This is a genomic window from Bacillus sp. A260 (assembly GCF_009861435.1).
Taxonomy (GTDB): Bacteria; Bacillota; Bacilli; order Bacillales; family Bacillaceae_G; genus Bacillus_A; species Bacillus_A cereus.
In genome coordinates, this window is record NZ_CP046398.1 from 4,535,095 (window position 1) to 4,592,765 (window position 57,671).

Sequence of the window (57,671 nt, forward strand, 5' to 3'; positions counted from 1 at the left end):
CCGGTTCTTCATATGTAGAAACAACCTTTTCCACATACGGTCGTCTGCTTCTTTCCACCTTTATTCCTCTTTGGGCAGTCGGTTCTTCATATGCTACTCCTTGAACAGGTTGTTCTTCAAAGCGATTTACTTCGCTTTCATCCTCTTCATCGAACCCATTATCCGGTACTAAAGGAAAACGGCATTTACCTGCATTCCTACTTGCCATTTGTGCTTCTCTTGCTTCAGTGTAGTGGTTTACACGAGGAATTTTCGGCTGACTTTCAATTTGCTTTGGTACTTCTTTATTCATCGCTGTTTGTTCTTCCTCTTTGTTAAACAGCTTTTTCATCCAATCTAACATGCTTACCACTCTTTCTACTAAATAGTAACATCCTTTATTGTATCAGCATTCGGCAAAAAGTGCAGGTAAAATTAAGCATGTCATATTTATCCACAATATTCTAATTTACGAGTGTTTTCATATGGAAAAACGCAGCCTTTCATGTAAGACTGCGTTTAAGCTTTACTCTTCCGATATGCATCTACACTATCCGTTACACTTTGCAATAAAGAATTTACATACTGCGGGTCAGATAATTTTTTGTCTTCTTCATAGTTTGACATAAACCCAAGTTCTAATAACACACCAGGAACCTTTGCCCAATTAAATCCAGAAAGATCATCCCGAAATTTAATTCCATTTACTTTTACTTGCTGGTTCTCCCTCATTTTATTTACAATCATTTGAGAGATTTGAAGACTTTCCGCATAAATCTCTTTCGTATACGGACTTCCTTCTGCCGGCGTCAATACAGCAAACCCACTTTCGTTTGGATTTTCAGAACCATCTGCATGAAGACGTAAAAATAAATTCGCCTTATGATTATTTGCGAATGTCGCCCGTTCTTTATTACTTATATCAACGTCTTGTGATGTTCTCGTCATTAATACTTGTATCCCTTTTGCTTCAAGCTTTTCTTTTAATAAAAAAGCCATTTCTAATACAAGTACAGCCTCTCTCTTTTTCGTCACAACACCTGTTGTACCGTCTGTCACTTTATATTTTTGCGTTGTTGCCCCTGGTCCAATTGGCTCTAAATTTAAATTCGCTTTTTGTTGATGTCCTGGATCAATAACGACGAGAAACTTCTCTTGTTTTTCATTACCCTCTACTTTTTGTTCATTATTTTGCACTGGTTGCTCAGTTGGCTGTACTGGCGTAGTTTCTTCTTTCTTTTCCTCAGATGATACTTCCTCTTGCTTATGTTCTACTTGCTCATTCGTTTGAATTGCTTGTGACTCTTCATTCTTTTCTTGTTCTTGCTGCTTTTCTACCGGTGCGTCTTCTTTGGTATCTTTGTTTTTCTCTTGTATAGAAGATGTAGTTTCTTTTTTCGGCTGCTCTTGTGAACAACCGGCCATATATATTCCAATGAATGCAATCATGCTCATTATTTTTATATACTTCATACTTCTCTCCCATCACTTTGCACCGGATTCAAAGTTTTTCTTATAATTGCCCTATAATCTCATCCATATTTCCAATATAAACTGGCTGCCATTTTTCTGTACCACGTTCTGCAGTATAAACCGGATAAGCGTCATCATCTATATTTACGAAAACTGGATCGCCCATATCCGTTTCATATCCAATTGTAATCCATCCTTCTTGCCACTTTCCGTTTTCTTCACTTATTAATGAATTTTTATGTTTATCGTATCGGTAACCGATTTGTCCTTTTTCTAATTCACTTTCACTAAACACATATATTTCATAAGTACCTAGCTCAATATCTTGCTGTTTTGAAGTTTCAATTCGTTTTAGAAGTTCTGCGATTTTTATTTGTTGTTTCATACGTCTATCCCCTTCTATTTTTCTAAATTTTAACTAGTTTGTTTATAAAATACAATATAGATTTTAAGAAAAAAGGTGACATCCTTATAATATGAATGATTTTTTGAATATATCTGTCACAACTCTACATATATCAACGATTTTTCAAATATATCTATCACAACTCTACATATATCAACGATTTTTCAAATATATCTATCGTAACTCTACATATATCAACGATTTTTTAAATATATCTATCACAATTCTCAATATATCAACGATTTTTTAAATATATCTATCGTAACTCTACATATATCAACGATTCGACACGGAATATCGACTTACCAACAAAAAATGACAAAACAAAAAGAGAGGCTGCCCAAAAGGACAACCTCTCTTTTCTTATATCAATTAAAATTTAAACTCTTGTCCAACTTCAAAGCTATCTTCTAATACAAGAATACCTTTTTCTTGTGGAGCATCTGGAAGCTCTAATTCACGTGCAGAGCAGATCATTCCAGAAGAAGGAACACCGCGAAGTTCTGCTGGTTTAATTAACATACCACTTGGCATTACAGCACCAATTTTTGCAACGACAACTTTTTGTCCTGCATCAACGTTTGGTGCACCACATACGATTTGTAATGTTTCTGTACCGATTTCTACTTTACAGATGTTTAGCTTGTCAGCATTTGGATGCTTTTCTTTTTCAGCTACATAGCCTACAACAAATTTCGGAGAAAGATCTGCTTCTACTGTTTCTTCAAAGCCATTCTTCGCTAAAATTTCGTTGATTTTCTCTACAAGCTCTTTCGTTAATGTAAGGTTGCCTGTTTCTTTTACTTCTAAGTAAGAAGATGCATTAAAGATGTTGAATCCTGCTGTTACATTGCTTTCACGATCATATACGCGTGCAACATCTCCTTTGCGATCAAAAGTACGGTTCTCTAAAGTAATATCTTGTAAGGCAACAATTAAAGTGTCACCAATTCCTTCAAGGTTGTAAAAAACGTTCACTTCGTTCATCCTTTCTCTTTTCCATCTGTCTTCTTCCGATTTTTCGCTAAAATAAAGATTGGTTCAAATTCTCCATCTTCATATACGAATGAAAGTGATGTAATCGGAACATGCCCTTCGGCAAAAAATTTCATTGTCATTTGTGCAATAATATCATAACCGATTTCGTTGACGATATCAGCAATAATTAATACATCTTGGTGAGGAACAGCAACAACCATGTCACCAGAAATCTTTTCACGCATCGATTGTAGTAACGATTCGTTTAAAATACGAGTCGCGTCATACCCATCATTTGTGTTTAAAAAGTAGAATGTATTACCCGCTACTGTGTCTTGTTTAAATTCATAACCTAATGAGCGTGCGTTGAATAATGCCATTTCACGCACTTGCTGTTCTGTAAGTTCTAATTTTTGTAATAGACGCTCATCAATTAGTCGATACGTTTTATTCGAATCTAGCGCGTAGTAAATACGTGTTTCCGCCGTATGATCCGTCATAATAAACGGATTTCCTTCTTCTGCTTGTTTCGGGAAAGAAGTAGAGCGAATAACAGGTAAAATTTTCGCTCCGCTATTTTCTTCTTTATGCATCGCAATTAGCGCTTCTTGTACGTAATAAGCAACTTCTTCAATTGCCTTTTCCTTGTTCACTTCCCATTTTGCCACAACTCCTGGAAGCGATACGTTAATACCTTTTTTGGAGTCTTTTTGTTCAATACGTAAAACTTCTTTCTCACTATCATACTGAAAGTCCCATTCTGGGTGAGATAATTTCTTTATTAACTCATCTTTCATCTTTTTACTTGTCATCTTCATCTCTTTTTTCCTCCCTTCCAAAAAAATAACCTCCCCCGCGAAGGTAGAGGTTGTTTTACAATTCAATTGGCAAATTGCCTTATTTTAAACCTTCAATGAACTCTTCGATTTGTTCTTGTGTTTTACGATCTTTGTTTACATAGCGACCAGTTTCTTCACCTTTATTGTACGCTACAAAGCTCGGAATGCCAAATACGTCTAATTTTACACATAGATCAATAAACTCATCACGATCTACATAGTAAAATGAGAAATCACTATATTTCTCTTCTACTTCTGGCATAAATGGATCTACAAAGCGGCAGTCTGGGCACCATTCTGCTGAGAACATAAAGACTACATTCTCTTCATTTTTTAACTGTTGGAATTGCTCCATGCTTTCTAATGACTTCATCTATATTTCCTCCTCTAACGGGTGCATTTTTCATGTTATAATCTTTCTTTTATACTACCATACATCGCGCACGGTGCAAGGTTTATGCTTGCTTTTTATCATACTTATATTGCCCAACTAACAACTTAACAACGTGTACAAATAATTCCGTGCGGTCGACATAATCATCTGTAAAAATACCGATAGCACCTTCGTGACTACGAATATCTTTTCGCTGCACAAACTCTTCCATCACTTCGCTTAATTCCTTACCATCTTCAAGAGGTGCTAAAAAATCGTCTGGTAACGTAATACGCGCTCCTCCGGCCACAAATACTTTCCCATCCATTGTTGCTAGCGCGCCCCAGTTACACATAAATAAACCGTGCTCCGTTTTCATTACGCCGCCTTCTAGCCCAATACCAATTGGAGCTTCTCCTTCCTCTAGCGCTCGCTTCGCTCTATTAATCGCTCCTTGCATCGTCTCTTCATCTGAGAAAGGCTGAGCTGATACTCCTGACGGAACAGAAAGAGATGTAATTTCAGCATCTTTCCAAACCTTCTCCACAGCGCCAACCTTCGTTTTATTCTTTGATCCTACTACTACTTTCATTTCGTTCACCTCTATAAAAATTCATCATTCTATTCTAATATCCCTATCAGATACGAATTAAGCATCAACCACTACCACATATCACCAAGTCATCTATTCAGCCTAAAAAAGAAGGTTTTTTCTAGCAACATTACCGTCTTCAAAAACAAAAACAGCCTCCCTCTCACTTCCTACTTGGGGTCTTCATACATCATTCGAACACCAATTAAGCACTGACCATTCCCACTCATGGATGGGGCATCTATTCAATCTAAAAAAAGAAGGTTTTTTCTAACAACATTACCGTCTTCAAAAACAAAAACAGCCTTCCTCTCACTTCCTACTTGGAGTCTTCATACATCATTCGAACACCAATTAAGCACTGACCGCTCCCACTCATCGATGGGTCATCTATTCAATCTAAAAAAGAAGGTTTTTTCTAGCAACATTACCGTCTTCAAAAACAAAAACAGCCTTCCTCTCACTTCCTACTTGGGGTCTTCATACATCATTCGAACACCAATTAAGCACTGACCATTCCCACTCATGGATGGGGCATCTATTCAATCTAAAAAAAGAAGGTTTTTTCTAACAACATTACCGTCTTCAAAAACAAAAACAGCCTTCCTCTCACTTCCTACTTGGAGTCTTCATACATCATTCGAACACCAATTAAGCACTGACCGCTCCCACTCATCGATGGGTCATCTATTCAATCTAAAAAAGAAGGTTTTTTCTAACAACATTACCGTCTTCAAAAACAAAAACAGCCTTCCTCTCTTTTCCTATCCAGGGTCTTAATACACCATTCGAGCACCAATCAGGCACTGACCGCTCCCACTCATCGATGGGTCATCTATTCAAGCCAAAAAAAGAAAGGCCTCTTCAGCCCTTCTTCCTCTCTACGCGTTATTCTTAATTGTCTCTAACGTCGTTTTATCTGTTGTTCTTACAAGCTTCGTAATTAATTCTTTCGCCGCTGCATAATCATCAACATGTAAAATTGAAGCATGTGTATGAACGTAGCGCGCACAAACACCAATTACTGCTGATGGGATACCAGAGTTACTTGTATGTACACGGCCCGCATCTGTACCACCTTGTGAAATAAAGTATTGGTACGGAATGTTGTTTGTTTCTGCTGTATCTAAAATGAATTCGCGTATTCCTCTATGTGTTACCATCGTGCGATCGTAAATACGAAGAAGAGCACCTTTTCCTAATTGACCGAACTGTGTTTTGTCACCAGATGCATCGTTTGCTGGACTTGCATCAAGCGCATAGAAAATGTCTGGTTGAATCATATTTGCAGCGGTTTGCGCTCCGCGAAGACCTACTTCTTCTTGTACAGTAGCACCAGAATATAATGTATTTGGTAATGTTTCGTCTTTTAATTCTTTTAACAATTCGATTGCAAGACCACATCCGTAACGGTTGTCCCAAGCTTTCGCCATAATTTTCTTCTCATTTGCCATCGGTGTAAACGGACAGATCGGCACGATTTGTTGTCCTGGTTTTACACCAATTTCAATCGCATCTTCATAACTATCTGCACCTATATCAATTAACATATTTTTTATATCCATCGGTTTTGCACGTTGCGCGTCACTTAATAAATGAGGAGGAATAGAACCAACAACCCCAATAACAGGACCATTCTTCGTCATAACTTGTACACGCTGTGCTAATAAAACTTGGCTCCACCAGCCGCCTAACGTTTGAAAACGAAGCATTCCGTTTTTCGTAATTTGCGTAACCATGAAACCTACTTCATCCATATGACCTGCTACAAGAACACGTGGGCCAGTTTCGTCCCCTTTTTTCAGACCAAATACGCTACCTAAACCGTCTTGTACAATTTCATCCGCATATTTGCTTAATTCTTGTTTCATAAAACGGCGTACATCATGTTCAAAACCTGATGCACCTTGTAATTCTGTTAACGTACGAAATAATTGTAATGTCTCTTTATTCACGAAGTCCCCTTCTTTCAAACCTTAGTAGAATACCTCTTTTATTGTAACGAAATTTTCGAAATGTTTCTAGTTTCTTCTTTTTTAGCTGTATTTGCTTTATAATTATTATCGGTACACTATTTTTATTTTATAGAATTGAGGTGAATATATGAGCTGGAAAGGTTTAGTAGCAGGTCTTGGCGTTGGGTTCGCAGCTGGTTATCTCGTTGCAAACAAAGTACAAGAACAATCCCATATTTCTTCAGAAAAAGCATTGAAAATGGTGAAACAAGCATTAAGTCATAAAGGTGAAATTACTGGCTCTTGGGTACATATGGTTCCAGAGACATTTGAAAAATATGATGTCGCATATGAAGTTTATCGCGGCGGTCTTACAACGATGTTAAATGATATACAAGAACGATTTGAATTTTTAGTTGATGCTAAAACAGGTACTGTTTTAGAGGTTATAGCAGCATAAAACGGAGGGTTCCCATTAGGTGAACCTCTTATTTTTTGAAATTGCGGGTATTGATTAAAATTATATCAGCGATTTTTTAAATATATCGACTTACCGACAAAACCCGACAATAAAAAAGAAGCTGCTCCAATAAATATGATGGAACAACCTCCTATTTTTATGCTTCTATACTCGTTTTCCGTTCTATTTTTTCTACGATATGACCTTCCTCATTCCACTTCACAGCTCGATAATATGCGTCATGGTAAAACGTAAACCATGCCTCTTTTTCAGCACCATACTTCATCCACTTTTGCTTATTTTCAATCGAGGTCATCGGATAATCATCGTATGCCATTACCCATAATACATTTTGATGCGCGTGCGTCGGCAAGAGATCTGCTAAATGTAGCATCGTTTCCCCTTGACTCTCCAAAATGATGACTGCATGTCCATCACTATGCCCACCCGTATGTGCCATCTTGATTTCATCTGTAATTTCTATTTCTTGCTGGAACGTAACAACTTGATCTACAATTGGCTCCCAATTTTCCTTCCAATATGTATTACGTGATCTAATATTTGGACTTCTCATTTCATTCCATTCTGTTTCACTTACGTAAACTTTCGCATTTGGAAATGCCGGTACAAGGTGATCATCTTCCCATTTTGTTAGACCAGATGCATGATCAAAATGAAGATGTGTCATCAAGACGTAGTCGATATCTTCAGGCTTTAATCCTAATTTTTCTAATGATTCATAAACCGATGATTCTTCTGTTACACCTTGATTGCGTTTCATCTTCTCATTCAACTTACCGTTTCCTATCCCGGAATCAATGAGCATATTTCCATCTTTTGTTTGCAAAAGTAACGGATCTGTTCGTAAATAAATATGATTTGTATCATTATGTTTATATTTACGTGACCAAAGTACTTTCGGCACGACTCCAAACATTGCTCCTCCATCTAAATGTGTATTCCCGCCTTTTAACCACGTTACTTTTATATCTCCAATTTGTAACTGTTCCATTACACATCCCCCTTTTTAATTAATCTTAGCATAAAATTCTGATTATTTTAGGTGTAAAAAAACCTACGCATTACTGCATAGGCTCTGTACGATATTTTGCTTCAACTCGGTAAATACGATGACCTTTACTAGAGAATTTCTCTTCGTATTCAGTCATGATGTTACCTTCAAAGTCGCTGTTATGAAGATCTAAGCTTAAGTACGTTAGTAACATACCATACTCAGCCATACTCATAAGAGAATATTCAAATAAACCTTGGTTATCTGTTTTGAAATGAATTTCTCCGCCTTCTACTAACACTTCTTCGTAATTACGTAAAAATGTTTTATACGTTAAACGACGCTTCGTATGACGTTTCTTTGGCCATGGATCTGAGAAGTTTAAATAAACGCGATCAATTTCACCTTTCGCAAAGAAAACTGTTAAATCTTCAGCATCTTTATTAATTAACTTTAAGTTTGGTAATTCTTCTTCAATTAATTTATCAAGTGCATCTACAACAACACTTGTGAATTTTTCAATTCCAATATAATTAATATGTGGATTCGCTTTCGCCATATCATACATGAAGCGGCCACGACCTGTACCTACTTCAATGTGAATTGGTTGTTCGTTTCCAAATACTTCTTTCCAGCTACCAGCGCGCTCCTCTGGGTTTCCGATTACGATATGTGAATATTCATTAATTCGATCCATTGCATACGGTTTATGTCTTAAACGCATAGATGTTTCCCTCTCTTTACATAGCTATTTTAAAGGAATAATTCCTTCTTTCTTTTCTAATCAATCTACCAAACAAAAAACCAAGTACGTACGAGCACTCGGTCCGTTTCTTTCAAGTATAAGATGTACCATTTTGATAAAAACTACATACAGCATTAAACATTCCATGACGAAACAGCTTTTTCTCTTACATTTGAAGAGAAAAACAATCGAAAGGATGATCCGTTCATGCCAATTAATCAACAACATCAATTAGAAGTGCTGAAAGATATTTTAGTCAACCACCAAAGTGATTGCTGCGGGACAGTTTCAGAATGCGAGCAATTAGAGCGCCTCATTCAATCGTTACTCGCAAACGATAATATAAGTAGTGACGCTAAAACAATGCTAAACGATGTATATTCTTATAGTCAATCGGGTAAATCTTCCTCTAATTTGGACAACCATATTTCCAATAATCAAGAACAACTTACTCAGTGGATTGCTGGAATGGACAATTTTTCTTAAGTATCATTCTGAAGCAAGTAGTTGCTGTAAATATTGATGCCAATATTCAGCTTCTGCTTGCTGTTTTTTTGTTGTATGCCATTGAATAGACAAAATCGTTTGTGCTATCACATACCATCTCATACGCCTAAGCAGCGATTCATCCATTTCAATATCATAGTAACCGAGCCACTCACTCCATTCCTGGCGCGGAATGTACCAATATAATAACATACCGAGGTCTAGAGCTGGGTCAGCAATTACAGCTCCATCCCAATCAATTAAAAACAATTCATCTTCATCCGACAATAGCCAGTTGTTATGATTTACATCACAATGGCATACAACGAATTCATTGTATTCAATAGCTTTTAATGAATCCATTAAATATTGAAGGCCTTGCTGAATTGTTTCATCATCCCTTATATCTCCTCTTAAAACGAGTTGCAGTTGTTGTAATAACTCTTGTGCGTGAAGCGGCTGCTTCCCAAGTCTTTGAATCATCTGTACAAGCGCTTTAGAGGAGTGTATTTTCTTCAAAAGTTTCGCAACACGTTCTAGTTTCATATCCTCTGGCTCTAGCTTCTGTCCCGGAAGCCATTTTTGAGCAGAAATTACATCACCATTCGTTACCCTTCTTGTCCAAAGTAATTTTGGAACAATTCCTTCTGCTGACAATACCGCTAAAAAGGGCGATGTATTCCGCTTTAAAAATAACTTCTGTTGTCCGTTTTGCGCAATATATGCATCGCCCGTTACTCCACCAGCCGGTACAAGACTCCACTCTTTTCCTAATAATTGTTCCAACCATTCCATATTCATTACCCGTTAACAAATCCTTATCTTTTATAGTTATGAAAAGAAAAACCGCAACATTTCTACACATGTTGTGGATTCATATATTTTACTGTAAATGAAAAGAAAAATTAGCCTAAGCCAAAAATCCTCTATTTTATTTTACAAAACCTGTCATAGAATGACAACTTATCAAAATCGTCACCTTTGTCAATTCTACATTTATTACATTCTCATCGTCAAGTAGCGATTTGTCACATTATCGTCAATATATACGTGCTAATTGGAGCGAGCTTAAGTTCCTTTCCTCTAAATGAAGAAATTGGCTCTATTTTCGCTTCGTTTTCGTTTACTAACACATGCCACGTTGCTTCTTTCGGAAGTTGCACAGTTTTAGCTTCTAAACCGCTATTAAATAAGATGATAATCTCTTTCCATGGCCCAAACGTTTCTGCATGCTCTAGGTGATATGCAAGTACTTCTGTAGATGTTTGTAAAAAAGTCATATGTTTTTTTATAAGATCTGCGCTTTGTAATCGGAATGCCCCATGCTCTTTACGAATCGCAATTAAACCTTTTATATAGTTAACGGTCTCTATCTCTTTCTCTTTTTGATCCCAATCTAATTGATTGATCTCATCATTTGCATTATAACTATTTTCATTTCCTTTCTTCGTACGATAAAACTCTTGCCCTGCGTGTAAGAAAGGGATGCCTTGTGAAAGAATAACCATTGCGCTCGCTAACAGGTGACGTTTTTTCAAAATCGTTTCTGATTCTTCATTACTGCGCACTAGTTTATCCCACATCGTCATATTATCATGACATTCTACATAGTTAATGCTTTGCGCTGGCTCTAGAAACAGCCCTGTTTCTTTCATACTTAAAAGACTTCCTGCTGCAATATACTGCAAATGATTACAGTCTACATGCCCACCAAATGCAAAACCACGCTTATTTATATGAAATGTACTCCCTTTTATCCCATCACGAAATTGATCATTAAACTGCGCGATATGTGGCATTTTCTTCGCATTATTTAACGTTGCTTTTTCCTCACGAGGAAGCGGTGTTTGTAAATCCCATCCTTCTCCTAATAACAAAGCATCTCGTTTTATGTTTCGCACTTCTTTTTCTATCATATTCATCGTATCAACATCTAAAATTCCCATTAAGTCGAATCGGAATCCATCGACATTGTATTCAGTAAGCCAATATAAAATAGACTCTACAATGAATTTCCTCATCATTTTCCGTTCAGACGCTATATCATTTCCGACTCCCGTCCCATTAGAAGGCATACCATCTTCACCATGACGAAAATAGTATCCTGGAACAAGCTTTTCAAATGATGATAGCTCTCTTTCATAAACATGATTATAGACAACATCTATAATCACCCTAATACCTTGTTCATGAAATGTTTCAATTAGTTGTTTGCACTCAACTATCCTGTTATACGGATCAGAGGGGTTTGTAGCATAATATCCTGTTGGTGCATTGTAATATAATGGATTATATCCCCAATTATAGGCGGACGAAGGATTCGCCTCATCTACACCACCGAAACAATATAAAGGTAATAGTTCAACATGTGTAACACCTAAATCTTTTATATGAGACAACCCTGTTAATGTCCCATTCCGTCCTGTTGTTCCCTCTTCCATCAATCCTTTATATGTTCCCTTTTGAATTACTCCACTATTTGGATGTATAGTCGCATCACGAATATGCAGTTCATACAATATGGCATCTGTCATTGATTGTAATGTTGGTAATCCCTCTCGTCTTGTTACATTCGTTTTTTCTAAATTGATAACAACACCATGTTTTCCATTTACCGTCACCGACTTTGCATAAGGATCCACAGCTTCGTTCCATATTAAATTAATACAAACAAGAAATGTATAGCGTGCTCCGTCTAAATCACCTTGTAATGTTTGAATCCAAACTCCGTTTTCTCCCCTGTACATTTCATGATCGGTATATTCTTTATCGCTCTTATAAATTCTTACTTTCGCAAGCCTTGCAGTTGGGGCCCATACTTTAAATGTCGTTTCTTCTTTTTGATAAACAGCACCTAAATCTGTACCTTCGTAATAATACTTTTCATCGAAACTTTCTGTTCGAATAACAGCACCTATTTGTAAATCAGTTTCTTCATTCCGTTCATCTCGTACTGTATAATACTTCCCCACATCTAGCGGCTCTTCTATAAAGCACTCATACTTCGTTGCATCTGGAAGCGCAATCGTATGAGCAATCGGTAAATCTTTCACATTACTTCCTTCTTGCAAACGAAATGTCCGACTTGTTCCATACGCATGTGGGAGCAAAATTGTAATTTTATTCATTTCATCTAAATAGGCATCAAATGGACGTTTTACTTTCAACATAAAAAAATCACCATCATTCTCAAAGTTAAAATAAAGTGAAACTTTAATGAGCGAGAAAATTTCTCCATCCTCACTTATTATTAGCCTTCACCAATTAGGCGAGATAAAATGAGCTGCAAATGATAAGGCTTTTCTTATCAACAAGACTCTATACAGTAACTCCATTCTTCTCTATAGTATATTCACCTGCATAAAAAACGTTTTCAACATTCTATTTTTGTAATTTTATTTCAGCAATCGATTTATACTTCGGGGTTTCTTTCACGTGGGATTCGTATAAAGTAATTGTATCTGCTTGAAATGATATTTCAGGCACTTCTTTTATACTTTCTAAACGAAACTTTTCTTCTCCTATCCATTTACGAGCAACGGTAATATGCGGGTGATATGGGCGTGTTTCTAGAGAAAATCCATTTTCTTCACAAATGGCATGTATTTGCTTTTGCAACTGAAACAAATCGTGATTCTCACTTACCTTCGCCCAAAAAATACGAGGCTGATCTTCCCTACCAAACGTTGAAAAACCTTGTAATGTGAACGATAGTTCTTTTGTTTCTGCAATTGTTTGTAATCCATTCTTTATTCCCTCTAATTGTTCCCCCGTTGCACTCCCTAAAAATGAAAGGGTAATATGATAGTCTTCTTTATGTACCCATGAACGAAATTGTAATTCCTCTTGCATATCCTCTTTATAGTTAGACAGCATTTCTTTTATATGATTCGGTAACGTAATTGCGACAAAATAATGCAGTTCCATGTACATCTTCTCCTTCTTTTCTATTGTTGCTTTTCTTTCTTATCTCATTCAGGTAAAAAGAAGCCGCTCTCCAAAATAGAGAGCGGACATTATTTATATATCCATTACTTCGCTAATTCATGAATTGCTTGCGCGTAAATTGCTGTTGCTTTCAATAAGTCTTCAATTTCGATATACTCATCTTTTTGATGCGCAAGTTCTTCTTTTCCAGGGAATAGCGGGCCAAATGCCACACCAGCTTTTAATGAACGAGCATAAGTACCGCCGCCGATTGCTAATAGTTCTGCTTTTTCACCTGTTTGTTCTTCATACACACGTTGTAACGTACGGATTAATACGTGATCTTTATCGACGTGATGTGGGCGAGAATTAGAATAGTCAGCCACTTCAAAACCATGCGTACCAACATATTCTTTCAACTTCACAATTGTTTCTTCAAAGTTAGTTGTAACTGGGTAACGTACGTTTAGCCCTAAGTTACCACCGTTTTCTTTCGTATAAGAAATGCGACCGACATTCACTGTTAACGGACCGCTAATTTCATCTTTGTAAGCAATAGTAGCTTTTTCACCAAAAATATCACCAGTAAATGTTTCTGTTGCAAATGTCGCAAATGCAGTTGCTTTTCCATCAAGTGAAACTGTAGTTAAGAAGTTTGCTAATAATAAACCTGCATTTTCTCCTTTTTCAGGAGTAGATCCGTGCGCTGAAATTCCTTCTATTTGCAACGTCACTGTATTTCCTTCTATAGTCGATTTCCCTATTTTTTTAGCAGTTTGTAAATACTCTTCATATGCTACTGTAAGTGCATTTACATCTTCTCCTGTGATAACTGCTTCTGCAAAATCAGGAACCATATTTAAACGGCGCCCTGAATCAAATGAAACAAGTTCATATGTACCTTTTTTCTCTTCACTACCATTTTGCACAACTTGTATATCAGAAATTCCTTTTTCTGCATTAATAATTGGAAAGTCTGCATCCGGTGCAAAACCAATTGTTGGCATTTCTTCATTTTTAAAGTAGTGATCTACACATTTCCAATTGCTTTCCTCATCTGTTCCTATAATCATACGAACACGTTTTGAAAGAGGTAAGCCTAATTCTTTCAAAATTTTCATTGCATAATATGCTGCCATCGTTGGGCCTTTATCGTCAATTGCACCACGTGCAAAAATCTTTCCATCGCGAATATTCGCACTATATGCGGGAGTCGTCCAGCCATCTCCTTCTGGTACAACGTCAACGTGACAAAGAATACCTACTAATTCTTCTCCTTGTCCCATTTCAAGATGACCTGCATATCCTTCTAAATTTTTAGAAGCAAAACCTTCAGCTTCTCCTTTATGTAACATGAAAGATAGAGCTTTTTCTACACCTTCACCGAATGGTGCGCCCTCTTTCGCAGATTCTTCTTCCCATACACTTTTAATTTGTAAAAATTGTTGTGTATCACGAATTAAATCATCTTTTCGTTTTGCAACTTCTTCTGTCCAATTAATCGCTGACATCACGCATCCATCCTTCACTATATTGTTTCTTTCATCATAACAAACAGAAATCTCTTATGCCATACACGAAAACTAAATACTGAACAATTGTAATATTTCAGATATTTCTTATTAGTTTTTCTTTTGTTTTTTCAAAAAAATTTGCAGGAATTTGGCGTTTTACGTAGAATTTTATGTGTTAGTTGACTGACCATATATACAATGTCAACTACCAATATTTTTCTATATGAATATTTGTTAAATTTCTGTAAAATTTAAGTAGATTAAAGCATGAATTTTATCATGTAGAGTACAATGGTAGTAACGACCTTCTTTCCTGAATGGGGTCAAAAAAACTAGTAGAGGAGTGGTTTTCTCTTGAAACCTACAACTACTCGTATGCTAACACGCATTAAATCAATTTATATGTACATCAATGAAAACGGAACGGTAACGACGAAAGACCTTGTAGATGAGTTCGGGATCACACCGCGAACGATACAACGTGATCTAAATGTGTTGCAGTTTAATGAACTCGTGTATAGCCCTTGCCGCGGTAAGTGGACAACAACAGGAAAGAAAGTGAGAATGACCTCATAACGAAAAATAATTGTATGGTAAATAAATACATACCCCTTTCTAATAATTAGAAAGGGGTCTTTTCTGCGCCTATAAAGGTACTACTTTTCAGTATCTACTTGATATGTTTTTAACATTTCTACTTCTTCATCTGTTAGCTCTCGGTATTGTCCAAGTTCTAGTTCTTCATCTAATACTAACGGACCCATCTCTGTTCTCTTTAGGTAGACTACTTTTTTTCCTACCGCTTCAAACATACGCTTCACTTGATGGAATTTCCCTTCCGTAATCACAAGCTCAATTTCAGAAATATCATCGCTTTTCAATATTGTAAGTGCACCTGGCTTTGTTTCATAGCCATCGTCTAAAATAACACCTTTAGCAAATTCTTTTACATCCTCTTCTGTTACTACTCCTGCAACGTGTGCATAATATTTTTTCGGCACATGCTTTTTCGGAGATAATAATTGATGTGATAACTTCCCATCATTTGTTATCAATAAGAAGCCTTCCGTATCGATATCAAGTCGTCCAACTGGGAACGGATCAAAGATTGCATCTTCTAATTCTAATAAATCTATTACTGTTTCATGATTATCATCTTCCGTCGCTGAAATAACACCTTGTGGTTTATGCATCATTAAGTAAACAAATTCTTTGTATTCCACAACTTCACCGTGAATCATAACTTCTTGCTCTTCTACATTTACATGAACTTTCGCATCTTTTACTGGCGTTCCATCAATTTTCACAACGCCATCTTTCAATAATTTCTTTACTTCTTTTCTACTTCCATATCCCATATTTGCTAATAATTTATCTAATCTCACGTTTTTCACCTTCTTTATTTATCATAGAAAAGGGGACGTAATTACGCCCCTCTTGATTTCAACTTTATTTTAAATCTACTACCAAGTTTACGTTGAATTTTATCTAATGCTTCTCCACCAAATACTCTTTCCAGTACTCCTGTGCGAATTGCTAACAATCCGTAAACAAGACCGCCAATACCTGCACAAATCGCAACTGTTATAAGAGCACCAATACGGCCATCAGGCGAAATCATGAAGGATAGAACCCATTGTGATAGTTTTACAGCAACGACCATTATAAGTGTCAGTACTGCAATTTGGAATGTTCTTTTATATACAACACCGAATGAATAGTGTGCGTATTTTTTAATTTGTTGATTTGTGTACCAAACAGAAGCTAAGAAACCAACTGCTGTCGCTAGAATTGCTCCTACTGTACCGAAATAACGAATAAAGATTACGTTACATACAAATTTCAAAATAACGCCCATTATAAGCGCAATAATCGCATGCTTCTGCTGGTTAATACCTTGCAGGATTGCTGCTGTTACTGTAAATAAAGCGAATAACAACGCAACTGGTGCATACCACATTAATACTTGTCCACCTAGTGGATCTGAATCGTAAAACGCAGTATAAATTGGATATGCAAGTGAAGAAATACCGACAACTGCTGGCAATGTTAAAAACATATTTGCCTGGAATGTTTGTGTAATTTGTAATTTCAAATAGCGGTATTGTTTTTCAGTAAATGATTTTGTGATTGCTGGTACAAGCGTTAAACTAAACGCTGTTGCAAGTGATACAGGAATCATAATTAACTTATGCGTCCACATTGTGAAAATACCGAGAGCTCGCTCTGCGATATCACCTTGACCAATCGCCTGCATAATTGAGTTAAATGTCAATGTATCAATTTGTTGATATAAAGGAATTGTTAACCCAATTACAACGTAAGGAATCGCATATGCAAATAACTCTTTAAACAATTGAACGGTGCTTACTGTTGATTCTGGTACAGTTTGTTCAATTAAATATTGATCCAAATATTTTTTACGTTTTAGCCAGTACCAAATTAACACACCGAGTGCTCCAACCGCTGAAACGAACGCAGCAAATGTCGCTACTCCAACTGCTGTTGCAACTGTACCGCCAAGTACTTTAATAACGATAAAACTACCTGCTAATAAAAAGACGATACGAATAATTTGTTCAATAATTTGTGAAACGGTAGTTGGTCCCATAGACTGGTGACCTTGGAAATAACCACGAATTAAACTCGCTGCTGGTACAACAATAAGCGCGAAGCTTACAAGACGAATGATCGTCGTAACTTCTCCTACATTATTGTGTATACTTTGTTTACCAAGCATCGCTTCTGCAAACAATGGCGCCGTCATGTACAGCACTAGGAACGAAAGAACTCCTGTTACGATCATCATAACCATTCCCGAGCGGAACATTCTCCGGCTCGTTTTATAATCGCCAAGCGCATTATATTTGGAAACAAATTTTGAAACAGCAAGTGGCACACCTGCCGTTGCGATACTTAAAAAGATCGTATATGGAATGTATCCATATGTATAGAGCGTTCCGCCTTCTGTTCCTACTAATGCATGAAACGGAAAGACGTAAATCATGCCTAAGAACTTTACTAAAAATGTCCCTAGCGTAACAATAAGCGTTCCGCGCAGAAATTTCGAATCGGACATACAAAAATCCTCCTACATCTACATAAAGTGAAACTATAATTAGTTGGAGACTTCTCTCCTACTCCTTATTAGTTGAACCATTCGAGCATTTACAGGCTAACAGACTCCCTATTTACTTCTCCTAAATCTTGAGGTTTTAGTCTTATCGCCTACAAATGGCAGGATAGTGCTGAACTCTAACTTTTGTATTGTACCACAATTCTCTCATTAAGCAGTACTTCACTCTATTTTTCTTTTAAGGGAAAACATGCTATTCTTTTAGGCAGGAAATGTAGAAAATGAGGTCGATATATTATGCATTATGATGTTATTGTCATCGGCGGCGGTCCTTCTGGGCTAATGGCTGCAATTGGTGCTGCAGAAGAAGGCGCAAATGTCTTACTTCTTGATAAAGGAAATAAACTTGGGCGTAAACTTGCAATTTCTGGTGGCGGACGCTGTAACGTAACGAACCGTCTACCACTTGATGAAATTGTTAAACATATACCAGGAAACGGTCGCTTCTTATACAGCGCTTTTTCTATTTTTAATAATGAAGATATTATTACATTCTTCGAAAATCTCGGTGTTAAATTGAAAGAAGAAGACCACGGTCGCATGTTCCCTGTGTCAAACAAAGCACAATCTGTTGTAGACGCACTTTTAACACGATTAAAAGACTTAGGTGTAAAAATTCGTACAAATACGCCTGTTGAAACGATTGAATATGAAAATGGTCAAACAAAAGCAGTTATACTGCAAACAGGCGAAGTGTTAGAAACAAATCACGTCGTTATCGCTGTTGGCGGAAAATCAGTTCCTCAAACTGGATCTACTGGAGACGGATATGCTTGGGCTGAAAAAGCGGGTCATACAATCACAGAATTATTCCCAACAGAAGTACCTATCCTTTCAAACGAGCCGTTTATACGTGACCGCTCATTACAAGGTCTTGCTTTACGTGATATAAACTTAAGTGTATTAAATCCGAAAGGAAAAGCTATCATTTCTCACAAAATGGACATGCTCTTCACTCATTTCGGCCTATCTGGACCTGCTGCTCTTCGCTGTAGCCAATTCGTCGTGAAAGCACTGAAAAAGTTTAAAACGAATACAATACAAATGAGTATTGATGCATTGCCAGAGGAAAATAGTGAACAACTATTTCAGCGCATGCTGAAACAAATGAAAGAAGATCCGAAAAAAGGAATTAAAAACGTTTTAAAAGGTTATGTTCCTGAACGTTACTTCCTATTCTTATTAGAAAAAAATGAAATTGACGGCAGCGAACAAGCTGGACAAGTTTCTCACGAAAAGATTCGTGCACTTGTGAAAGACTTTAAAGAGTTTACTGTGAATGTAAATGGTACGCAGTCAATTGAAAAAGCATTCGTTACTGGCGGAGGTGTATCCGTGAAAGAAATTAATCCGAAAGAAATGTCTTCTAAATTTACGAACGGCTTATATTTCTGCGGAGAAGTTCTTGATATTCATGGTTATACTGGTGGCTATAATATTACATCAGCCCTTGTTACTGGTAGAATTGCTGGAACGACTGCTGGAGAAAACGCGAAAATGCAATATTAAAAAAAGAAACAGGGATTCCTGTTTCTTTTTTAATATTGCCATGAAATCATTATCGGCGATTTCTCAAATATATCGACTTACCGACAAGAAGCGACAAACATCTGCTCCATGTAACTTTCCATTGCTTTTTTGTTGCTTTATATACCTTAGTACCTTTATATTTTATATTGTTGAATATTTAAAAAAGGGTAAGGGGAAAACAAATGAGAAAAAAAGTCATGATGTCTTTAATGTTAATGACGTTTCTTTCTGCGGTAGAAGGAACGATTGTTAGTACAGCAATCCCTCGTATAACGAGTGATTTGTCAGGCGTCGAACTTGTTAGTTGGGTATATGCAATTTATATGCTTGCAACAGCTGTTTCGACTCCAATATACGGAAAGCTCGCTGATTTATTTGGCCGTAAAAAAGTTTTACTGATCGGAGCTACAATCTTTTTAGTCGGTTCTGCACTTTGCGGAGTCGTTACATCGATGGAACAATTAATCTTCTTCCGCGCGCTTCAAGGTATCGGTGCTGGTGCTGTTATGCCAATCACAATGACGATTATTGGAGACTTATATAGCGAAGCGAAAGACCGCGCGAAAGCACAAGGTTGGATGAGTGCCGTTTGGGGTGTATCCGGTGTTATCGGACCGTTAGTAGGTGGATTTTTAGTTGATTCCCTTTCTTGGCGTTATATTTTCTTCCTAAACGTTCCATTCGGAATTATCGCTTGCTTAATGATTGCAATTTACTACAAAGAATCTATTAAACCTGCTAAGCATCATATCGATTATCTTGGTGCAACAGTCTTCTCATTAAGTACAATCGCTCTACTATATGCATTATTAACAGGTAGCAGTAAGCAAAACTGGGGAGACATGACAATTATCGGCCTATTAATCTTTGCCGCTATTTCATTTATTATTTTCTTATTCATCGAGAAGAAATCTCCGGAACCATTAATTCCGCTAGCACTTTTCTCTAACCGTACATTATCTACGATAAATATATTAACTCTTATTGCTGGCGCAATGATTATTAGTATTACAATGTACCTTCCAATTTGGAGCCAAGGTGTATTAGGGAAAAACGCTACAGAAGCTGGACTTATTTTAATGCCAATTCCTGTTATGTGGACATTTGGCGCTATTTTCTCTGGTAACTTAGTAGGCAAATTAAAAACGAAACAAATCATTTTACTTGGAGCTAGCATTTTATCAGTCGCTACGTTCTTATTATTTACACTATCAACAAATTCACCATCGTTCCTTATTTATGTAGCAGTCGGATTATTCGGCTTAGGCATGGGGCTTGTGACACCGATTTACATGGTAACAATTCAAGCAGCCGTACCAGCTCATACACGCGGAACAGCTGTTGGTTTAAACACATTTATTAATACATTTAGTCAAACGTTAGGTGCTGCAATATTCGGTACAATCTTCAATACGATGATTCACGCACGTGGTATTAAAAATCTTGATCTTGTATCTGGTGGACATGGCGGTACTACAGCAAACGTAGTAACCGAATCGCAATCTGCATTAGCATCAAGCGTACACGTCATTTATATGAGCACTTTCGTATTAGCAGTATTTACATTAATTATCGCTTGGCTCTTATTAAAGCCAGCTACACAAACAAGTGAGCAACAATAAAAAGGATGACCATTTTGGTCATCCTTTTTTATTCTTCATTCTCCACAATATGTTTCAGCATGGATAATTTATTATCCCAAAAACGTTCATAATACGAGAGCCATTGTTGTAATTCTTCTAATGGTTCTGGATGCAAACGATATATCTTCTCTCTTCCGCTTTTTCTTCCACTTACTAAATTCGCTTCTGAAAGAATATGAAGGTGCTTTACAACCGCAGTACGACTCATCGGAAAATGATCCGTTATTTTGGAAATCGGTAACTCTTTGTCACTTAATAACCGTATTACTTCTCGGCGGGTTGGATCAGCAATTGCTTGAAATACATCATATTTCGCTGCTGACGAGGACACTTAGCCTTCGACAACCTTTTTCAGTTTTTCATTTACAATCGCTACCCAACCACCGCTCATTCTATCGCGAATAATAGAGCTCTTCGCATTTGCTTTCGGAAGAATTTCATCAGGATGTTTCCAGCCGCCGTGAATTAACGTAAATTCTGTTTTGTTATCTCCTAAGTCTTTCAAATCAAATGAAACAACCCAGCCATCTGTATCCCATGAGAAAGATAAATGGTTTGGTTCATCAATTTCTAATACTTTACATGGTGATGGCCCAAATGGTGATTGCACATGAAATTCATGTCCTACCTCTAATACAAAATCATTTGGCATAAACCATGACGCAATCCCTTCTGCAGTTGATACTACACTCCATACCTTTTGAATAGACGCGTTAAAAACGATTGTTTGTTTAATATCATTTAATGTATTTTGTTGTTCCATTTTCATTCTCCTTTACTCGGCGTTATAACATAACACCTTTTGGTTATACTTTGATAATATAACACCTTTTAGTTTCATGTCAACGCTAATTCTTTTACTGTTGAGAAATTCTCAACATTTTTTCAACAGGACAAACACCCTCTTAGCATTTCCTCATAATATACTCACAAAGGCAATACAAAATAAAAACTTCTCTCAACATGAAACTCCATCATTCATATTGAAAGAAGCGCCTTACTTATATCATGCGTACTTCGTCTCTCCTCCTTCCCTCAAGGGACAATACGCGAGATATGACAAAGTCAGAAGGAATATGCCCACCATTTGAGTAGGTAGTTATTTCTCTTCTCCTCAACATTTCCTCAGGAGCGAAATGACTACCGACTCACTTTTTTCAAACAAAAATAAAAAGGGGATGAAAGCGATGTTCTATTGCATTAACTGCTCTGATATTCATCATGAAAAACATCCAAATGATAAAGTATTCAAAAACGGTTTTTATATTGATCCATTTTTAGGTGATCGTTATCACCTTGGTATGTGTAAAGATGCCCAAAACCATGAAACAGGGGAGCCTCTTTTAACGACAAAGAAATTAGGCACAACCCAATCTATTATGAACGTATTACCGACACATGTTGTCCCAACATAAAACATAAAAAAGAGCTGGGTGAGCCAGCTCTTTTTTATGCTTTATAAACGATCATTGCTGAAAAACAATAAATTTGGTTTTCATCGTCGTTAATAGAAACACCAACTTGATACTTAATATCTACAAAGTTGCTATCATCAATCTTTTTCAAAAACACATTCACAGCGTCTTCTAAGTCTTTTTCGTGACTTTCATCAAAAACTTTCACACGAATCATGTTAACACCATCCTAGATCGCAGCCCTCCGCCGCTTGATTATTGCCACGGTGCGTATCTATGATGCGATAAAACTTTCCATTCTCATATATATATCCGTCTTCTAACACATATTTTTTATCTTCAGTATAGACATAAAACTTACCTATCATAAATTTACTCGTATATAATTCCAAATAATTTGGTCTAAATTTAGCTACAACTTTATTTGTAATATCAATTTTTATTGTGCGCCCCACCTTCTCTCCCTCCTTTGCAAAGAACGGATTTAGGTATATTGTATTAGCGCTTTTACATTTTATGCTTAAAAATAAGTGGATATGCCTTCTTTCTTCACCTGTACTATTTTTCTAAAAAAATCACTATAAATAAAACCCGAAAAAATACAAAAAAAGCACTTTATCTTATTGACTCGAATATAAATATTATGTTATTATATAAAATTTGACATTTTTACATACGTATGTTATCATTAAAAGTGGTTACCACATATGGAGGTGGATGATTTGTTTCAAATTGGTGATAAAATCGTTTATCCAATGCACGGTGCAGGAATCATCGAAGCAATTGAAGAGAAAGAAATATTAGGTACTTCACGTCAATATTGTGTGATACGCATCATTAGTAAAGATATGCAAGTAATGCTTCCGATGGATCAATTAAAAAAATCAGGTATTCGTTATATCGTTGATCGAGGTACGTTAGATGATATACTTCTTGAATTTCAAAACGGGGAGTCAGACACATCACTCTCATGGAAACAAAGATATACAATGAATATGGAAAAAATGAAAAACGGCAATTTACAAGATAGCGCAGAAGTTGTTCGGGATTTACTTCGCCGCAATAAAGAGAGAACTTTAAATGCGAGTGAAAAACAAATGCTAGATAACGCCCGAAAAATGATGATCAGTGAAGTTGCACTCGTACAAAATGTTTCTGAACATCAAGCAACAGAATTTCTTCAAGATACAATTAATCACTAAATTTAAAATAGCTGGCCGCTATTTTTTTTTGTAAAAAAAGGACGAAGAGTTTTATCTCTTCGTCCTTTTATATTACCCACGCCCAGCTTGAAACGATGGATATAACGTCATTCCACCATCTGCAAATAGCGTAATTCCCGTTACGTAACTCGCCTCTGATGAAGCAAGCCAAGTTGCTACTGCTGCGATTTCTTCAGGTTTTCCAATATAGCCCATAGGTATCATACTTTCTACGTCAGCACGTTTTTTAGGATCAGCAAACTTTTCTGCATTGATTGGCGTATTAATTGCACCTGGTCCTATATTATTTACTCGAATACCTTTTGGTGCATACTCTAGCGCTAACGTTTCTGTCATCAGTTTAATGCCACCCTTACTTGCTGCATAGTGCACAAATAGTGGCCACGGAATTTTCTCATGAACACTAGACATATTAATGACAGAACCTTTAATATCATGTTCTACAAAATATTTAATCGCTTCACGACTTCCTAAAAAAACACCTGTTAAATTTGTATTAATTACCCTATTCCAATCTTCAAGCGGCATTTCATGCGACGGTACCGCGTTTTCTATCCCTGCATTATTAATCATAACGTCAAGCGTACCAAACTCTTTCACAGCAGATTGAATGAGATTCACAACATCTGATTCGACGGTTACATCACCTTTTACAGCAATCGCTTCGCCGCCTACCTTTTTAATTTCTTCTAACACATCATTCGCTTCTGATTCTCGTGAGCGATAATTAATAACCACTTTCGCTTTTTCCTTAGCAAACCTCACTCCCATCGCTCTTCCAAGACCAGTTGCTGATCCTGTAATAACGACAACTTTCCCTGCTAAATCACTATACATTTCCATACCTCCTTTAACTTTTGGCTATACCTAACATAATTCCGGCTGCGATAATAAAAACAATACCGACAACGATACCCGTTAATTGACGTTTCGTTTTCTTTTCACCTAATATAAGGATCCCACCAAGCGTGGAAATAATAATTCCCATTTGCGATAGCGAGAAACTTGTTGCGACTCCAACACGCGGCTGCGAAATGAATAAAAACATATTTCCAGCTGCCCAAATTAATCCTGGAATAATATTTCGGATTGCATATTTATTAAATGGATGATGTTTAAAGGTAAGCAAAATCCCACCTAACACCATACCAACTGCTTGTGGCAACAAAGCTGACCAACCATCTACGTTAAATAGTCTAATCACTACTACGTAAACTAAATAGCCGACTGTTGAAATTAATAAAATTACGATACCTCTTTTAAAGTTTGCTGCTTGCTCTGCATTCTTTTCTTCTTCACTTTGAAGCGATGTTAAAATAACACCGATAATAATACAAACGAGCGCTAAAATCCCAAGGACGACCGATATTGTCGTGGACCATTCATGAAATACGATAACGCCAAATAAAGTCGTCGCGACTAATTGAAGTCCTGTTGAAATTGGCATCGTCCTCGAAACACCCATTAAATCAATACTTTTCAATTGATTTGCCTGACCAAGCGCCCAAAATAAACCTGACACAACTCCAACTCCGATAACGGTAGGTGTTAATACTGGCTTCATAAAAATATAAACAACAATTGAGAAAATAAGTGCTCCAAACGTTGTTCCGAGCGTTTGACTATACGGTCCCCCGCCCAGTTTTACGTTAAATAGCACAATACTTCCCCAAAATATAGCTGGTAAAATCGCTAAAAATATATCCATCACTCATTACCTTTCTTTACTAAATGCATAGGTTATCACTCTAAGTCATTAGAGTGAGCTTTTATTTTTTCTTTTTCCCGTTCACAAACTTTTTCTGCAATAGCGTCAGAAACATTCTTTTCTCGCTCCACTTTCTTTATCTTTACGTGATCTAAATGGTCTTCCAAAGTAAGCGTAACTTTATCGTTCGGGGGATTATGCGCTCCTTGAAATGTAAGAAATTGTAGCTTCACTTCATACCTAGGAACAAATTCATCTTTCTTGCCGAGACGCTTTATATTTATGACTGAAGCACATTCATATTGATCTTCTGTCACTTGTCTAATAACTGAATAGTACCTATTTGATAATGCACTCTCTAAAAGCTGTTCTCTTGATTCTTTCGCGAAAGAATCACTTGGAGAAGAGAAAAAAGACGCACATAGCATTGTCATAACTACACATATTTTTTTCATAATTCCCTCCTTGTTCTATAGATTAGTGTTCTCAAAACTGCCATAAAAAAACGACTTTCCCTATATAGGAAAGTCGTTTTAATGAATCCAATATTAACCACCGCTCACTGGTGGGATTAGTGCAACAACATCACCAGATTGGACCCTGTCATCTTCATTTGCATATTCTTCATTAATCGCAACCATAATTGGCTCTGAAACTGGTACATTATATTCGTTCGCAACAACATCTTTTAACTGTGCAACCGTAATATTTTCTTTCTCTATTTGTAATTCACTTGTCCCTGCTTCTTCTTGCAAGTGCGCAAATAACAATACTCGAATCATACTTATAGCTCCTTCCCAGGCTCTCCCGCCGGATATGGTGTTTTTTCTAATTGATCACCAATCCATGAGTCACCATCTTCCCAAAACTCCTTTTTCCAAATCGGAACAATTTGTTTTATGCGTTCCATAATATATTCGTTCGCTTCATAAGCCGCTTTACGGTGTGGTGTTGAAACAGCAACAACAACCGCTATATCAGAAATTTGCAACGTACCGATGCGATGTGTAATCGCAACGTGTGTACCTGGCCATTTCTCTTTCACTTCTAATCCGATTTTCTCTAGCATCTTTTCTGCCATCGTTTTATAAGCGACATATTCTAAGTATAATGTACGACGCCCTTTCGTAAACTCTCTAACCGTTCCAATAAATGTTGTAACAGCACCGCATTCACGTCGAATTACTTTCTTCGTTACCTCTTCAATCGAGATTTCTGTATCAATTACTTCATAATATGTATTTGTCATTTCGCACTCCTAACCGTTTGTAAAAACCAGTCTATGTACAACTCTTCTTCTGTTATATGAAATACTTTATATTCTTCTCGTATATTTACTGGGACATCATACCACGTAATAACCGCCACTATATTTTCTACTTTATGTAAAAGCTCAGCATCTTCCGCAGAACGAAGTAACACTACTTTCGGGTAGTTCTCTTTTTTATAGCCCTCTATTAAAATTGTATCCACTTTAAAAAACTCATATAAGCGAATAATTTCTTGCAAGGACCATTTCTTTCTTAGTGAAGAAAGTGAAAGTAATCCAGCACCTTCTACACTACTTACGACAGCACCAGCTTTACGGTGTCTTTCGCTATCTTTTTGCGCTACTTCTGGAAAACCTCCGTGCCCGTGATGTTTAATTGTAGCAACTTTCATTTCGCTTTCGGCTAATGCATGCACAATTTTCTCTACAAGTGTCGTTTTTCCGCTATTTTGATACCCTACTATTTGTAAGATTGAAGGGGCTTCGCCCATGGCCACTCACATCCCTCAGAGTGCTCTAACAATAATACGGATACTTTCATTCCGGTCTCAAATCCTCTCGTTCCTCCGGGTAACACGATAAAAGCATTCGCATCTGCAAGTGAAGATACCGCACTCGATTTATCTAAACCAACCGGCATCGCTTGTAACGCCCCATCCACAATTGTTACGTTCGCTCTTACGAAACGAGTAAATGGATTTGGCTTCGGAAAATCTTTTTGTAAAATAGCATCCGCTCTATATACGTGAGGTTCCTTCGCATACAAATACGTTTTTATAATTGGATGCACAAATAATTCAAAGCCTACATAACAAGCAGACGGATTTCCTGATAAACCAAAGAGTAACTTTCCATCAACTTCAGCTACTGTCGTTACACTTCCGGGCCTCATGGCTATCTTATTAAAGAGTACATTTGCCTGTAATCTTTCATAAATAGCTGGTAAGTAGTCATAATCTCCTACTGATACACCGCCTGTTGTAATTAAAATGTCGACCTCATCCATCGCTGATTGAACAGCTGTAAAACATGCATCTAACTCATCCGCGAGTTGACCATAATAACGAACTTTCCCGCCAGCTTTCATAATTTGAGCTGCGATCATATACGAGTTACTATTTCTAATTTTCCCCGGTTCTAACGGCTCATGTACTTCTAATAATTCACTTCCTGTCGTTACAATACCGACAACAGGCTGTTTTACAACTTTCACCGTGCTATATCCAAACGTTGCTAGTAAGGCCGCAACACCTGGATTAATTGCAACACCTTTCTTAACGAGAACTTGATTTTGTTTTATATCTTCTCCTTTAAACGACACATTGTCACCGTTATTAAAAGGGCGTTTTAACTTCATATATGTTTTCCCGTTCTTCTCAAACCCTTCTGTCAGCTCTAGCATTACGACTGCATTGCAATCTTCTGGAATAGCTGCTCCTGTCATAATGCGAATTGCTTCAAAAGCTCCTACTTCCTCTAAAAAAACGGAACCCGCCCCGATTTCTCCTATTACTTCAAATTCAACTGGATTCTCTTGAGTTGCTTCTTTCGTATCTTCTGCTCGAATGGCGAAACCATCGTAAGGGGAACGATCAAAATGAGGAACGTCATGATCTGAGACAACATCTTCCCCGAGAATTCTCCCGTAACTTTCCGTAATAGAAATTTCTTCTACTTCACCATGCTTCGCATATTTCATTACCCGTTCTACTGCCTCAGCAACTTGAATTGGAATTCGTTTTTCTACCATCGTTTCTCACCTCATATTTGCAATTTTTTTTATCTCGATTAAACTTTATATATTCAATAGAAATTACTTCAAGGAGGAATTCCATGTCTTCATTTACACATTTCAATGACCAAGGACGCGCAAAAATGGTTGATATAAGCGAAAAAAAAGCAACCGTTCGAACAGCAATTGCGTGCTCTAGCATTGTCGTTACGAAAGAAATTTACGATAAAATCTCTCACAATGAAATTGGGAAAGGTGACGTATTAGCAGTTGCGCAAATCGCAGGCATTATGGCCGCGAAACGTACTTCTGATATTATCCCAATGTGCCACCCTTTATTATTAAAAGGTGTTGACGTTTCTTTCGATTGGAAACAATCAGAAGAACAATATCGTTTACTCATTGAAGTAAAAGTTAAAACAGAAGGTAGCACCGGTGTTGAAATGGAAGCTTTAACAGCTGCTTCCGCTACCGCTCTTACTGTGTATGATATGTGTAAAGCTGTCGATAAAGGTATGATTATCGGTGAAACGTACTTACTTGAAAAAACAGGTGGAAAAAGTGGAGATTATACGAGAAATTCATAATCCTCTCTCCGTTGAGCCTAAAGGGTTTCCTTTAGGTTCAACCTATATATCTTGCATATAAACTTTTCGCTACATTCATATCATTCGTCCCATGAATGAACGCCCTGCCATCTGTAAATAAAACAAAACGATATTCTTCTACCGGAAATGATAATAAATAAGGTGTCGCCTTTATCTCTACGCTTCTTTGTAAGCGTTTTTTAATTTCTTCTAAATTAAAATTCTTCCGCACACCCGGGCGAATTTGTACTGTATTCCGCCCACATAACACTTCTGTTTTCGTTTGTCCTTCAAATGTTAAACTCGGATATGTACGTAACCTTCCGCAAGATAAACAAGTATCTTTTTTCTGCCTATTCACTTTAAATGCCATCTGTTGATTATTCCAAAGATCAAACGATAACATCGTTTCACGAAGCGCACCAAAGTCTTCTACTAATATTTTCAGCGCTTCCGTAGTTTGATGCGCAACTACTAATTGTACTGCCGGTTGTATAATACCAGCTGTGTCACATGTTGCACCGCTCGCTGGATGCTCCATTAAACAGCGAAAACACGGTGTTTTCCCTGGTAAAATTGTATACGTTACTCCGTAGCTTCCGACACACCCACCATATATCCACGGAATATTATACTTTTGTGAAATATCATTAATAAGAAGACGCGTTTCAAAATTATCTGTCGCATCTAATATTAAATCTACATCATTCACTAATTCTTCCATTTCTTGCACCGTTACATCCGTCACAACCGGATTTATTTCCACCTCAGAATTAATCGCTTTTAAATGTTCTGCAGCCGCTATCGCCTTCGGTTTATACTGCTTTGCATCTTCTTCTGTATATAGTTGTTGTCTTTGTAAATTACTCCATTCTACATAATCACGATCAGCAATCGTTACTTTTCCAACACCTGCTCTAACAATCGCTTCTGCATTTGCCGCACCGAGAGCACCAGCACCAATAATAAGCACATGCTTCTCTCTTATTTTTCTCTGTCCTTCTTCTCCAACACCAGAAAATAATATTTGTCTTGAATATCGCTCCTGCATGCGATAGCCCCCTTTCTTATCCTCCTATATAAGACATTTCGATTTTCGGACGATTTTTTGCACTTTCTTCTGTTCGTTCATCCGAATACCTATCTTTTCTATTCATCCATACATCTTGTATAACACTTAATAACTCCTCATCCGAAAGATTTCCTCTAAGAAGTTCTCTTACATCCAAACCCTCTGTCGCAAATAAGCACGCATAAAACTTTCCATCTGCCGAAATTCTCGCCCTCGTACAAGAGACACAAAATGACTCAGAAACAGATGTAATAAAACCAACTTCAACATTTGTTCCAACGTACCGATATCGCTTCGCAACTTCACCAAAGTAATGCGCTTCAGCTGGCTCAAGTGGATCCATCTTATGAATCATCTCAATCAATTCTCGTTTTGTAACGACTTGATCAAAATTCCACCCATTTGTACTACCAACATCCATAAACTCAATAAACCGAAGCGTGATTCCTTGCTCTTTAAAATACGCAGCCATCGGAAGTACTTGATGATCGTTCATCCCTTTTTTCACAACCATATTTACCTTTACTTCCAGCCCCGCCTCTTTAGCTGCTATAATTCCCTTAATTACCGGTTTCGTATTAATATTTCGACCATTAATATTCTTAAATATGTCGTCATCTATTGCATCTAAACTAACATTCACTCTATGTAATCCAGCTTCTTTTAATGCCTTCGCTTGTTTCGTTAAATGTACGGCATTTGTCGTTAACCCTATATCTATTAGCCCATCAATTTTCACAAGACGTGCAATAAGTTTTTTTAAATCTTTACGAAGTAGTGGCTCACCGCCAGTAATTCTAATTTTTCGTACACCAATGTTAACAAATAATTTTGCCAAACGCTCAATTTCATCAAAAGTTAGTAAAAACTCATCTTTCAAAAAAGCATAATCTGACCCAAATATTTCCGCTGGCATACAATATGTACATCTAAAATTGCAACGATCAATGACAGATATACGTAAATCTTGAAGTGGGCGTCCAAAAAAATCTTTAACCATCTCCTGCATCGCCACCCTCCCTTTCTGCCAAATTTCTTTCTTTTCATTCTATTATAATATATTTTCGAACTGCGATGTTTTTGCTCAAGAGAATAATGTGAAACTTTAAATAATTAGAGGGGATCCACTCCCCTGGTTAACGAGGTTTACTTACAAATACAAAGATAAAAAAACCTTGAAACATAAAAGTTTCAAGGTTTTCTGCTTATTAACTTAATCTAATAATAGTTAGGGTAGCCCCTGGCGTTGCTGTAGATAATGTAGCTACTGCAACTACTCCAAATAACTGTAAGCTAACAGCAGCTCCAGCAGGCAAGTTAGCGATTATTGTTGCACTAAATGAACCAGTAGCCACTGTCGGAGCGTTTATCGTTCCCGCAAGCGGACTGCCATTTACAGTTATACGAGAACTTACAACTAATCCTGCCGTTAAATTAATTGTATAAGCTATATAATAATTTCCTGCATTCGCAACTGTAAATACAGTATTTCCACCACTAACGGTTATTCCTGGACCAATATTTTGATTGTTCGGTAATGGTACATTCGTACCACCTAATAAAACGGAAATAGCGGTTCCTGATGTATTATTCGCAAATGCATACGTTGCAGTTGTACTAACTCCAGTCGCCCCGGTCGCTCCAGTGGCTCCAGCTCCGGTTGGACCTGTATCTCCAGTTGGACCTTGTGAACCGGTTGCTCCTGTTGCCCCCGTTACTCCTTGGATTCCTTGCGGGCCTTGAATTCCTTGTGGCCCTGTCGCTCCGGTTGATCCTGTTGCTCCCGTTGGACCTTGAATTCCTTGCGGGCCTTGGATTCCTTGTGGCCCTTGAATTCCTTGTGGCCCTGTCGCTCCGGTTGATCCTGTTGCTCCCGTTGGACCTTGAATTCCTTGCGGGCCTTGGATTCCTTGTGGGCCTTGAATCCCTTGTGGGCCTGTCGCTCCGGTTGATCCTGTTGCTCCCGTCGGACCTTGAATTCCTTGCGGGCCTTGAATTCCTTGGGGGCCTTGTGGGCCGGTCGGGCCTATATCACCTTGCGGACCTTGGATTCCCTGTGGGCCTTGTGCCCCGGTTGCCCCTGTCGCTCCTTGGATTCCTTGAGGACCTTGTGGACCTTGAATTCCTTGGGGGCCGGTTGGACCTATGTCGCCTTGTGGGCCTTGAATTCCTTGGGGACCTTGTGCTCCGGTTGCCCCCGTTACTCCTTGGATTCCTTGGGGACCTTGAATACCCTGTGGACCGGTTGGACCTATCTCTCCTTGAACACCTTGGATTCCTTGCGGGCCCTGTAAACCCGTCACTCCGGTTGCTCCCGTTGCTCCTGTCGCTCCTGTCACTCCAGTTGAGCCTGTCGCCCCGGTATCTCCTGTTACTCCTGTCGCACCTGTTGCTCCTGTCGGCCCAGGTGGTCCACCTGATGGACCTGTCACTCCTGCCGGACCTGATGGCCCCGTTGGACCGGTCGGTCCTGCTGGTCCTCCTGACGGGCCAGTCACCCCTGTTGGACCGGTTACTCCTGTTGGACCGGTAGTTCCTTCTCCCGTCGCTCCGGTTGCCCCCGTATCTCCTGTTGCTCCCGTCGGACCTTGCACTCCTTGAATTCCTTGTGGTCCTTGCACTCCTTGTGCACCTGTTGCTCCTTGAATCCCTTGTATTCCTTGCACTCCTTGTGCGCCCATCGGACCGGTTGGACCAATCGCCCCTTGTATTCCTTGCACTCCTTGGGGCCCCTCTGGACCGGTTGCTCCTATTTCCCCTTGTATCCCTTGAATTCCAGTTGCTCCTTGTGCTCCAGTTGCTCCCGTTATCCCTTGCACACCTTGTATTCCCTGTATTCCTTGTGGACCTTGTGGGCCGGTTGCTCCTTGCACTCCTTGAATGCCTTGTATTCCCTGAGGACCCTCTGGACCCGTTGCTCCAACTGGCCCTTGAACACCTTGTATTCCTTGCGGGCCCTGCAGTCCCTCTGGGCCTTCTGGGCCGGTTGGACCTATCTCTCCTTGTATCCCTTGGATTCCAGTTGGACCTTGTGACCCAGTCGGACCTATGTCACCTTGCGGACCTTGGATTCCCTGTGGGCCTTGTGCTCCTGTTCCCCCTGTCGCTCCTTGGATTCCTTGAGAACCTTGTGGGCCTTGAATTCCTTGTGGGCCAGTTGGACCTATGTCGCCTTGTGGGCCTTGAATCCCTTGCGGACCTTGATCTCCTGTGGCCCCCGTTACTCCTTGAATTCCTTGAGGACCTTGAACACCTTGTGGCCCTGTTGGACCTATCTCTCCCTGCACACCTTGGATTCCTTGCGGACCCTGTAAACCCGTCACTCCGGTTGCTCCCGTTTCTCCTGTCGCTCCTGTCACTCCAGTTGAGCCTGTCGCCCCAGTATCTCCTGTTACTCCTGTCGCCCCGGTTGCTCCTGTCGGGCCAGGTGGTCCACCAGATGGACCAGTTACTCCCGCCGGACCTGATGGCCCCGTTGGGCCGGTCGGTCCTGCTGGTCCTCCAGACGGGCCTGTTACCCCTGTTGGACCAGTTACTCCTGTTGGGCCTGTAGTGCCTTCCCCTGTCGCCCCAGTTGCTCCCATATCTCCTGTTGCCCCCGTCGGACCTTGGATTCCTTGAATTCCTTGTGGACCTTGCACTCCTTGTGCACCCGTCGCTCCTTGAATTCCTTGTACTCCTTGCACTCCTTGTGGCCCCATCGGACCGGTTGGACCAATCGCCCCTTGAGCACCTTGCACTCCTTGTGGCCCCCCTGGACCCGTTGCTCCTATTTCCCCTTGTATCCCTTGAATTCCAGTTGCTCCTTGTACTCCTGTTGCTCCCGTTATCCCTTGCACACCTTGTATTCCCTGAATTCCTTGTGGGCCTTGTGGGCCTGTTGCTCCTACCGGTCCTTGAATGCCTTGTATCCCCTGTGGACCCTCTGGACCCGTCGCTCCAACTGGCCCTGGCACACCTTGTATTCCTTGCGGGCCCTGCAGTCCCTCTGGGCCTTCTGGACCTGTTGGTCCTATATCACCCATCGGACCTTGTATCCCTTGAACTCCCTGTGGCCCTGTTTCTCCTGATGGCCCTGGTACTCCTTGTATACCTTGTGGACCTTGATCTCCTGTGGCCCCTGTTACCCCTTGTGGCCCTATAACCCCCTGTATACCTTGTGGACCTTGATCTCCTGTTGCTCCCGTTGCCCCTTGAATACCTTGAACTCCTTGTATTCCTTGTTCACCAGTTACTCCCGTCGGACCAGGAATACCTTGAATACCCTGCGAACCTTCTGGACCTGTTGGCCCAATTGGTCCTTGAATCCCTTGGATTCCTTGCAAGCCCTGTGCTCCCGTACTTCCAGTCGGACCTGTACTTCCCGTTGCTCCTGTTACCCCTGTACTTCCTGTAGCCCCAGTATTCCCCGTTGCTCCAGTCGCACCTGTACTTCCACTCGGTCCGCCACCCGGACCTGTCGCACCAGTCGGCCCCGTCGGACCAGGAGGTCCTCCAGATGGTCCAGTTATCCCAGTTGGACCTGTTATTCCAGTCGGGCCTGTTATCCCCTGACCAGTTGCTCCGGTTGCACCTGTATTTCCACTCGGTCCTTGTGTTCCTTGTATCCCTTGTGCTCCTTGTATTCCTTGTGGACCAGTTACACCCGGTAACCCTTGGACGCCTTGAATCCCTTGAGGTCCCTCAGGTCCCGTCGCTCCAATTGGCCCCTGTAATCCCTGTATCCCTTGTATACCTTGTGCCCCAGTCGCTCCCGTTGGACCAATCGGACCTTGTAACCCTTGCACACCCCCCGGTCCTGTCGCTCCAGTTTCTCCTTGTGGTCCTCTCAATCCTTGTGGGCCCTGCTGTCCTTCTGGTCCAGTTGCACCTATTGGCCCAACTGATCCTTGTATCCCTTGCACACCTTGAGGTCCTGTCGGGCCCATCTCCCCCATCGGACCTTGTAATCCTCTTGGTCCTTGAGGTCCTGTTGGGCCTTGTGGACCGGTTGGACCAGTAATCCCTATACCTGTAAACCCAGTTGGAACAGGGGGGAAAGTAGGCCCAATAAGTTCGGGTGGAATTCTAAAATTAGAGCTTAACGAATTTTGCTTCCGATTATTATCACGATTCTTCACACTTTCACCGCCTACAAACCGTCTTTTTCATAATAAATAAGCCTCTTCTTAATCTATTTACAAAAATAATTTCCAAGACTATTTTTATTTTAAATAATAAAAACTCCCTTAATTTCTTAAGGGAGTCCTGCAATTGAATCCATATTATCTGTATTAGGGACAGCTTGCGCTATACTCGATGTATTTACATTTTGCCCCATATTTGCTCCTGTTACAGTACCAGCAGGAGTGCCTCTTGTATATGTTGTCGTCACCGAATCACCCGGCTGTAAACAAAGCTTCGTCTCCGTCCCTATTACTGTAACAACATCAATCCAAGTGCACCCCATTGAACCACTATATGATTTCGAAGCAGTAAATGAAGTATCACTCAAATTATCACCGGTAAATATATTCCCAGTGTTATTCACAATAACAAATTCTTTTATATGAGCAGGCATAATTACACTCTACCTTTCCTCTATGAACCTAATGTACGTGTACTTGTTGCTAACGGCGGAAGAAACACTGATGTTCTAATGACTGCTTCTGGCTGTCTTTTCCCATTTAAAAAAATAGCCGCACTCGACCCTCCAGCACCTGCATATACTTTTGCTACAGCTAAAGGCGAGATATCATAACAGTCGCCGACATTAACAGCTCCTGTATTATTAATAATTTTTACTTTACGCAAATTAATCCCCATTTACCCCTCCTCCTTTTTATACTGTATGCAAAAGAAAAAAACTTGAAACAGACTCGTTTCAAGTTTTTAACTATTAACTATTTCGTTTCACCTTCATATTGAAGCATACCGCCAACCATATTCACTGTTTTAAATCCTTGCTCATTTAAATAATGACATACATTTTCACTGCGCATTCCTGAACGACAAATAAAGATATATTCATTCTCTTTATTAAAGAAATCTACTTTATGTGGGATATCGCCCATTTTAATATGTACAGCTTCTGGAATCTTTCCTGCCGCTACTTCTTCATCTTCTCTTACGTCTACTAAAAATAACGTTTCTCCATTTTCTAAACGCTCTTGTACCTCTTCTGTAGTAATTGTTTTAACTTCTGTCATATGTAGTTCCTCCTTATATACAATAAAACCTTTAGTTTCTTTTTCACAAACATTCTCTACCAATTTTAGCACGCAAAAGAAAGAACGCAAAGAATCGAAAAACTATTTCTCAATTTTCTCGCAAAACTTATTCTTTACAAACATAACTCTTGCATTGTATCCTCAATATACTTGTCTTATGAAAGGAGCCAATGAAAATGACACTTTCCCTTTTCATAATGGGCATCATTTTCTTAATCGCTGCAATTATTACTCTTAGTATGAAAAATACTAAAAAAATAAAATCACCCCAAGAAATGTCATTCTTATTTCTATTGCTTAGTATCGCATTCTTCGGTATAGCAATTGCCACATATATTTTCCGTCTACAAATCATGTAAAAAAAGGTGCCTACTACAAACATTGCACCTTTTCCCCATCATTTGTCTTCTAAACAAAACTAGATACTTTCCGATTTAAAAATTCATAAACTTTCTTTTCAAATAAATGAATATCAAATGCTCCCGCCATATGCCCATTTATACTTTCTATCTCATACACTTCCGCATACTTCCCTTGTTTTTGCAAAATATCTACCATTTTATAGTTGTAACGAGACGGCTGAAGCAAATCTTGTTTACATGGAATCATAAGTACATTCGCTTCTATGTTAGAAAGAGATTCTTCTAATGAAGAAGAACCATGTGCAATATCATGCAATAAAACTGCCTTTGCAGTATACATCCATGAATTTGCATCTACTAACTCTATACTTCTATATGTCGCTTTATTTATCTCTTTTTCAAATGATGTTAGTGTAGAAAACTTTTCATAAGGTTCTATCTCTATACTATTACGAGGAAATGCCATTTCATAAAAATGCTCATCAAACGCGTTCATAAACATCATTCTATTTGCTAAATGAAGCCCCTTTATCGGCTGCTCTTCTCCATATTTTCCACCTTTCCAACTTGGATCCAGTTGAATTGCTTCAATCGCATTTTGCGCTACGTTTACTGACGTAATAATTGGATTTTGTGGGTTCGTAATAACGCCAATCATCCGCTCTACCATATGTGGATAGTGAACCGCCCATTGTTGTGCAATCATTCCCCCTGCCGACGGTCCAATTACAGCGTGTAACCTTGAAATTCCCATACCTTTTATTAACTCATATTGCATACGAGCTACATCAAGAAATGTAAAAACCGGAAAATCCATAGCATATTCTTCTCCAGTTTCTGGATTAATCGATTTCGGTCCTGTTGTAATCACATATGGATTTCTCACCTGCACATTACAAAGATTATCTGTACATATAACAAAATACTTATTTGTATCAATTGCTTTTCCAGGTCCAATGAGCCCATCCCACCAACCAGACTCCTCATCATGCACTGTATATTTTCCTGCCGCATGACTTGTTGCACTAAAATAATGACAAACCAAAATCACATTTGACCTTTCTCTATTTAACGTACCATATGTCTCGTATCCCATTTGAACAGGAATTTCCCTGCCATTTTCAAACGTAAACCCTTTTAAAACAAACTTCTCCTTTTTTACAATTTGCACAGATTCTCCCTCTTCCCGTTATAGTATGAACTGCTTACTAAAGATTTTTTTCCATGCAAACTAATCTCCTTCTTCTTTTCATAAATAAATGAATAATATACAAAATTAGCCACAAAATAGCACTATATTACAAGATTAAAGAGGGTATACACATGATTTGGAATTGGTTACGTAAGAAAAAAAAATCAAATAAACCAGAAGCAAACGAAACAGATAATCAGGAGCAGCATTCTAACAATGAAGAGGATGATAACAAAGAACAGACTAGAAGTATGAAACATAATAAAGGTAAAAATCACGAACAAAAAGATTCTTCTCAGGATAAGCAACAAAGTACTAAACAAAAAGATTCTTCTCAGGATAAGCAACAAAGTACTAAACAAGAGGATTCCTCTCAGGATAAGCAACAAAGTACTAAACAAGAGGATTCCTCTCAGGATAAGCAACAAAGTACTAAACAAAAAGATTCTTCTCAGGATAAGCAACAAAGCGCTAAACAAGATGAACCTTCTCAGGATAAGCAACAAAACTCTAAACAGGATGATTCCTCTCAAGATAAGCAACAAAGTGCTAAACAAGAGGATTCCTCTCAGGATAAGCAACAAAACTCTAAACAAGATGACTCTTCTCAGGATAAGCAACAAAACTCTAAGCAGGATGATTCCTCTCAAGATAAGCAACAAAGTACTAAACAAGAGGATTCCTCTCAAGATAAACAACAAGGTGCTAAACAAGGTGATTCGTCTCAAGATAAACAACAAAACGCTAAGCAAGATGAACCTTCTCAAAGTAAGCAACAAAACTCTAAAGGTAATAGTATTTATGATTTTACGAAACCAGAAAAAGACCGTATCCATTCTTTACAAAATTTAATAGAGAAGCTGAAAAAATCTAGTGATTTTGTGAATTATCATACATCCGACGATGAAACGATGCCTTATTGGATTTCTTACTATCGTCCTTCGCTTGATGGAGAGAAATTACAAAAATATTTAATGCCTACTCTTTTGGAACGACCTAATGCTTCACTAGAAGAGCTGAAAGAACATATTCCAATGAGCGGCATTACAATTACGAACGACTTACAAAAAATTGAGGATATGGTTTTAAAGGGGCATGCGATTATTCAATTGAATCAGCAAGATCAAAAATGTATGCTTGCAAACATTGCAATTGATAATTATCGTGCACCAACCCCTCCTTTAAACGAATCAACTGTTATTGGTCCGCAAGAAGGTTTCGTAGAGGATATTGATACAAACATTAATTTAGTTCGAAAACGTCTTCCTGTTTTAGATTTACAAACAAAAGAAATGATTATTGGCGAGTTTTCAAAAACAAAAGTTGTCATGATGTATTTAGACAACCTTGCTGAAAAAGATAATGTAGATTTTCTAGAAGAGTCATTACGCGCTCTTGAATATGATCAAATTAATGATAGTGCTTATTTACAAGAATTAATGGGTGAAAAATCGATTTTCCCTCTCTATATCAATACAGAACGTACTGATAGAGTTACAAAAGCACTAATTGATGGAAAAATCGCTATTTTCGTTGATGGTTCTCCAAGTGTTTTACTAACACCTGTATCCTATTTCGATTTTTTCATTTCACCAGAAGACTATAACGTCTCCTGGATGTACGCTACATTTTCAAGGATTTTAAGATTAATTGCCGTTCTATTTTCAATTTGCGCTACACCGTTATACGTTGCAGTTTTAAATTATCATTATGAACTTATTCCAAGTGATTTACTTGAAACTTTGATTTTATCAAGGGCACAAGTACCATTCCCACCTTTAATTGAAGCGCTCTTTTTAGAACTTGCAATTGATTTATTAAGAGAAGCCGGCGCAAGGTTACCGATGAAAGTTGGGCAAACACTCGGTATTGTAGGCGGTATCGTAATCGGGCAAGCATCTGTACAAGCTGGGTTAACGAGTAACATTTTATTAATTATCGTTGCACTATCAGCACTCGCTTCCTTTATTACACCTATTTATAAAATGGGGAACGCTGTTCGATTACTACGCTTTCCTTTTCTTATGTTTGCAGAAATAGGCGGATTGTTCGGGATTTCTCTTGGATTTATCTTTTTATTTACTCATCTCTTTAGACTTACTTCCTTACGTAAGCCGTACGCTTTGTTTTATCCGACAAGGCAACAATCAGTTAAAGATTCTTGGATTCGTTTTCCATTAACAATGATTGATACGAGAGATGTGCAAGCAAGACCACAACATGTAAAAAAAGCAGCGAAAGGAATTTCAACAAAACATAGATCAGATTTTGATGATTGAGAAATGAGGTGCATTGATGAGTAAAGTTCAAGAAAAATATCAAATATCTCCTATCTTTGTTTTCTTCTTAATTCACGGTGCACAGTTTGGTGCTGGAGTTCTCGGATTCGCTCGAATCATCGCAAAGGCCGCTGGATACGACGGATGGATGGGAGTTATAATCACAGGAATTTTCATCCATATTCTTATATGGATGATGTATGTCTTATTAAAAGAAACAAATGGGAATTTAGTTGATTTACATCGGCAAACATTTGGAAAATGGCTAGGAAATGGCATTAGCATCATCTTTATGGCTTATTTTTTAATCGTTAGTATTTCGGTCATCCGAACATATGTTGAAATTATTCAAGTATGGATGTTTCCTACCGCTTCCACCTTTATGTTAACACTCTTTTTATGCTTAGTTAGCTATTACATTATCTCTTCTGGATTTCGTGTAATTACCGGTATTTGCGTCATCTCTGTTGGTGGTACATTAGGATACTTATTTCTAAGCTTATTCGTTTTGAAATATTCACATTGGGATAATTTACTACCTATATTCACACATTCTTTTTCAGACATTTTAAAATCCGCTCAACTGTCAATCTACAGTATGACCGGTTTTGAAATTTACCTCATGGTGTATCCATTTGTGAAAAAGCCTATGCAATCTCATAAATACGCTCAGTTTGGAGCACTATTTTCAAATCTTCTATATTTATTTAGCACCCTTTTAGCCTTTGCATTTTTTAGTGAAAAACAATTGTTAAAAACGATATGGGCCCAACTTTCTATGACCCAAGTCATTCAATTACCATTTATAGAAAGACTCGAATATATTGCAATTTCAGGCTATGCACTCGTTATTATTTCAAGTTTCATCCTCCCTTTATGGGCGTCAATGAGAGGAACACATGAAATATTCCGTGTAAAACAAAGGGGTATTTTAATTGCTTTTATCTTTATCACTCTCATTGTTTCGCAACTTTTAACCAACAGACACGATATTAATAACTTTATTAGTAATGTATCAAAAGTTAGTTTTTGGCTCATTTATGTATACATCCCAATCCTATTTATTATTGTGTGGGTGAAAAGAAAATGGAAAAAATCAAAAGCACAAGCAAATTAATACTTATTTCTTGTATAACATTCTTCAGTCTAATTGGATGTTTACAAAAAAATATTATCGATGATGTACAACTTATTCAAGGAAGCGTTTTTGATGTCGCAAAAGATAATAAAGTAAAAGTGACATTCGTTTGTCCCATTCAGAAAAAAGGAAATAAAGTTCAAGTTTTTGAAGGCAGTGCAAATGCAGTAAAACAAGTAAAAGCAGACACATCTTTAGAGTCTTCTCAACCATTTGCTAGCGGACAAATGCGTGTCGCTCTATATACAATAAGACTTGCCAAAACAGGAATGTCTACTTCATTCGATACATTACTTCGAGATGTGAATATAGGGAACGCTTTATATGCTGCTTTATTAGATGGGAATGGTACTGAACTTTTAAAAGGCAAATATTCGACTTCATACAACGTTGCAATTTATATAAAAAAATTGCTAGAACATAACATGGAGACCGGACCTTTACCAGCGGATAATCTACATATAGGAGCATTTCGCTATTATCAAGAAGGAAAAGACTACTATATTCCCATTCTAAAGAAGCATGGTGATAAAATAAAAATTACCGGAATTGGCCTTTTTAAAAAAGATAAATATATCGGTAAAATTGCGGAAAAAGATATGTTCATATTTAAAGGACTATTAGAGAAACATAAATTAGATTCACATGAATTTAAAACAGATTCTGCGTACGTAATGATTAATAATATTCGTTCTGTTCCAACTTACGATATAAAAATTAAAAACGGAAAGCCTTCTTTTTTCATTAACATTCGTCTTGATGCACGTATTCAAGAACTATCAAAACAAATTAACTTAGAAAATAACAAGAACACAAAAAACATTGAAAAAGATGTCCAAAAACAATTAGATAAACAAGCTGCTAAGTTAATTAAGCAACTTAAATCTTTAGGCGTCGACCCTCTCGGGCTAGGTGCAAAGTATAAGCAACATTATCGCCCATTCAAATTAGAAGAATGGAGACAAATGTATAAAGATGTTCCGGTTCATATAAAATACACCGTAAATATTACAAATTCTGGTGTCATTGAATGAGAAATGATTGAACTCCTCTCTCCAGCATGATACAACGGAGAGAGGAGTTTTTTTATTATCAAATAGAGAGAGAAGATATTTATGGGGGAGCTTATGTCTAAAAAATTAGTAAAGCCTATTTTAAATGGTATTTTATTTCTCGGCGTCTTTTTATTTGCTCATACATACTTAAAAAATGTTTCCTTCACACGTTACTTGCTTGTCGTTATACCAATGTTACTGGTCGGTATTTTTGGCATCGATCTTATTTCATCCCTTTTAATAAAAAAAGAAGAATAACGAGCGAACATCTTATTTCGATAAGATGTTCTTTTCATTTCATAATCACCTTATGTTACAATAAACTTCGGCATAACGTAAGAAAGGATGAAACAACATGACAAACGAAAAAGGTTTAGATAAAGGATACGAACTTGTTGCGAAAATGCATGAAGTATTCGGACATCCTGTGACAAATACTCCAACAAAATTAACAGAAGAGCGTGCAAAAATCCGTGCAAGTTTTATGCAGGAAGAACTAGAAGAATTTCTAGAGGCAACGACTGTTGAAGATCAATACGATGCACTGATTGACCTTATTTACTTTGCATTCGGAACGTTTGCAGAAATGGGCGTACGTCCAGATAAAGGATTCGAAATTGTAAACAACGCCAACATGGCAAAACTATTCCCTGATGGGAAGCCTCGATTCCGTGAAGGCGACGGTAAGATTCTAAAGCCAGAAGGCTGGCAAGCACCGGAACCACAACTTCGTGCTGAAATTGAACGTCAGCGTCAAGAAGCTGAAAAAAACTGCTAGGATTTCCTAGCAGTTTTTTATTATGTCTTTTTTTCTGGCAATCATTAATGACCCACGTGTCCCGCATGTCCTGCAGCTCCACTAATGCTAGCCGCTCCTGCTGCTGCCCCCGCTCCTCCTGCTCCAATTCCACCTGTCCAAGGAGAAGATTGTTGTTGTTGTTGATATTGCTGATATTGTTGGTGCTGTTGGTGCTGTTGGTGCTGTTGACCTTGGTGTCCATGATGTTGACCTTGGTGTCCATGATGTTGACCTTGGTGTCCATGATGTTGACCTTGGTGTCCATGATGTTGACCTTGGTGTCCATGATGTTGGCCTTGGTGCCCATGATGACCGTGTTGGCCTTGATGACCTTGGTGATGGTGGTGACCTTGGTGTCCATGATGTTGGCCTTGGTGGTGATGTCCATGGTGACCATGTTGGCCTTGGTGAGTTTGATAAAGAACAGCCTGCGGATGTATATGATGGTGGCCGTGGTGATGTACTTGTTGTTGATGATGTCCATGATGGCCATGGTGACCTTGGTGGTGATGGTGTCCATGATGGCCATGGTGACCTTGGTGGTGATGATGTCCATGATGGCCATGGTGACCTTGATGATGGTGTCCATGATGACCGTCGTGGTGGCCATGGTGACCGTAAAAACCTTGTGGATAACCACCTACTCCGCCTGCCACAACACCTACTCCCGGTACCGGAAATCCTGTTTGTACTCCTCCAACGAAAGATGGGAATGTAGTTGGTACGCCTACTGGTACTCCTCCGGCTGCTCCGCCTACAAATGTTGGGATTCCTGTTTGTGCTCCAGCTACTGATGTGGAAAATCCTCCAGGTGTTCCACCCATCCAGCTCGGAATTCCGCCATATCCTTGTTGTCCGCCTCCCATTAACATCATTTGTTCATAACTATCCGATCCACCTCCGAAAAAGCCATGTGGTGCATTATTGTCCATCCCTTTCATTCCTTTCACCTCTTCTACTCAATTTAGCCTACCTTTTTTATCATATTTCCTATAGAAAAATAGGTGTTTGTCTGTATTGGAATTCCGCTCTTTTATTTGTACGTATTGGAATAATTGAAAACTTAGACTAGGGTGATCCAGAGATTATTTTCTACACAAAAAAGCTCAGAGTATACATACTCTGAGCTTTTATTTAGAATAAATTAATTTGCAACAACATTAACAAGTTTTCCAGGAACAACAATTACTTTACGAACTGTTTTCCCTTCAATTTGGTCTTGAATTGCTTCAAGTGCAAGTTGTTCCATTTCTTCTTTTGATGCGTCTTTACTCATTGTTAGTTTTGCGCGAACTTTACCCATAACTTGAACAACAATTTCAACTTCATCTTCTACAAGTTTAGACTCATCAAATGTTGGCCAGCTTGCATATGTGATTGTTTCATTGTATCCAAGTTTGCTCCATAGCTCTTCCCCGATATGAGGTGCAACTGGTGCAATCATTTTTACGAAACCTTCTACATATTCTCTTGGAAGTGTTTCAGCTTTGTATGCATCGTTGATGAATACCATCATTTGAGAAATCGCTGTGTTGAAGCGAAGCTCTGCATAGTCTTCTGTTACTTTCTTCACTGTTTGATGGTAAGCTTTTTCAAGCTCTTTATTTGGTGCGTCAGTAATTTTCTCACTTAATTCACCGTTATCTTGAACGAATAGACGCCATACGCGGTCTAGGAAACGACGAGCTCCGTCAAGACCATTTTCAGACCAAGCAATTGAAGCATCTAATGGTCCCATGAACATTTCGTATAGACGAAGTGTATCTGCACCGTGGCTTGCTACGATATCATCAGGATTTACAACGTTACCTTTTGATTTACTCATTTTCTCGTTGTTTTCACCTAGAATCATACCTTGGTTGAATAATTGTTGGAATGGCTCTTTCGTTGGAACTACACCGATATCGTATAATACTTTATGCCAGAAACGAGCATATAGTAAGTGAAGTACGGCATGTTCTGCACCACCGATATAAATATCAACTGGAAGCCATTGTTTTACTTTTTCAGGATCTACAAGTGCTTCGCTATTGTTTGGATCGATGTAACGTAGGTAGTACCAGCAGCTACCAGCCCATTGCGGCATTGTGTTCGTTTCACGACGACCTTTTTTACCAGTCTCAGGATCAACAACATTTACCCACTCGTCAATGTTAGCAAGTGGTGATTCACCTGTACCTGAAGGACGGATGTTTTCTGTTTTCGGAAGAACTAATGGTAATTCCTCTTCTTTCACAGCTGTCATTGTACCATCTTCCCAGTGAATTACTGGAATTGGTTCACCCCAGTAACGTTGACGGCTGAATAACCAGTCACGTAGACGGTACGTTACTTTTTGATTTCCTGCGCTCGTTGCTTCAAGCCATTCAATCATTTTTGCGATTGCTTCTTCTTTATTTAATCCATCAAGGAATGCTGAGTTTACGTGTGCACCATCACCTGTGTACACTTCTTTCGTAATATCTCCGCCTTTTACAACTTCCTTCATTGGAAGATTAAATACTGATGCGAATTCATAGTCACGCTCATCGTGAGCTGGAACTGCCATTACAGCACCTGTTCCGTAAGTTGCAAGAACATAGTCAGCGATCCAGATTGGTAATTTCTCACCGTTTACTGGGTTAACTGCGTAAGCACCAGTGAATACACCAGTTTTCTCTTTCGCAAGTTCTGTACGCTCTAGGTCACTCTTCATTTTTACAGCGTTAATGTAAGCTTCTACCGCTTCTTTTTGTTCTGCTGTTGTAATTTCTGCAACAAGTGCATGTTCTGGAGCTAGTACACAGTATGTTGCACCAAATAATGTATCAGGGCGCGTTGTGAAAACTGTGAATTTCTCGTCTGTACCATCGATGTTGAAGTGTACTTCTGCACCTTCAGAACGACCGATCCAGTTACGTTGCATATCTTTTAAGCTTTCAGGCCAATCAAGCTCATCTAGATCTTCTAATAGACGATCTCCGTAAGCTGTAATTTTTAACATCCACTGTCTCATCGGACGACGCTCAACTGGATGTCCACCACGCTCACTCTTACCGTCAATGATTTCTTCGTTTGCAAGTACTGTACCAAGTGCTGGGCACCAGTTTACAGGTACTTCATCAACGTAAGCTAAGCCTTTTTCAAATAGTTTTAGGAAGATCCATTGCGTCCACTTATAGTAGTTTGGATCTGTTGTATTTACTTCACGGTCCCAATCGTAAGAGAAACCTAATGATTTAATTTGGTTACGGAACGTATTAATATTATGCTCTGTAAATTCAGCTGGGCTGTTTCCAGTATCAAGTGCATATTGCTCTGCTGGAAGACCAAATGCATCCCATCCCATTGGATGCAGAACGTTATATCCTTGCATACGCTTCATACGAGATAAAATATCTGTCGCTGTATAACCTTCTGGATGTCCTACGTGTAAGCCTGCACCTGATGGATATGGGAACATATCTAGTGCATAAAATTTTGGTTTTTCTGTCTCATCTGGCGTACGGAATGTTTTATTCTCTTCCCAGTACCCTTGCCACTTCTTCTCAATTTCTTGATGATTAAAGCTCATGAGATACCCTCCTTGAAATTCTATTTATTTTCACCGCCCAAAATACAAAAAACCTCTCATCCCTAGAAAGGGACGAGAGGTTATAGATTCCCGCGGTACCACCCTAAATTAATGTACAAATATACATTCGCTTAGATCCGTAACGTGGATTAACGGCAATTGCTACTATTAGTTTCACAACTGCAACTCAAAGGCGAGTTCATAACGAAACGTGGATTGACTTGCACCGACCGTCAACTCTCTAAACCCGCTTCTATTACTACTACTCCTTCTCACTGTTATTACACATATAAGTTAAGTGAACTATCCTTCACCTAGTATCTCTTAAGAGCTTACTTAAAGCGAGGACTTCTCGGTTAATCGTTACTCTTAATAACTAACGAATTCATCTTAAGACAGCCGAGCTATCTCCCTTGTTCTAAAGGTTGTTTTATTTAAATATATTCTAAAACATGTTACATGTTCCGTCAAACTAAACTGCAATTTTTTCTTCAACTGTTTCTTCTACTTTTACTCGTTTATCATAAATGCTCGTTGCTATAAGCGCTACTACAAGCATTACCATGATTGCTATAAACAATACTTCCATATTGTATAAATCCACAATTGCTCCGCCAACGACCGGTCCGAACATTTTCCCTACAGTCGCCGCACTATTTACGACACCTTGATAAAATCCTAATTTATCTTTTGGTGCAAGTATATTTGCAATCGTTGGAACCGCAGGCCATACAAATAACTCACCAATTGTTAATGTTACCATCGCAACGAGGAACATCGTAAATTGCTGCGCTTGACTTAACACAATGAATGACGCCGCAAAAATGAAGATTCCAATCATAATTTGTTGTTTTAAAGAACGCTTCATCCAACGAATTAGCATACTAACAAGTGGTTGCGCACAAACAATCATCGCTCCGTTTATCGTCCATAGTAAACTATAGTGACGAAGGCTAATATTCAATTCTTGCATATGTGTTGCAATCGCTCCTTGCCACTGTACGTATGTAACCCAGCATAAAGCATATGCTACACACACGATAAGAAGTGCTTTAAATCCAGGTGTAAGTGACCACCCTTTTTTCGTTTCGACTTCTTTTTGCACTCCTGGCTCTTTCTTGTCTTCCATACCGCGGAATCCAATAAAAGCAATTAAAAAGAAAACAAAGTATAAAATAAAATTCGCTAAGAAAATATAATCAAAACGATACGATGCAACTAATCCACCACATGCTGTTCCGATCGCAATACCAACATTTTGTCCAACGTACATCGCATTAAATGCCCGTCTTCCGCCTTCTGGCCAAACCGTACCAACCATCGCATACATCGATGGGAAGACCATTCCAGAACCGAAGCCGATTAACGCTAGCCATACAACATATAACGGCCAACCGTGGAAGAACACAAGACCTAAAATCGATACAAGTGTAATCACAATCCCTACTAAAGTTGATTTATAACCGCCCCATTTATCAAATAAAACACCGCCGAGCAAGTTTCCGATTACACCAGTAAGCGAATTGATCATTAATACCATTCCGGCCACAGATAAAGATTTTCCTAGGTGATCATGCAAATAAATTGTATTAAAAGGCCATAAAAAAGAAGCACCCGTGACATTAATAATCATCCCAGCTACTAATAGCCATACTTTCCTTGGCATAGTTTCCCCTCCTATTCTATTTTTTTCGTTCATATATATAACAGTAAAATTGTAGTCGTTTTTAAATAGGAAGGCAACTGATTAATAGTTGATGAAATTCAGATAATGGTTCGACGGTAAATGAAATTATACTGATTACTTCTTGGATTATATCAGCGATTATTAAAATATATCGACTTACCGACAAAAAATGACAACAGTAACAATGTATAAAGAGGCTGCATGAACTTCATGCAGCCTCTTTATACTATCCAACTTCCTTTTCTCGCTTCGCACTTTCTTTAGCGCTCCATTTAAATATTTTATCTAATAAGGAATATATTCTCCCAGATTCTTTCGTTAACAAAGGTCCTAACGATGCTAATATTAAAACATACAAAGCTGAGAATGGTTTAATAGTTGCCATTAAGCCGCCCGCAATTCCAATATTCGCGACGATAATGGAAAATTCTCCGCGTGATACAAGTGTTAAACCGATATTCGTAGAAGCCTTATGCGATAACCCAGCTTTACGCCCCGCAACCATTCCAGCAGTAAAATTACCGATAAGAGTAATGAAAACTGCTCCTAATGCCAACCACACTGCTCCTCCAAGTGAAAATGGGTCTATACTTAAACCGAAGCTGAAAAAGAATATAGCTCCAAAGAAATCACGAAACGGAACAACGAGCTGTTCAATTCGATCACTATGCTCTGTTTCAGAAAAGACGAGCCCCAATAATAATGCTCCAATCGCCTCCGCGACATGAATCGTTTCTGAAAATCCTGCTACAAAGAACAAAATAGCGAATATTACGATAATAAAAATTTCATTGGACGAAATATCTAACATTTTATTTAAAAATCGTGTAGCTTTTCTAGCAACTACAAAGAATAGTAGCATATACCCTACTGCGATTAAAATAGATGTAAGAGCCCCTACAAGTGACGTTGCCCCTCCGAGTACTAATCCTGAAACGACTGATAAATATACGGCTAAAAAGATATCATCAAACATAATGATTCCTAAAATTAGCTCCGTCTCTTTATTACCAGATCTTCTTAAATCAACAATTACTTTCGCAACAATTGCACTCGATGAAATTGTTATAATCCCAGCAATAATTAATGTTTCTAATAAGGGGAAACCCATTATATATCCGTAAAGTAAACCTAATATAAAATTAAGCGATATATGAACAGTTCCCCCAAAAGCAATTGATTTTCCTGATTTAATTAATTTTTTAATTGAGAATTCTAAGCCTAAATAGAATAAGAGGAATATAACGCCAACACGGCCGAGGAAGGAAATAACTTCTCCGCTTTCAATAAATCTTAAATCGATAAGCCCTAAATCTGGCGCATGTGGCCCCACTAGCATACCGAGTATAATGAGAAACGGAATAATGGAGAACTTTAACTTTGCAGCGAGAATAGCTGCAAAAGCGACTAATACTAACGCAGTCCCAACTTCAAAGATTAAAGTATCCATCGATTATGAATCCCCTCCTACTGAAAGCAACTCATTAATAATTCTTTTTACTTCATGTCTTTCACCTGATAATACAAGCATATCGCCAGCTTCAATGATAGAATCTGGGCCTGGATTAAAGAACTTCTTCATATTCTTTTTCAAAATGGCAATAATCGTTACATTATATGTGTTTCGGACATGTAAACTACCAATTGTTTTTTGTACGACTGGTGCATTATTTTCCACCTTAAACCACTCAATTGATAATCCTTCAAAGGCCATTTCAATCGTATCTAAAGCTTGTGGTCTATATACCATTCCGCCCAATATAGCTGCAATTTGTCTCGCTTCGGAATCACGAAGAGAGACGCTTGAAATACTCTCCTCATGATCAGCATCAAAATGGTACATTTCTCTTCGGCCATCATCATGAATAACGATAACCATCTTTTCATTACCTTTTGTAATCACTTCAAACTTACATCCAATACCCGGCAGTTCACTCTCTCTAATATTCATATTTTCCGCCTCCTAATTCTTTTAGTTACGGCTTTTATAAATCGACATCAATCTCCGTTTTAAAGGTCTCATCCTTTGAAATACCTAAATACTTTAGCGTCTCTGATGGAGTCGCGTGATGAAAATGTTTTTGCAACAGCGCAATCGCTATCCCTCTTTTGTACGCATGAAATCCGAATGTTTTTCGCATTGAATTCGTTCCGATCTTACCAACAACTCCAACTGCTTCTGCAGCATTATGAATTACACGATACGCTTGTTGGCGCGTAATTGAATTTGGCGTTTTATTAGATTGAAATACGTAATTTTCTCTTTTAACGCCAATAGATTGTACGTAATCTAAAAGCGCTTCTTTTACTTTTGTATTTAAATAAATATCTTGTTTGAATTTTTCATCTTTCACAGGAAGAGTATAAAACTCTTTAACAGTCCCATCTTCATTTAATACATCTTCAAATTTCATGCTAAGTAATTCTGTAATTTTTAATCCTGTGTTAATTCCAATAACAAATAAAAGATAATCTCGCTGGGAGTGCTCTTTTAAATATTTTTTCATAGCCTCAATTTGGCTTATATCTTTTAATGCCTCTACAACTTCCATACATGTATTCTCCTCATCTTATGAACGGTAATTTTCTCATTATGTTGTCCATTTTACCTTATCATGCTATGAGATTTCCATGTGTTATCCATTATTTTCACAATATACTCAGGTGGTTCTGAAAACTTTCAATGTGGAAACTTACGATTGTATAAATACGTTGCGGTAAAAAATGTGGGGATAAAAGTTCAGCTTCTTTCTACAGATTGGATTCCTCCTTTCCTTATACAGCTACTTCTACTTTTATATTACGTTACTTACTTGCATTATATTATATATATCAGTAACATTAAAGTATTTTTTCTGAAAATAATAAAAACCGAGCGTTTTTGCTCGGTTTTTATTATTAATCTTCTTTCGGAAGAACAATTCCTTTATACAATTGAACTGTAATGAAGTAATAAATCGCATAAATAACTACGAAAATTACGATTGGTACCCAAATACGGAAGTACGGATCGATTAAAATAAATCCGAAAATATTCATACCAACTAATACGTGAGCGATACCCACAATTGCTGGGAATAAGAATACTAAGAATAACTCTTTATAAATCGATTTCGTTAATAACTCACGGCGCACACCGATTTTACGGAGCATTTGATAACGCGTAATATCTTTTGATGCACCAGAAAGAATTTTAAACATAAGACAGCTTGCCATCATTGCTAAGAACGCAATTCCAAGGAAGAATCCCATAAACACTGTTCCGCTCGCAAAGCCGTAGAACATGTCATACATTTGATGTTTACTATTCATTTGTTCAGCTTTTACATTTTTATATTTATCTAGTTGCAACTCGTCAATTTTTTTCCATTCTTTTTCATATGTTAAGAAATCATCTACTTTTCCGATAAATGCTATACCTTCTTTACCATTTATCTCATCGTACATTTTTTGATTTACAATTTTAATTGCATGATCCTGATGTACATAGAATGGTTGGATTGTTCTGAAAGCCTCGTCCCATTCTTGTGGAAGTTCTTTCGCATTCGCATCTTTTTCATTCATTTCTCTAGCAACTGCACCTACTGGTAGTTCCTCTGAGACTTTTTTCGTTTTCACGCCATCCTTCATCGACTTCATATTTTCCATATCTCTTATTACAGGACGATTTTTCTCTAAATCCTCTTTTACATAGTAAACGTATTTATCATCGATTTTGTAACGATATTCATTTTTCTCTTTAAATGTAATACCATTTAAAATTTTCTTTTCTTCAGCCGTTGGATTATGAACTACTGAATCATAAATTTCAAATCCATCAACCATTTTTATAACGTTATTTTTAAACGCCATACCGCCTGAAATTGCACCAGCTCCGAGCGCAACTAACATTGCTACCGTCGCAAGCACCTTCGTTAAACTATTAATACGGAAATTTAATTGTGCAAATGTAAAAGCGTTAAGTCCTTTTTCACTACGCTTTTTATTACTCTTTAACTTTTTAATAAAGACCGGGAGAAGTGATCCAAACAGCATGTAAGTACCAGCTGTCGTTGTAATTAATGCAATAATGATTCCCATTTCTCTTAGTTTTTCCATGTAAATCATTGATGCATAGCCCATTCCTAATAAAATAACCGCAAGGAATGCAACTACACCTGTCATTTTTCCTTTTACTGCAACACGTTCTGTTTGTGCGTCTGCATGTACAAGTTGCAGGACAGAAATACGTGATAATTTAATACTGTTCATAATTGCCGATAATACAAATAGTGCAAAGAAGAAGATGCACGTAACAGTCATAGATGGCAGATAAAATGCTTTATAGCCTTCACCAGCAAATTCTAATTGTTTCATTAATAATTGACCGATACCTTCTGCAAGTCCTACACCAACTGCAATTCCAATTGCAAGAGACGCGGCGCCTAATACAATTGTCTCAATAAACATAAGTAATGTAACTTTATGCTTTTTTGCTCCTAACATCATATACATACCAAACTCTTTTTGACGAAGAGATAGTAAGAAAGAGTTCGCATACAAAATATAGAAGAACGTTATAATAGCTAGTAAAAATGAACCTGCTTGGAATACAAATCCAATTTGACCAATAGTAGAATTTTCCTTAAGGAAGGCCTCGTTTAACGCTAATGTTTGAAACATATAAAAAATTGAAATGGACATGACAAGACCAACAAGTAAGACGATATAATCTTTCAGCTTACTTTTTAGCCCTGACATGGAAAGTTTAAATAACATGCTCTAGAACCTCCCTTCTTACGCTTTTTGTGTGCCTAAGTCCGCAAGCACATCTAAAATTTCTTTATAAAACTCTTCACGTGTACCGCCGCGGTGAATTTCTTTATATAGCTCACCATCTTGAATGAATAAAATACGCTGACAGTAACTTGCACTGTACGGATCATGTGTAACCATCATAATAGATACGCCTTGATCTTTATTTAAGTTTGTCATCGCATCAAGTAAACTCGTTGCATTTTTAGAATCAAGCGCTCCTGTTGGCTCGTCCCCTAAAATAATTGCCGGCTCATGCACTAAAGCACGCGCTGCTGCCGAACGTTGCTTTTGCCCACCAGATACTTCAGATGGGTACTTTTGAAGTATTTCTGTAATCCCTAACATATCCGCTACTTTCTCGACTTTTGGTCCAATGTTACGTGATGGAACACCTTGCAAGGAAAGTGGAAGTGCAATGTTTTCATAAATAGATAAGTTTTCTAACAAATTAAAATCTTGGAAGATGAATCCTAATTTTTGTGAACGGAAATCAGAAAGCTCACCTTGCTTCATTTTTGTAATATCCGTACCCGCAATTTCAACAACGCCGCCCGTTGCTTTATCTAATGTTGAAATTACATTTAATAATGTCGTTTTACCAGAACCAGATGGTCCCATAATTCCAACAAACTCACCCTCTTGAATTGAGAATGACACACCTTTTAACGCGTGTGATTGGTTCTCACCTTTTTTACCGTACACTTTTTGAACGTTTTTCACGTCTACAACTGGTTTCGTCATATATATCCTCCTACGCTTGTTTTTCCATTACCTATTTTGCGCCTTTTGGAGGTGAACTGCTATTTGTTAACATTACATTTACCTTACACTTTTGTAATATAAAGAAGGTGGGCGTGTAAGTTTGGCTTTTACTACTTTGAATATTAGTGACATATCGAATCGGTAAATGAAATTATATCGGCGATTTTTCAAATATATCGGCGCAACTACAAAAGCTGAAAATAAAAATAGGCTGCTCCACAAAAGGAACAGCCCACTTCTCTCTCTATTTCTTTAAAGGTGTTACCGTCCAGTACGTAATAACACGCCAAATCCATTCTAATGGACCCATTTTAAAGATTTTCATCCAAATTACGCTAAATACAATTTGAATTGCATAAATTGCAATACATACATATAAAGTCTGCATGTAAGTTAAGTTACCTGCAAAGTTAAATACACTACCGGCAATTAAAATCATTGCCGTTTGTCCGATATAATTTGTTAAAGCCATACGACCGTAGTATTTCAATGGTGCTAATAATGTTTGAACTGGTTTTAACTGAAGTAATAAAATTAATGCTCCTACATAGAAAGCTGAAATAATTGGTCCAACAGTAATACCAATTTTTAGAAACTGGCTTGCAGCATCCATTGTTCCGTCTTCATTCATCAATATCATATTTACAAATGGGCCAGCAGGCACGTGTCCATATTGATACCATACAGCTATGACACTTAAAACAAACATAATGCCTGTAAAAATAGCGACTTTCTTTATATTTTGCGAAAGATTTTCAAATACACGATATTGTCCTGCAGCAAGACCTAATAAAATTAAACCAAGTGGTAATAGTTCTTTAACACCCATTACACTAAAGGCTATTGTCAAAATAAGACCAATTACTAAGTTCACTTGTTTTTTCGCTTTATAAAACGGTAAAACGATTAATCCGCAAATTGCATATAACGTTAACGCTTCTCCAGGCTGAAACATGTAATGAATCAAACCAAAAATAAATAATGCAACTACGCGGCGGAAAAATAGAACATATCCATTTTTCCCTTTCGCAATCGCTCTTGTAATGAAGATATAGAATCCCACTCCAAATAAGAATGAGAAAATCGAGAAGAAACGACCTTCTACAAATAAGTATAGAAACCTTTGATAGCTAGCATCTACTGTATTAGGATCTGGAGTTTTAATATTAAGTAGTGCTAAAATATTTACTAAAATAATCCCTAGTAGTGCAAAGCCACGAATGTAATCTAACTCATCAATTCGCTTGTTTATAATATTGTTCCCCATAAAGCAACTCCTTGTATAAAACTTAATCCTTTCTTACTCTACTGGAGAAAGCTGCTCACAACTATCGACAAACCTTACAGGAATCTTACATTATTGTCATATAGCAAAATAAAACCAGGTCATATTGCGACCTGGTCTACTCTGATTGTTTCGATTTTTGAGGTTGTCCTTTTTTACTATTACGCTGTTTTACTTGAACAATCGGATCAAGTTCATTCGAAAACTCAGCGTTATGTCCATTTTGCGTTTTTTGTTCTGGGTTATTTTGATCTGAACGTTTCGCCATTACATTCACTCCTTATTAGTGCGGTGTAATAATCATTTGATGTTGCAATTGGCGAATTGCCATACGTGCTCTATTTAATTGCTCACGTTGCTCATCATTTGCATGTTGTTGCATCGTTTGTAAATCGTTATACGCTTGTTCTAATTGTAACTGCGCATCCGAATACTCCATCGTATTATAATGCTCTTGTCTCATACCTTGGTCTAATTGTTCTTTCGCATATTCCACCGCTTGTTCCGCTTGTGTAATATACGATTCAAGTGATTGACGCTCTGCCATAATTGTCCCTCCTTGCTTCAATTCCCCTTTAGTGTGTCCCTTCCATCTGAACCTTATGAGTATGTTATAATGGATTTTGTTTCATTTTGACTCGGCTTAGGAGGGAAAGTAATGAAGGTTCAAAACCCTTTTCCATATACAAACGACAATAAACGTTATCATACATGGAATTATCATTTACGAAATGAATTTGGTGAAAAAATCTTTAAAGTTTCATTAGATGCTGGCTTTGATTGCCCGAACCGTGACGGTACAGTTGCTTATGGCGGTTGTACATTTTGCAGTGCTGCTGGATCTGGTGACTTCGCTGGCGATCGCCGCGATGATGTTATAACGCAATATCATGAAATGAAAGAAAAAATGCGCTCAAAGTGGAAAGATGGAAAATGTATCGCTTATTTCCAGGCGTACACAAATACACATGCACCACTTGAAGTGTTAAAAGAAAAATTCGAACCGCTTCTAGCAGAAAAAGACGTTGTCGGTCTTTCTATTGCGACTCGTCCAGATTGTTTACCGGACGATGTTGTTGAATATTTAGCGGACTTAAATAAACGCACTTACCTTTGGGTTGAACTCGGACTACAAACCGTCCATGAACGTACTGCAAATCTTATTAATCGTGCTCACGATTATCCTTCTTACGTTGAAGGTGTAAATAAATTACGTAAGCACGGCATTAAAGTTTGTTCTCATATTATTAACGGCCTTCCACTTGAAGATTACGACATGATGATGGAAACAGCTCGTGAAGTAGCGAAGCTTGATGTACAAGGAATTAAAATCCACTTACTTCACTTATTAAAAGGAACGCCAATGGTGAAGCAATACGAAAAAGGACAACTCGAGTTCCTTTCTCTTGAGGATTACGTAAGTCTCGTTGTTGACCAACTTGAAATTATTCCAGAAGACGTAATTGTGCACCGTATCACAGGTGACGGTCCGCCTGATTTAATGATTGGTCCAATGTGGAGCTTAAATAAATGGGAAGTATTAAATTCCATTGATGCAGAATTTGTACGCCGCGGAAGCTGGCAAGGAAAATATGCAAATGAGGAGAAACAAAAATGAAATTAGAACGTGTATTACCGTTTGCTCGCACTCTCTTGCAAACAGCAGTAAAAGAAGGCGATTACGCTGTAGATGCAACACTCGGCAATGGGCATGACACTTGCTTCCTAGCTGAAATCGTTGGAGATAACGGAAAAGTATTTGGATTTGATATTCAAAAAGAGGCAATTGAAAGCTCAACAACTAGTCTAAAAGAAAAAGAACTTTTCGAACGTACTGTTTTAGTTCACGATAGTCACGATACACTTCTATCCGTATTACCAGAAGATGCAAAAGGAAAAGTAACAGGCGCAATTTTCAACTTAGGTTACCTTCCAGGCGGAGACAAGCATATCGTTACAAAACCGAACTCAACAATCTCAGCGATCGAACAATTATTAGAAGTAATGGCACCTGAAGGTATCATCGTCCTTGTTATTTACCACGGACACCCAGAAGGACAAGTAGAACGCGACGCTGTACTTACATTTGCCGAAGAACTAGACCAAAAACAAGCACACGTACTGCGCTACGGCTTCATTAACCAACAAAATAACCCACCATTTATTGTGGCGATTGAGAAGCGATAAAGTGAAACTTTAATCAGTGGGGGCATCCCCACTGATTATTAGTTGAACCAATCGGGCATTTATGGGCAGTTTATCTCCCACCTAACCTCTTTGCTCCAGGCGAATTTTAAGGTGGGAGTTTTACTGCCCGTTAATGCGGGGTAATATATCAACGATTTTTCAATTATATCTATCGTAACTCGGGATATATCAACGATTTTTTCGATATATCTATCATAACTTACAATATATCAACGATTTTTTCGATATATCTATCATAACTTACAATATATCAACGATTTCTCGGATATATCGATTGTTCGACAAAACAT

General features: G+C 38.1%; 61 protein-coding genes and 1 other annotated feature (1 of these 62 running past the window's edge). Of the genes, 16 read left to right on the forward strand and 45 right to left on the reverse strand.

All coding sequences use genetic code 11. From position 1 onward, the window contains the following. From GD442_RS23015 to GD442_RS23050, 8 genes are all read right to left on the reverse strand, one after another. Window positions 1-343 carry the 5' end (the start) of a DNA translocase FtsK gene (locus GD442_RS23015; protein WP_159365208.1) on the reverse strand. 3,578 nt of this gene lie to the left of the window's left edge, so the window shows 343 of its 3,921 coding nt (coding positions 1-343); its start codon is at window positions 341-343; its stop codon lies off the left edge, out of view. Window positions 344-498: 155 nt separating this feature from the next. Beyond that, complete coding sequence (locus GD442_RS23020) at window positions 499-1,452, reverse strand: N-acetylmuramoyl-L-alanine amidase (RefSeq protein ID WP_000874046.1); 954 nt, start codon at window positions 1,450-1,452, stop codon at window positions 499-501. A 40-nt stretch (window positions 1,453-1,492) separates the two neighbouring features. Next, window positions 1,493-1,837, reverse strand: a complete 345-nt coding sequence (locus GD442_RS23025) for a hypothetical protein (protein ID WP_000813166.1) — start codon at window positions 1,835-1,837, stop codon at window positions 1,493-1,495. Between the two features lie 393 nt (window positions 1,838-2,230). Continuing rightward, on the reverse strand, window positions 2,231-2,845 hold the full coding sequence (gene ytpR, locus GD442_RS23030) for a YtpR family tRNA-binding protein (protein WP_001006770.1): 615 nt from the start codon (window positions 2,843-2,845) through the stop codon (window positions 2,231-2,233). Beyond that, window positions 2,842-3,654 (reverse strand): DUF1444 domain-containing protein, encoded by an 813-nt coding sequence (locus tag GD442_RS23035; protein WP_159365209.1) that lies wholly within the window; start codon window positions 3,652-3,654, stop codon window positions 2,842-2,844. The genes ytpR and GD442_RS23035 overlap by 4 nt, the downstream gene beginning before the upstream one ends. A 79-nt stretch (window positions 3,655-3,733) precedes the next feature. Next, a complete protein-coding gene (locus tag GD442_RS23040) occupies window positions 3,734-4,048 on the reverse strand; it encodes a thioredoxin family protein (RefSeq protein WP_000838193.1) in 315 nt (104 codons plus the stop codon). An 82-nt stretch (window positions 4,049-4,130) separates the two neighbouring features. Beyond that, window positions 4,131-4,640 carry a DUF84 family protein gene (locus GD442_RS23045; protein WP_000869940.1) on the reverse strand — a complete coding sequence of 170 codons (510 nt, stop codon included), beginning with the start codon at window positions 4,638-4,640 and terminating at the stop codon, window positions 4,131-4,133. Between the two features lie 881 nt (window positions 4,641-5,521). Beyond that, a complete protein-coding gene (locus GD442_RS23050; RefSeq protein WP_001031514.1) occupies window positions 5,522-6,595 on the reverse strand; it encodes a M42 family metallopeptidase in 1,074 nt (357 codons plus the stop codon). Window positions 6,596-6,743: 148 nt separating this feature from the next. Here GD442_RS23050 and GD442_RS23055 point away from each other — a divergent pair, with 148 nt between their 5' ends. Further along, entirely contained in the window at window positions 6,744-7,055 is a 312-nt protein-coding gene (locus GD442_RS23055; RefSeq protein WP_000118543.1) for a PepSY domain-containing protein, read from the forward strand. A 157-nt stretch (window positions 7,056-7,212) separates the two neighbouring features. Here GD442_RS23055 and GD442_RS23060 read toward each other — a convergent pair whose 3' ends face one another. After that, window positions 7,213-8,067: a YtnP family quorum-quenching lactonase gene (locus GD442_RS23060; RefSeq protein WP_000436852.1), complete on the reverse strand. Its 855-nt coding sequence runs from the start codon at window positions 8,065-8,067 to the stop codon at window positions 7,213-7,215. A 70-nt stretch (window positions 8,068-8,137) separates the two neighbouring features. After that, on the reverse strand, window positions 8,138-8,791 hold the full coding sequence (trmB, locus tag GD442_RS23065) for a tRNA (guanosine(46)-N7)-methyltransferase TrmB (RefSeq protein WP_001239385.1): 654 nt from the start codon (window positions 8,789-8,791) through the stop codon (window positions 8,138-8,140). Window positions 8,792-9,019: 228 nt separating this feature from the next. Between trmB and GD442_RS23070 the strand changes: the two genes are divergently transcribed. Next, window positions 9,020-9,298, forward strand: a complete 279-nt coding sequence (locus GD442_RS23070) for a YtzH-like family protein (protein WP_001122235.1) — start codon at window positions 9,020-9,022, stop codon at window positions 9,296-9,298. Between the two features lie 3 nt (window positions 9,299-9,301). On the opposite strand, the gene GD442_RS23075 is transcribed toward GD442_RS23070, so the two are convergent. From GD442_RS23075 to pepV, 4 genes are all read right to left on the reverse strand, one after another. Next, window positions 9,302-10,099, reverse strand: coding sequence for a phosphotransferase family protein (locus GD442_RS23075; protein WP_001986674.1), 798 nt, complete (start codon window positions 10,097-10,099; stop codon window positions 9,302-9,304). Window positions 10,100-10,326: 227 nt separating this feature from the next. Then, on the reverse strand, window positions 10,327-12,468 hold the full coding sequence (gene pulA / locus GD442_RS23080) for a type I pullulanase (RefSeq protein ID WP_086692082.1): 2,142 nt from the start codon (window positions 12,466-12,468) through the stop codon (window positions 10,327-10,329). Between the two features lie 211 nt (window positions 12,469-12,679). Next, window positions 12,680-13,225: an RNA 2',3'-cyclic phosphodiesterase gene (thpR, locus tag GD442_RS23085; RefSeq protein WP_048656116.1), complete on the reverse strand. Its 546-nt coding sequence runs from the start codon at window positions 13,223-13,225 to the stop codon at window positions 12,680-12,682. Between the two features lie 104 nt (window positions 13,226-13,329). Then, the gene (gene pepV / locus GD442_RS23090; protein WP_086692079.1) at window positions 13,330-14,736 is read right to left on the reverse strand and encodes a dipeptidase PepV; all 1,407 of its coding nucleotides are present in this window, start codon (window positions 14,734-14,736) and stop codon (window positions 13,330-13,332) included. 357 nt (window positions 14,737-15,093) lie between these two features. On the opposite strand from pepV, the gene GD442_RS23095 reads away from it, so the two are divergent. Then, window positions 15,094-15,315 carry a DeoR family transcriptional regulator gene (locus GD442_RS23095; protein ID WP_000805512.1) on the forward strand — a complete coding sequence of 74 codons (222 nt, stop codon included), beginning with the start codon at window positions 15,094-15,096 and terminating at the stop codon, window positions 15,313-15,315. 80 nt (window positions 15,316-15,395) lie between these two features. Here GD442_RS23095 and GD442_RS23100 read toward each other — a convergent pair whose 3' ends face one another. Together GD442_RS23100 and GD442_RS23105 are read right to left on the reverse strand one after the other, a co-directional pair. Beyond that, the gene (locus GD442_RS23100; protein WP_001234947.1) at window positions 15,396-16,124 is read right to left on the reverse strand and encodes a pseudouridine synthase; all 729 of its coding nucleotides are present in this window, start codon (window positions 16,122-16,124) and stop codon (window positions 15,396-15,398) included. Between the two features lie 41 nt (window positions 16,125-16,165). Then, window positions 16,166-17,818: a putative polysaccharide biosynthesis protein gene (locus GD442_RS23105; RefSeq protein ID WP_086692076.1), complete on the reverse strand. Its 1,653-nt coding sequence runs from the start codon at window positions 17,816-17,818 to the stop codon at window positions 16,166-16,168. Window positions 17,819-18,112: 294 nt separating this feature from the next. Between GD442_RS23105 and GD442_RS23110 the strand changes: the two genes are divergently transcribed. Together GD442_RS23110 and GD442_RS23115 are read left to right on the forward strand one after the other, a co-directional pair. Further along, window positions 18,113-19,384 (forward strand): BaiN/RdsA family NAD(P)/FAD-dependent oxidoreductase, encoded by a 1,272-nt coding sequence (locus GD442_RS23110; RefSeq protein ID WP_000558859.1) that lies wholly within the window; start codon window positions 18,113-18,115, stop codon window positions 19,382-19,384. Window positions 19,385-19,587: 203 nt separating this feature from the next. Further along, on the forward strand, window positions 19,588-21,027 hold the full coding sequence (locus GD442_RS23115) for an MDR family MFS transporter (RefSeq protein WP_001228021.1): 1,440 nt from the start codon (window positions 19,588-19,590) through the stop codon (window positions 21,025-21,027). Window positions 21,028-21,055: 28 nt separating this feature from the next. Here GD442_RS23115 and GD442_RS23120 read toward each other — a convergent pair whose 3' ends face one another. Beyond that, window positions 21,056-21,379, reverse strand: coding sequence for an ArsR/SmtB family transcription factor (locus GD442_RS23120; RefSeq protein ID WP_000098837.1), 324 nt, complete (start codon window positions 21,377-21,379; stop codon window positions 21,056-21,058). Further along, on the reverse strand, window positions 21,380-21,811 hold the full coding sequence (locus tag GD442_RS23125; protein WP_000437765.1) for an SRPBCC family protein: 432 nt from the start codon (window positions 21,809-21,811) through the stop codon (window positions 21,380-21,382). It lies immediately after the preceding gene. Window positions 21,812-22,235: 424 nt separating this feature from the next. Here GD442_RS23125 and GD442_RS23130 point away from each other — a divergent pair, with 424 nt between their 5' ends. After that, window positions 22,236-22,463, forward strand: a complete 228-nt coding sequence (locus GD442_RS23130) for a DUF3973 domain-containing protein (RefSeq protein WP_000498989.1) — start codon at window positions 22,236-22,238, stop codon at window positions 22,461-22,463. A gap of 34 nt (window positions 22,464-22,497) precedes the next feature. Here GD442_RS23130 and GD442_RS23135 read toward each other — a convergent pair whose 3' ends face one another. Together GD442_RS23135 and GD442_RS23140 are read right to left on the reverse strand one after the other, a co-directional pair. After that, window positions 22,498-22,680, reverse strand: coding sequence for a sporulation protein Cse60 (locus tag GD442_RS23135; RefSeq protein ID WP_000621751.1), 183 nt, complete (start codon window positions 22,678-22,680; stop codon window positions 22,498-22,500). 1 nt (window position 22,681) lies between these two features. Continuing rightward, window positions 22,682-22,918 carry a DUF2553 family protein gene (locus tag GD442_RS23140; RefSeq protein WP_000533804.1) on the reverse strand — a complete coding sequence of 79 codons (237 nt, stop codon included), beginning with the start codon at window positions 22,916-22,918 and terminating at the stop codon, window positions 22,682-22,684. Between the two features lie 252 nt (window positions 22,919-23,170). Here GD442_RS23140 and GD442_RS23145 point away from each other — a divergent pair, with 252 nt between their 5' ends. Further along, window positions 23,171-23,665, forward strand: coding sequence for a CarD family transcriptional regulator (locus GD442_RS23145; RefSeq protein ID WP_000451445.1), 495 nt, complete (start codon window positions 23,171-23,173; stop codon window positions 23,663-23,665). A gap of 72 nt (window positions 23,666-23,737) precedes the next feature. On the opposite strand, the gene GD442_RS23150 is transcribed toward GD442_RS23145, so the two are convergent. The 7 genes from GD442_RS23150 to moeA all read right to left on the reverse strand — a co-directional run bounded on the left by GD442_RS23150 (window position 23,738) and on the right by moeA (window position 28,414). Then, complete coding sequence (locus tag GD442_RS23150) at window positions 23,738-24,523, reverse strand: glucose 1-dehydrogenase (protein ID WP_098992696.1); 786 nt, start codon at window positions 24,521-24,523, stop codon at window positions 23,738-23,740. A gap of 13 nt (window positions 24,524-24,536) precedes the next feature. Next, the gene (gene glcU / locus GD442_RS23155) at window positions 24,537-25,394 is read right to left on the reverse strand and encodes a glucose uptake protein GlcU (protein ID WP_000350861.1); all 858 of its coding nucleotides are present in this window, start codon (window positions 25,392-25,394) and stop codon (window positions 24,537-24,539) included. 35 nt (window positions 25,395-25,429) lie between these two features. Beyond that, on the reverse strand, window positions 25,430-25,849 hold the full coding sequence (locus GD442_RS23160) for a DUF3888 domain-containing protein (protein ID WP_000717684.1): 420 nt from the start codon (window positions 25,847-25,849) through the stop codon (window positions 25,430-25,432). A 93-nt stretch (window positions 25,850-25,942) separates the two neighbouring features. After that, entirely contained in the window at window positions 25,943-26,176 is a 234-nt protein-coding gene (moaD, locus tag GD442_RS23165; protein WP_000621778.1) for a molybdopterin converting factor subunit 1, read from the reverse strand. Between the two features lie 2 nt (window positions 26,177-26,178). Then, entirely contained in the window at window positions 26,179-26,643 is a 465-nt protein-coding gene (moaE, locus tag GD442_RS23170; RefSeq protein WP_000185942.1) for a molybdopterin synthase catalytic subunit MoaE, read from the reverse strand. After that, window positions 26,640-27,155: a molybdopterin-guanine dinucleotide biosynthesis protein B gene (gene mobB / locus GD442_RS23175; RefSeq protein ID WP_000503325.1), complete on the reverse strand. Its 516-nt coding sequence runs from the start codon at window positions 27,153-27,155 to the stop codon at window positions 26,640-26,642. Before mobB ends, moaE begins: the two co-directional genes overlap by 4 nt. Then, the gene (gene moeA / locus GD442_RS23180) at window positions 27,125-28,414 is read right to left on the reverse strand and encodes a molybdopterin molybdotransferase MoeA (protein WP_000229690.1); all 1,290 of its coding nucleotides are present in this window, start codon (window positions 28,412-28,414) and stop codon (window positions 27,125-27,127) included. The genes mobB and moeA overlap by 31 nt, the downstream gene beginning before the upstream one ends. Before the next feature lie 83 nt (window positions 28,415-28,497). Here moeA and moaC point away from each other — a divergent pair, with 83 nt between their 5' ends. Beyond that, window positions 28,498-28,983 carry a cyclic pyranopterin monophosphate synthase MoaC gene (moaC, locus tag GD442_RS23185; RefSeq protein WP_000094159.1) on the forward strand — a complete coding sequence of 162 codons (486 nt, stop codon included), beginning with the start codon at window positions 28,498-28,500 and terminating at the stop codon, window positions 28,981-28,983. A gap of 37 nt (window positions 28,984-29,020) precedes the next feature. Here the strand turns inward: moaC and GD442_RS23190 are convergent, their stop codons facing one another. The 6 genes from GD442_RS23190 to GD442_RS23215 all read right to left on the reverse strand — a co-directional run bounded on the left by GD442_RS23190 (window position 29,021) and on the right by GD442_RS23215 (window position 36,243). Further along, entirely contained in the window at window positions 29,021-30,034 is a 1,014-nt protein-coding gene (locus tag GD442_RS23190; protein WP_086692073.1) for a molybdopterin-synthase adenylyltransferase MoeB, read from the reverse strand. A 16-nt stretch (window positions 30,035-30,050) separates the two neighbouring features. Continuing rightward, window positions 30,051-31,064: a GTP 3',8-cyclase MoaA gene (moaA, locus tag GD442_RS23195; protein WP_086692070.1), complete on the reverse strand. Its 1,014-nt coding sequence runs from the start codon at window positions 31,062-31,064 to the stop codon at window positions 30,051-30,053. A gap of 199 nt (window positions 31,065-31,263) precedes the next feature. After that, the gene (locus tag GD442_RS23200; protein WP_159365210.1) at window positions 31,264-35,175 is read right to left on the reverse strand and encodes a BclA-related collagen-like exosporium protein; all 3,912 of its coding nucleotides are present in this window, start codon (window positions 35,173-35,175) and stop codon (window positions 31,264-31,266) included. A 116-nt stretch (window positions 35,176-35,291) separates the two neighbouring features. Continuing rightward, a complete protein-coding gene (locus GD442_RS23205) occupies window positions 35,292-35,615 on the reverse strand; it encodes a hypothetical protein (protein ID WP_001110848.1) in 324 nt (107 codons plus the stop codon). Window positions 35,616-35,635: 20 nt separating this feature from the next. After that, complete coding sequence (locus tag GD442_RS23210; protein WP_000512463.1) at window positions 35,636-35,860, reverse strand: spore germination protein; 225 nt, start codon at window positions 35,858-35,860, stop codon at window positions 35,636-35,638. Between the two features lie 77 nt (window positions 35,861-35,937). Then, window positions 35,938-36,243 carry a rhodanese-like domain-containing protein gene (locus tag GD442_RS23215; RefSeq protein ID WP_000141207.1) on the reverse strand — a complete coding sequence of 102 codons (306 nt, stop codon included), beginning with the start codon at window positions 36,241-36,243 and terminating at the stop codon, window positions 35,938-35,940. 197 nt (window positions 36,244-36,440) lie between these two features. Here GD442_RS23215 and GD442_RS23220 point away from each other — a divergent pair, with 197 nt between their 5' ends. Next, entirely contained in the window at window positions 36,441-36,623 is a 183-nt protein-coding gene (locus GD442_RS23220; RefSeq protein ID WP_000175905.1) for a hypothetical protein, read from the forward strand. A 49-nt stretch (window positions 36,624-36,672) separates the two neighbouring features. Here GD442_RS23220 and GD442_RS23225 read toward each other — a convergent pair whose 3' ends face one another. Beyond that, window positions 36,673-37,797 (reverse strand): homoserine O-acetyltransferase family protein, encoded by a 1,125-nt coding sequence (locus GD442_RS23225; RefSeq protein WP_086692064.1) that lies wholly within the window; start codon window positions 37,795-37,797, stop codon window positions 36,673-36,675. A 152-nt stretch (window positions 37,798-37,949) separates the two neighbouring features. On the opposite strand from GD442_RS23225, the gene GD442_RS23230 reads away from it, so the two are divergent. From GD442_RS23230 to GD442_RS23250, 5 genes are all read left to right on the forward strand, one after another. Then, window positions 37,950-40,097, forward strand: coding sequence for a spore germination protein (locus GD442_RS23230; RefSeq protein ID WP_075676845.1), 2,148 nt, complete (start codon window positions 37,950-37,952; stop codon window positions 40,095-40,097). Between the two features lie 16 nt (window positions 40,098-40,113). Beyond that, window positions 40,114-41,214: a spore germination protein gene (locus tag GD442_RS23235; RefSeq protein ID WP_000049053.1), complete on the forward strand. Its 1,101-nt coding sequence runs from the start codon at window positions 40,114-40,116 to the stop codon at window positions 41,212-41,214. After that, window positions 41,184-42,269 carry a spore germination protein GerHC gene (gerHC, locus tag GD442_RS23240; protein WP_000411388.1) on the forward strand — a complete coding sequence of 362 codons (1,086 nt, stop codon included), beginning with the start codon at window positions 41,184-41,186 and terminating at the stop codon, window positions 42,267-42,269. The genes GD442_RS23235 and gerHC overlap by 31 nt, the downstream gene beginning before the upstream one ends. Window positions 42,270-42,362: 93 nt before the next feature. Continuing rightward, the gene (locus GD442_RS23245; protein ID WP_000038781.1) at window positions 42,363-42,548 is read left to right on the forward strand and encodes a hypothetical protein; all 186 of its coding nucleotides are present in this window, start codon (window positions 42,363-42,365) and stop codon (window positions 42,546-42,548) included. 97 nt (window positions 42,549-42,645) lie between these two features. Beyond that, a complete protein-coding gene (locus tag GD442_RS23250; protein ID WP_000180554.1) occupies window positions 42,646-43,068 on the forward strand; it encodes a pyrophosphohydrolase domain-containing protein in 423 nt (140 codons plus the stop codon). A 44-nt stretch (window positions 43,069-43,112) separates the two neighbouring features. On the opposite strand, the gene GD442_RS23255 is transcribed toward GD442_RS23250, so the two are convergent. The 11 genes from GD442_RS23255 to GD442_RS23305 form a co-directional block, all read right to left on the reverse strand. Next, entirely contained in the window at window positions 43,113-44,030 is a 918-nt protein-coding gene (locus GD442_RS23255; protein WP_159365211.1) for a hypothetical protein, read from the reverse strand. A 203-nt stretch (window positions 44,031-44,233) separates the two neighbouring features. Beyond that, window positions 44,234-46,642 (reverse strand): leucine--tRNA ligase, encoded by a 2,409-nt coding sequence (gene leuS, locus GD442_RS23260; protein ID WP_000009461.1) that lies wholly within the window; start codon window positions 46,640-46,642, stop codon window positions 44,234-44,236. A gap of 65 nt (window positions 46,643-46,707) precedes the next feature. Then, window positions 46,708-46,927 (reverse strand) — a binding site (T-box leader). Window positions 46,928-47,114: 187 nt separating this feature from the next. Next, window positions 47,115-48,308, reverse strand: a complete 1,194-nt coding sequence (locus GD442_RS23265; protein WP_001137561.1) for an MDR family MFS transporter — start codon at window positions 48,306-48,308, stop codon at window positions 47,115-47,117. A gap of 247 nt (window positions 48,309-48,555) precedes the next feature. Next, window positions 48,556-49,779 (reverse strand): cation:proton antiporter, encoded by a 1,224-nt coding sequence (locus GD442_RS23270; RefSeq protein ID WP_000380179.1) that lies wholly within the window; start codon window positions 49,777-49,779, stop codon window positions 48,556-48,558. 3 nt (window positions 49,780-49,782) lie between these two features. Further along, complete coding sequence (locus tag GD442_RS23275; RefSeq protein ID WP_001026053.1) at window positions 49,783-50,280, reverse strand: cation:proton antiporter regulatory subunit; 498 nt, start codon at window positions 50,278-50,280, stop codon at window positions 49,783-49,785. A gap of 34 nt (window positions 50,281-50,314) precedes the next feature. After that, window positions 50,315-50,881: a tyrosine-type recombinase/integrase gene (locus GD442_RS23280; RefSeq protein ID WP_000454210.1), complete on the reverse strand. Its 567-nt coding sequence runs from the start codon at window positions 50,879-50,881 to the stop codon at window positions 50,315-50,317. A 346-nt stretch (window positions 50,882-51,227) separates the two neighbouring features. Then, window positions 51,228-53,087, reverse strand: a complete 1,860-nt coding sequence (locus GD442_RS23285; RefSeq protein WP_000897745.1) for an FtsX-like permease family protein — start codon at window positions 53,085-53,087, stop codon at window positions 51,228-51,230. An 18-nt stretch (window positions 53,088-53,105) separates the two neighbouring features. After that, entirely contained in the window at window positions 53,106-53,867 is a 762-nt protein-coding gene (locus GD442_RS23290) for an ABC transporter ATP-binding protein (RefSeq protein WP_000165844.1), read from the reverse strand. 265 nt (window positions 53,868-54,132) lie between these two features. Beyond that, a complete protein-coding gene (locus GD442_RS23295) occupies window positions 54,133-55,155 on the reverse strand; it encodes a DUF418 domain-containing protein (RefSeq protein WP_000527695.1) in 1,023 nt (340 codons plus the stop codon). Between the two features lie 136 nt (window positions 55,156-55,291). Further along, the gene (locus GD442_RS23300; RefSeq protein ID WP_001129340.1) at window positions 55,292-55,441 is read right to left on the reverse strand and encodes a hypothetical protein; all 150 of its coding nucleotides are present in this window, start codon (window positions 55,439-55,441) and stop codon (window positions 55,292-55,294) included. Between the two features lie 15 nt (window positions 55,442-55,456). Next, window positions 55,457-55,720 (reverse strand): YtzC family protein, encoded by a 264-nt coding sequence (locus GD442_RS23305; protein ID WP_000840869.1) that lies wholly within the window; start codon window positions 55,718-55,720, stop codon window positions 55,457-55,459. A 111-nt stretch (window positions 55,721-55,831) separates the two neighbouring features. Here GD442_RS23305 and mnmL point away from each other — a divergent pair, with 111 nt between their 5' ends. Continuing rightward, window positions 55,832-56,791: a tRNA modification radical SAM protein MnmL/YtqA gene (gene mnmL / locus GD442_RS23310; RefSeq protein ID WP_000868029.1), complete on the forward strand. Its 960-nt coding sequence runs from the start codon at window positions 55,832-55,834 to the stop codon at window positions 56,789-56,791. Next, the gene (gene mnmM / locus GD442_RS23315; protein WP_086401164.1) at window positions 56,788-57,360 is read left to right on the forward strand and encodes a tRNA 5-(aminomethyl)-2-thiouridylate-methyltransferase MnmM; all 573 of its coding nucleotides are present in this window, start codon (window positions 56,788-56,790) and stop codon (window positions 57,358-57,360) included. Before mnmL ends, mnmM begins: the two co-directional genes overlap by 4 nt. Window positions 57,361-57,671: the final 311 nt, after the last annotated feature.

What these genes read in the sequence shown, in the direction of transcription:
- GD442_RS23020 (WP_000874046.1), bottom strand. Translation starts at nt 1,452, where the DNA reads ATGAAGTATATAAAAATAATGAGCATGATTGCATTCATTGGAATATAT.
- GD442_RS23025 (WP_000813166.1), bottom strand. Translation starts at nt 1,837, where the DNA reads ATGAAACAACAAATAAAAATCGCAGAACTTCTAAAACGAATTGAAACT.
- ytpR (WP_001006770.1), bottom strand. Translation starts at nt 2,845, where the DNA reads ATGAACGAAGTGAACGTTTTTTACAACCTTGAAGGAATTGGTGACACT.
- GD442_RS23035 (WP_159365209.1), bottom strand. Translation starts at nt 3,654, where the DNA reads ATGAAGATGACAAGTAAAAAGATGAAAGATGAGTTAATAAAGAAATTA.
- GD442_RS23040 (WP_000838193.1), bottom strand. Translation starts at nt 4,048, where the DNA reads ATGAAGTCATTAGAAAGCATGGAGCAATTCCAACAGTTAAAAAATGAA.
- GD442_RS23045 (WP_000869940.1), bottom strand. Translation starts at nt 4,640, where the DNA reads ATGAAAGTAGTAGTAGGATCAAAGAATAAAACGAAGGTTGGCGCTGTG.
- GD442_RS23055 (WP_000118543.1), top strand. Translation starts at nt 6,744, where the DNA reads ATGAGCTGGAAAGGTTTAGTAGCAGGTCTTGGCGTTGGGTTCGCAGCT.
- GD442_RS23060 (WP_000436852.1), bottom strand. Translation starts at nt 8,067, where the DNA reads ATGGAACAGTTACAAATTGGAGATATAAAAGTAACGTGGTTAAAAGGC.
- trmB (WP_001239385.1), bottom strand. Translation starts at nt 8,791, where the DNA reads ATGCGTTTAAGACATAAACCGTATGCAATGGATCGAATTAATGAATAT.
- GD442_RS23070 (WP_001122235.1), top strand. Translation starts at nt 9,020, where the DNA reads ATGCCAATTAATCAACAACATCAATTAGAAGTGCTGAAAGATATTTTA.
- GD442_RS23075 (WP_001986674.1), bottom strand. Translation starts at nt 10,099, where the DNA reads ATGAATATGGAATGGTTGGAACAATTATTAGGAAAAGAGTGGAGTCTT.
- pulA (WP_086692082.1), bottom strand. Translation starts at nt 12,468, where the DNA reads ATGTTGAAAGTAAAACGTCCATTTGATGCCTATTTAGATGAAATGAAT.
- thpR (WP_048656116.1), bottom strand. Translation starts at nt 13,225, where the DNA reads ATGGAACTGCATTATTTTGTCGCAATTACGTTACCGAATCATATAAAA.
- pepV (WP_086692079.1), bottom strand. Translation starts at nt 14,736, where the DNA reads ATGTCAGCGATTAATTGGACAGAAGAAGTTGCAAAACGAAAAGATGAT.
- GD442_RS23105 (WP_086692076.1), bottom strand. Translation starts at nt 17,818, where the DNA reads ATGTCCGATTCGAAATTTCTGCGCGGAACGCTTATTGTTACGCTAGGG.
- GD442_RS23110 (WP_000558859.1), top strand. Translation starts at nt 18,113, where the DNA reads ATGCATTATGATGTTATTGTCATCGGCGGCGGTCCTTCTGGGCTAATG.
- GD442_RS23115 (WP_001228021.1), top strand. Translation starts at nt 19,588, where the DNA reads ATGAGAAAAAAAGTCATGATGTCTTTAATGTTAATGACGTTTCTTTCT.
- GD442_RS23125 (WP_000437765.1), bottom strand. Translation starts at nt 21,811, where the DNA reads ATGGAACAACAAAATACATTAAATGATATTAAACAAACAATCGTTTTT.
- GD442_RS23130 (WP_000498989.1), top strand. Translation starts at nt 22,236, where the DNA reads ATGTTCTATTGCATTAACTGCTCTGATATTCATCATGAAAAACATCCA.
- GD442_RS23135 (WP_000621751.1), bottom strand. Translation starts at nt 22,680, where the DNA reads ATGATTCGTGTGAAAGTTTTTGATGAAAGTCACGAAAAAGACTTAGAA.
- GD442_RS23145 (WP_000451445.1), top strand. Translation starts at nt 23,171, where the DNA reads ATGGAGGTGGATGATTTGTTTCAAATTGGTGATAAAATCGTTTATCCA.
- GD442_RS23150 (WP_098992696.1), bottom strand. Translation starts at nt 24,523, where the DNA reads ATGTATAGTGATTTAGCAGGGAAAGTTGTCGTTATTACAGGATCAGCA.
- glcU (WP_000350861.1), bottom strand. Translation starts at nt 25,394, where the DNA reads ATGGATATATTTTTAGCGATTTTACCAGCTATATTTTGGGGAAGTATT.
- GD442_RS23160 (WP_000717684.1), bottom strand. Translation starts at nt 25,849, where the DNA reads ATGAAAAAAATATGTGTAGTTATGACAATGCTATGTGCGTCTTTTTTC.
- moaD (WP_000621778.1), bottom strand. Translation starts at nt 26,176, where the DNA reads ATGATTCGAGTATTGTTATTTGCGCACTTGCAAGAAGAAGCAGGGACA.
- moaE (WP_000185942.1), bottom strand. Translation starts at nt 26,643, where the DNA reads ATGACAAATACATATTATGAAGTAATTGATACAGAAATCTCGATTGAA.
- mobB (WP_000503325.1), bottom strand. Translation starts at nt 27,155, where the DNA reads ATGGGCGAAGCCCCTTCAATCTTACAAATAGTAGGGTATCAAAATAGC.
- moeA (WP_000229690.1), bottom strand. Translation starts at nt 28,414, where the DNA reads ATGGTAGAAAAACGAATTCCAATTCAAGTTGCTGAGGCAGTAGAACGG.
- moaC (WP_000094159.1), top strand. Translation starts at nt 28,498, where the DNA reads ATGTCTTCATTTACACATTTCAATGACCAAGGACGCGCAAAAATGGTT.
- GD442_RS23190 (WP_086692073.1), bottom strand. Translation starts at nt 30,034, where the DNA reads ATGCAGGAGCGATATTCAAGACAAATATTATTTTCTGGTGTTGGAGAA.
- moaA (WP_086692070.1), bottom strand. Translation starts at nt 31,064, where the DNA reads ATGCAGGAGATGGTTAAAGATTTTTTTGGACGCCCACTTCAAGATTTA.
- GD442_RS23205 (WP_001110848.1), bottom strand. Translation starts at nt 35,615, where the DNA reads ATGCCTGCTCATATAAAAGAATTTGTTATTGTGAATAACACTGGGAAT.
- GD442_RS23210 (WP_000512463.1), bottom strand. Translation starts at nt 35,860, where the DNA reads ATGGGGATTAATTTGCGTAAAGTAAAAATTATTAATAATACAGGAGCT.
- GD442_RS23215 (WP_000141207.1), bottom strand. Translation starts at nt 36,243, where the DNA reads ATGACAGAAGTTAAAACAATTACTACAGAAGAGGTACAAGAGCGTTTA.
- GD442_RS23220 (WP_000175905.1), top strand. Translation starts at nt 36,441, where the DNA reads ATGACACTTTCCCTTTTCATAATGGGCATCATTTTCTTAATCGCTGCA.
- GD442_RS23230 (WP_075676845.1), top strand. Translation starts at nt 37,950, where the DNA reads ATGATTTGGAATTGGTTACGTAAGAAAAAAAAATCAAATAAACCAGAA.
- GD442_RS23235 (WP_000049053.1), top strand. Translation starts at nt 40,114, where the DNA reads ATGAGTAAAGTTCAAGAAAAATATCAAATATCTCCTATCTTTGTTTTC.
- gerHC (WP_000411388.1), top strand. Translation starts at nt 41,184, where the DNA reads ATGGAAAAAATCAAAAGCACAAGCAAATTAATACTTATTTCTTGTATA.
- GD442_RS23245 (WP_000038781.1), top strand. Translation starts at nt 42,363, where the DNA reads ATGTCTAAAAAATTAGTAAAGCCTATTTTAAATGGTATTTTATTTCTC.
- GD442_RS23250 (WP_000180554.1), top strand. Translation starts at nt 42,646, where the DNA reads ATGACAAACGAAAAAGGTTTAGATAAAGGATACGAACTTGTTGCGAAA.
- GD442_RS23255 (WP_159365211.1), bottom strand. Translation starts at nt 44,030, where the DNA reads ATGAAAGGGATGGACAATAATGCACCACATGGCTTTTTCGGAGGTGGA.
- leuS (WP_000009461.1), bottom strand. Translation starts at nt 46,642, where the DNA reads ATGAGCTTTAATCATCAAGAAATTGAGAAGAAGTGGCAAGGGTACTGG.
- GD442_RS23265 (WP_001137561.1), bottom strand. Translation starts at nt 48,308, where the DNA reads ATGCCAAGGAAAGTATGGCTATTAGTAGCTGGGATGATTATTAATGTC.
- GD442_RS23270 (WP_000380179.1), bottom strand. Translation starts at nt 49,779, where the DNA reads ATGGATACTTTAATCTTTGAAGTTGGGACTGCGTTAGTATTAGTCGCT.
- GD442_RS23275 (WP_001026053.1), bottom strand. Translation starts at nt 50,280, where the DNA reads ATGAATATTAGAGAGAGTGAACTGCCGGGTATTGGATGTAAGTTTGAA.
- GD442_RS23280 (WP_000454210.1), bottom strand. Translation starts at nt 50,881, where the DNA reads ATGGAAGTTGTAGAGGCATTAAAAGATATAAGCCAAATTGAGGCTATG.
- GD442_RS23285 (WP_000897745.1), bottom strand. Translation starts at nt 53,087, where the DNA reads ATGTTATTTAAACTTTCCATGTCAGGGCTAAAAAGTAAGCTGAAAGAT.
- GD442_RS23290 (WP_000165844.1), bottom strand. Translation starts at nt 53,867, where the DNA reads ATGACGAAACCAGTTGTAGACGTGAAAAACGTTCAAAAAGTGTACGGT.
- GD442_RS23295 (WP_000527695.1), bottom strand. Translation starts at nt 55,155, where the DNA reads ATGGGGAACAATATTATAAACAAGCGAATTGATGAGTTAGATTACATT.
- GD442_RS23300 (WP_001129340.1), bottom strand. Translation starts at nt 55,441, where the DNA reads ATGGCGAAACGTTCAGATCAAAATAACCCAGAACAAAAAACGCAAAAT.
- GD442_RS23305 (WP_000840869.1), bottom strand. Translation starts at nt 55,720, where the DNA reads ATGGCAGAGCGTCAATCACTTGAATCGTATATTACACAAGCGGAACAA.
- mnmL (WP_000868029.1), top strand. Translation starts at nt 55,832, where the DNA reads ATGAAGGTTCAAAACCCTTTTCCATATACAAACGACAATAAACGTTAT.
- mnmM (WP_086401164.1), top strand. Translation starts at nt 56,788, where the DNA reads ATGAAATTAGAACGTGTATTACCGTTTGCTCGCACTCTCTTGCAAACA.